The 56,190-nt window shown below is 69.5% G+C and carries 49 protein-coding genes and 1 pseudogene (2 of these 50 running past the window's edge); 20 read left to right on the top strand and 30 right to left on the bottom strand.

The window, feature by feature from the left end:
• The 8 genes from ACFPQ9_RS22740 to ACFPQ9_RS22775 form a co-directional block, all read right to left on the bottom strand.
• Positions 1–217: the 5' end (the start) of an alpha/beta hydrolase gene (locus ACFPQ9_RS22740; RefSeq protein WP_380856075.1), read on the bottom strand. It extends 710 nt beyond the left edge of the window; only the first 217 of its 927 coding nucleotides appear in the window; the start codon lies at positions 215–217; its stop codon lies off the left edge, out of view.
• A 14-nt stretch (positions 218–231) separates the two neighbouring features.
• Positions 232–1,071 carry an alpha/beta hydrolase family protein gene (locus ACFPQ9_RS22745; protein WP_380856078.1) on the bottom strand — a complete coding sequence of 280 codons (840 nt, stop codon included), beginning with the start codon at positions 1,069–1,071 and terminating at the stop codon, positions 232–234.
• Positions 1,068–1,391: a DUF4387 domain-containing protein gene (locus ACFPQ9_RS22750; protein ID WP_380856081.1), complete on the bottom strand. Its 324-nt coding sequence runs from the start codon at positions 1,389–1,391 to the stop codon at positions 1,068–1,070. Before ACFPQ9_RS22750 ends, ACFPQ9_RS22745 begins: the two co-directional genes overlap by 4 nt.
• Before the next feature lie 3 nt (positions 1,392–1,394).
• Positions 1,395–2,756, bottom strand: coding sequence for an acyclic terpene utilization AtuA family protein (locus ACFPQ9_RS22755; protein WP_380856084.1), 1,362 nt, complete (start codon positions 2,754–2,756; stop codon positions 1,395–1,397).
• Between the two features lie 43 nt (positions 2,757–2,799).
• Entirely contained in the window at positions 2,800–4,068 is a 1,269-nt protein-coding gene (locus tag ACFPQ9_RS22760) for an MFS transporter (protein WP_380856086.1), read from the bottom strand.
• 134 nt (positions 4,069–4,202) lie between these two features.
• On the bottom strand, positions 4,203–4,922 hold the full coding sequence (locus ACFPQ9_RS22765; protein ID WP_380856088.1) for a GntR family transcriptional regulator: 720 nt from the start codon (positions 4,920–4,922) through the stop codon (positions 4,203–4,205).
• Between the two features lie 140 nt (positions 4,923–5,062).
• Positions 5,063–6,316, bottom strand: coding sequence for an exo-alpha-sialidase (locus ACFPQ9_RS22770; protein ID WP_380856090.1), 1,254 nt, complete (start codon positions 6,314–6,316; stop codon positions 5,063–5,065).
• 149 nt (positions 6,317–6,465) lie between these two features.
• Positions 6,466–7,431 carry a LysR substrate-binding domain-containing protein gene (locus ACFPQ9_RS22775; RefSeq protein WP_380856093.1) on the bottom strand — a complete coding sequence of 322 codons (966 nt, stop codon included), beginning with the start codon at positions 7,429–7,431 and terminating at the stop codon, positions 6,466–6,468.
• 172 nt (positions 7,432–7,603) lie between these two features.
• Between ACFPQ9_RS22775 and ACFPQ9_RS22780 the strand changes: the two genes are divergently transcribed.
• The 5 genes from ACFPQ9_RS22780 (at position 7,604) to ACFPQ9_RS22800 (ending at position 12,845) form a co-directional block, all read left to right on the top strand.
• Positions 7,604–8,722 carry a tartrate dehydrogenase gene (locus ACFPQ9_RS22780; RefSeq protein ID WP_380856096.1) on the top strand — a complete coding sequence of 373 codons (1,119 nt, stop codon included), beginning with the start codon at positions 7,604–7,606 and terminating at the stop codon, positions 8,720–8,722.
• Positions 8,719–9,990, top strand: coding sequence for an MFS transporter (locus ACFPQ9_RS22785; RefSeq protein ID WP_380856099.1), 1,272 nt, complete (start codon positions 8,719–8,721; stop codon positions 9,988–9,990). The genes ACFPQ9_RS22780 and ACFPQ9_RS22785 overlap by 4 nt, the downstream gene beginning before the upstream one ends.
• A 66-nt stretch (positions 9,991–10,056) precedes the next feature.
• Positions 10,057–11,043 (top strand): phosphoglycerate dehydrogenase, encoded by a 987-nt coding sequence (locus tag ACFPQ9_RS22790; RefSeq protein WP_380856102.1) that lies wholly within the window; start codon positions 10,057–10,059, stop codon positions 11,041–11,043.
• 67 nt (positions 11,044–11,110) lie between these two features.
• The gene (locus ACFPQ9_RS22795) at positions 11,111–12,496 is read left to right on the top strand and encodes an acyclic terpene utilization AtuA family protein (RefSeq protein ID WP_380856105.1); all 1,386 of its coding nucleotides are present in this window, start codon (positions 11,111–11,113) and stop codon (positions 12,494–12,496) included.
• Positions 12,489–12,845 carry a DUF4387 domain-containing protein gene (locus tag ACFPQ9_RS22800; protein WP_380856108.1) on the top strand — a complete coding sequence of 119 codons (357 nt, stop codon included), beginning with the start codon at positions 12,489–12,491 and terminating at the stop codon, positions 12,843–12,845. Before ACFPQ9_RS22795 ends, ACFPQ9_RS22800 begins: the two co-directional genes overlap by 8 nt.
• A 52-nt stretch (positions 12,846–12,897) precedes the next feature.
• Here ACFPQ9_RS22800 and ACFPQ9_RS22805 read toward each other — a convergent pair whose 3' ends face one another.
• Positions 12,898–13,710 (bottom strand): SAM-dependent methyltransferase, encoded by an 813-nt coding sequence (locus ACFPQ9_RS22805; RefSeq protein ID WP_380856111.1) that lies wholly within the window; start codon positions 13,708–13,710, stop codon positions 12,898–12,900.
• Positions 13,711–13,973: 263 nt separating this feature from the next.
• Here ACFPQ9_RS22805 and ACFPQ9_RS22810 point away from each other — a divergent pair, with 263 nt between their 5' ends.
• Complete coding sequence (locus ACFPQ9_RS22810) at positions 13,974–15,614, top strand: GMC oxidoreductase (protein WP_465269583.1); 1,641 nt, start codon at positions 13,974–13,976, stop codon at positions 15,612–15,614.
• A gap of 86 nt (positions 15,615–15,700) precedes the next feature.
• On the opposite strand, the gene ACFPQ9_RS22815 is transcribed toward ACFPQ9_RS22810, so the two are convergent.
• Positions 15,701–16,189, bottom strand: coding sequence for a carboxymuconolactone decarboxylase family protein (locus ACFPQ9_RS22815; protein WP_380856117.1), 489 nt, complete (start codon positions 16,187–16,189; stop codon positions 15,701–15,703).
• Positions 16,190–16,191: 2 nt separating this feature from the next.
• Complete coding sequence (locus ACFPQ9_RS22820; protein ID WP_380856120.1) at positions 16,192–17,268, bottom strand: NAD(P)H-dependent amine dehydrogenase family protein; 1,077 nt, start codon at positions 17,266–17,268, stop codon at positions 16,192–16,194.
• A gap of 317 nt (positions 17,269–17,585) precedes the next feature.
• On the opposite strand from ACFPQ9_RS22820, the pseudogene ACFPQ9_RS22825 reads away from it, so the two are divergent.
• A pseudogene (locus tag ACFPQ9_RS22825) lies at positions 17,586–18,689 on the top strand (pectate lyase family protein); the annotation flags it as partial.
• A gap of 108 nt (positions 18,690–18,797) precedes the next feature.
• Positions 18,798–19,655: a calcium-binding protein gene (locus tag ACFPQ9_RS22830; RefSeq protein WP_380856123.1), complete on the top strand. Its 858-nt coding sequence runs from the start codon at positions 18,798–18,800 to the stop codon at positions 19,653–19,655.
• Between the two features lie 6 nt (positions 19,656–19,661).
• Here ACFPQ9_RS22830 and ACFPQ9_RS22835 read toward each other — a convergent pair whose 3' ends face one another.
• Positions 19,662–20,051, bottom strand: coding sequence for a DUF6223 family protein (locus ACFPQ9_RS22835; RefSeq protein WP_380856126.1), 390 nt, complete (start codon positions 20,049–20,051; stop codon positions 19,662–19,664).
• Positions 20,052–20,282: 231 nt separating this feature from the next.
• On the opposite strand from ACFPQ9_RS22835, the gene ACFPQ9_RS22840 reads away from it, so the two are divergent.
• Both ACFPQ9_RS22840 and ACFPQ9_RS22845 read left to right on the top strand, forming a co-directional pair.
• A complete protein-coding gene (locus ACFPQ9_RS22840) occupies positions 20,283–21,410 on the top strand; it encodes a sensor histidine kinase (RefSeq protein WP_380856129.1) in 1,128 nt (375 codons plus the stop codon).
• Positions 21,407–22,069, top strand: coding sequence for a response regulator (locus tag ACFPQ9_RS22845; RefSeq protein ID WP_380856132.1), 663 nt, complete (start codon positions 21,407–21,409; stop codon positions 22,067–22,069). The genes ACFPQ9_RS22840 and ACFPQ9_RS22845 overlap by 4 nt, the downstream gene beginning before the upstream one ends.
• A gap of 30 nt (positions 22,070–22,099) precedes the next feature.
• On the opposite strand, the gene ACFPQ9_RS22850 is transcribed toward ACFPQ9_RS22845, so the two are convergent.
• On the bottom strand, positions 22,100–22,486 hold the full coding sequence (locus ACFPQ9_RS22850) for a VOC family protein (protein WP_380856135.1): 387 nt from the start codon (positions 22,484–22,486) through the stop codon (positions 22,100–22,102).
• Entirely contained in the window at positions 22,483–23,286 is an 804-nt protein-coding gene (locus ACFPQ9_RS22855) for a metalloregulator ArsR/SmtB family transcription factor (protein ID WP_380856138.1), read from the bottom strand. The genes ACFPQ9_RS22850 and ACFPQ9_RS22855 overlap by 4 nt, the downstream gene beginning before the upstream one ends.
• A 285-nt stretch (positions 23,287–23,571) precedes the next feature.
• Here ACFPQ9_RS22855 and ACFPQ9_RS22860 point away from each other — a divergent pair, with 285 nt between their 5' ends.
• Entirely contained in the window at positions 23,572–24,798 is a 1,227-nt protein-coding gene (locus ACFPQ9_RS22860) for an MFS transporter (RefSeq protein WP_380856141.1), read from the top strand.
• Positions 24,799–24,890: 92 nt separating this feature from the next.
• Here ACFPQ9_RS22860 and ACFPQ9_RS22865 read toward each other — a convergent pair whose 3' ends face one another.
• A complete protein-coding gene (locus ACFPQ9_RS22865; RefSeq protein WP_380856144.1) occupies positions 24,891–25,964 on the bottom strand; it encodes a glycoside hydrolase family 5 protein in 1,074 nt (357 codons plus the stop codon).
• A gap of 301 nt (positions 25,965–26,265) precedes the next feature.
• On the opposite strand from ACFPQ9_RS22865, the gene ACFPQ9_RS22870 reads away from it, so the two are divergent.
• A complete protein-coding gene (locus ACFPQ9_RS22870; protein WP_380856146.1) occupies positions 26,266–26,781 on the top strand; it encodes a hypothetical protein in 516 nt (171 codons plus the stop codon).
• A gap of 104 nt (positions 26,782–26,885) precedes the next feature.
• Here the strand turns inward: ACFPQ9_RS22870 and ACFPQ9_RS22875 are convergent, their stop codons facing one another.
• Positions 26,886–27,482 carry a glycoside hydrolase family 76 protein gene (locus tag ACFPQ9_RS22875; protein WP_380856149.1) on the bottom strand — a complete coding sequence of 199 codons (597 nt, stop codon included), beginning with the start codon at positions 27,480–27,482 and terminating at the stop codon, positions 26,886–26,888.
• 331 nt (positions 27,483–27,813) lie between these two features.
• Complete coding sequence (locus ACFPQ9_RS22880) at positions 27,814–29,307, bottom strand: glycoside hydrolase family 76 protein (RefSeq protein WP_380856152.1); 1,494 nt, start codon at positions 29,305–29,307, stop codon at positions 27,814–27,816.
• 332 nt (positions 29,308–29,639) lie between these two features.
• Between ACFPQ9_RS22880 and ACFPQ9_RS22885 the strand changes: the two genes are divergently transcribed.
• The gene (locus ACFPQ9_RS22885; protein ID WP_380856155.1) at positions 29,640–31,142 is read left to right on the top strand and encodes a family 43 glycosylhydrolase; all 1,503 of its coding nucleotides are present in this window, start codon (positions 29,640–29,642) and stop codon (positions 31,140–31,142) included.
• 118 nt (positions 31,143–31,260) lie between these two features.
• Here the strand turns inward: ACFPQ9_RS22885 and ACFPQ9_RS22890 are convergent, their stop codons facing one another.
• From ACFPQ9_RS22890 to ACFPQ9_RS22905, 4 genes are all read right to left on the bottom strand, one after another.
• Positions 31,261–33,171 (bottom strand): Na+/H+ antiporter NhaA, encoded by a 1,911-nt coding sequence (locus tag ACFPQ9_RS22890; protein WP_380856158.1) that lies wholly within the window; start codon positions 33,169–33,171, stop codon positions 31,261–31,263.
• Between the two features lie 71 nt (positions 33,172–33,242).
• Entirely contained in the window at positions 33,243–33,527 is a 285-nt protein-coding gene (locus ACFPQ9_RS22895; RefSeq protein ID WP_380856161.1) for a hypothetical protein, read from the bottom strand.
• 113 nt (positions 33,528–33,640) lie between these two features.
• Positions 33,641–33,844 carry a hypothetical protein gene (locus ACFPQ9_RS22900; protein WP_380856164.1) on the bottom strand — a complete coding sequence of 68 codons (204 nt, stop codon included), beginning with the start codon at positions 33,842–33,844 and terminating at the stop codon, positions 33,641–33,643.
• A gap of 187 nt (positions 33,845–34,031) precedes the next feature.
• Positions 34,032–34,601 carry a TetR/AcrR family transcriptional regulator gene (locus ACFPQ9_RS22905; RefSeq protein ID WP_380856167.1) on the bottom strand — a complete coding sequence of 190 codons (570 nt, stop codon included), beginning with the start codon at positions 34,599–34,601 and terminating at the stop codon, positions 34,032–34,034.
• Between the two features lie 113 nt (positions 34,602–34,714).
• Here ACFPQ9_RS22905 and ACFPQ9_RS22910 point away from each other — a divergent pair, with 113 nt between their 5' ends.
• Complete coding sequence (locus ACFPQ9_RS22910) at positions 34,715–35,725, top strand: NADP-dependent oxidoreductase (RefSeq protein WP_380856170.1); 1,011 nt, start codon at positions 34,715–34,717, stop codon at positions 35,723–35,725.
• Positions 35,726–35,811: 86 nt separating this feature from the next.
• Here the strand turns inward: ACFPQ9_RS22910 and ACFPQ9_RS22915 are convergent, their stop codons facing one another.
• The gene (locus ACFPQ9_RS22915) at positions 35,812–36,276 is read right to left on the bottom strand and encodes a hypothetical protein (RefSeq protein ID WP_380856173.1); all 465 of its coding nucleotides are present in this window, start codon (positions 36,274–36,276) and stop codon (positions 35,812–35,814) included.
• 362 nt (positions 36,277–36,638) lie between these two features.
• On the opposite strand from ACFPQ9_RS22915, the gene ACFPQ9_RS22920 reads away from it, so the two are divergent.
• The 3 genes from ACFPQ9_RS22920 to ACFPQ9_RS22930 all read left to right on the top strand — a co-directional run bounded on the left by ACFPQ9_RS22920 (position 36,639) and on the right by ACFPQ9_RS22930 (position 42,071).
• On the top strand, positions 36,639–40,724 hold the full coding sequence (locus ACFPQ9_RS22920; protein ID WP_380856176.1) for a discoidin domain-containing protein: 4,086 nt from the start codon (positions 36,639–36,641) through the stop codon (positions 40,722–40,724).
• A 139-nt stretch (positions 40,725–40,863) separates the two neighbouring features.
• Positions 40,864–41,202: a nuclear transport factor 2 family protein gene (locus tag ACFPQ9_RS22925; RefSeq protein ID WP_380856178.1), complete on the top strand. Its 339-nt coding sequence runs from the start codon at positions 40,864–40,866 to the stop codon at positions 41,200–41,202.
• 35 nt (positions 41,203–41,237) lie between these two features.
• On the top strand, positions 41,238–42,071 hold the full coding sequence (locus ACFPQ9_RS22930; protein WP_380856182.1) for a MerR family transcriptional regulator: 834 nt from the start codon (positions 41,238–41,240) through the stop codon (positions 42,069–42,071).
• A 51-nt stretch (positions 42,072–42,122) separates the two neighbouring features.
• Here the strand turns inward: ACFPQ9_RS22930 and ACFPQ9_RS22935 are convergent, their stop codons facing one another.
• Complete coding sequence (locus tag ACFPQ9_RS22935; protein ID WP_380856184.1) at positions 42,123–43,070, bottom strand: PLP-dependent cysteine synthase family protein; 948 nt, start codon at positions 43,068–43,070, stop codon at positions 42,123–42,125.
• A gap of 258 nt (positions 43,071–43,328) precedes the next feature.
• Here ACFPQ9_RS22935 and ACFPQ9_RS22940 point away from each other — a divergent pair, with 258 nt between their 5' ends.
• The gene (locus ACFPQ9_RS22940) at positions 43,329–43,916 is read left to right on the top strand and encodes an Lrp/AsnC family transcriptional regulator (protein WP_380856187.1); all 588 of its coding nucleotides are present in this window, start codon (positions 43,329–43,331) and stop codon (positions 43,914–43,916) included.
• Positions 43,917–44,063: 147 nt separating this feature from the next.
• Positions 44,064–47,552, top strand: coding sequence for an indolepyruvate ferredoxin oxidoreductase family protein (locus ACFPQ9_RS22945; RefSeq protein ID WP_380856190.1), 3,489 nt, complete (start codon positions 44,064–44,066; stop codon positions 47,550–47,552).
• A 19-nt stretch (positions 47,553–47,571) separates the two neighbouring features.
• On the opposite strand, the gene ACFPQ9_RS22950 is transcribed toward ACFPQ9_RS22945, so the two are convergent.
• The 7 genes from ACFPQ9_RS22950 to ACFPQ9_RS22980 all read right to left on the bottom strand — a co-directional run bounded on the left by ACFPQ9_RS22950 (position 47,572) and on the right by ACFPQ9_RS22980 (position 55,898).
• Positions 47,572–49,971, bottom strand: a complete 2,400-nt coding sequence (locus tag ACFPQ9_RS22950) for a beta-L-arabinofuranosidase domain-containing protein (protein ID WP_380856193.1) — start codon at positions 49,969–49,971, stop codon at positions 47,572–47,574.
• Positions 49,972–50,168: 197 nt separating this feature from the next.
• The gene (locus ACFPQ9_RS22955; protein WP_380856292.1) at positions 50,169–50,585 is read right to left on the bottom strand and encodes a hypothetical protein; all 417 of its coding nucleotides are present in this window, start codon (positions 50,583–50,585) and stop codon (positions 50,169–50,171) included.
• Positions 50,586–50,666: 81 nt separating this feature from the next.
• A complete protein-coding gene (locus tag ACFPQ9_RS22960) occupies positions 50,667–51,542 on the bottom strand; it encodes an STM4011 family radical SAM protein (protein WP_380856196.1) in 876 nt (291 codons plus the stop codon).
• Between the two features lie 10 nt (positions 51,543–51,552).
• Entirely contained in the window at positions 51,553–52,893 is a 1,341-nt protein-coding gene (locus tag ACFPQ9_RS22965) for an STM4012 family radical SAM protein (protein ID WP_380856199.1), read from the bottom strand.
• Positions 52,890–53,705 (bottom strand): STM4013/SEN3800 family hydrolase, encoded by an 816-nt coding sequence (locus ACFPQ9_RS22970; protein WP_380856295.1) that lies wholly within the window; start codon positions 53,703–53,705, stop codon positions 52,890–52,892. Before ACFPQ9_RS22970 ends, ACFPQ9_RS22965 begins: the two co-directional genes overlap by 4 nt.
• Before the next feature lie 67 nt (positions 53,706–53,772).
• Positions 53,773–54,927: an STM4014 family protein gene (locus ACFPQ9_RS22975; RefSeq protein ID WP_380856202.1), complete on the bottom strand. Its 1,155-nt coding sequence runs from the start codon at positions 54,925–54,927 to the stop codon at positions 53,773–53,775.
• A gap of 11 nt (positions 54,928–54,938) precedes the next feature.
• On the bottom strand, positions 54,939–55,898 hold the full coding sequence (locus ACFPQ9_RS22980) for an STM4015 family protein (RefSeq protein WP_380856205.1): 960 nt from the start codon (positions 55,896–55,898) through the stop codon (positions 54,939–54,941).
• Positions 55,899–56,076: 178 nt separating this feature from the next.
• Between ACFPQ9_RS22980 and ACFPQ9_RS22985 the strand changes: the two genes are divergently transcribed.
• Positions 56,077–56,190, top strand: the 5' portion of a protein-coding gene (locus tag ACFPQ9_RS22985; RefSeq protein ID WP_380856208.1) for a hypothetical protein. Its footprint extends 213 nt past the window's final position; 114 of the gene's 327 nt are visible here — the first part of the coding sequence; its start codon is at positions 56,077–56,079; its stop codon lies off the right edge, out of view.

Here is a 56,190-nt window from a genome sequence, read left to right on the forward strand (position 1 = left end):
TGACGAAGCCGCCGCCGTGGAAGAAGACGATGACGCAGTCGTCGCGGGGGCCCTGGTAGAGGCGGACCGGGAGGGACCGGCCCTCGAGGTGAGCGACGGCATCGCGCACCGTCGCATCGGGGACCGGACGATCCGGTGAAGAGGCGCGCACGTCGGGTCCGACCTCGCTGTTGCCGAGTACTTCGGCGATGCGCGGATCGAGTGAGTGAGTGGGCATGGCAGGTGAAGGTGTCACGGGGCCAGGCATCCGGCGAGGAATCGCTGCACCGTCGGCAGCACGGCGAAGTGGTCGTGTGCCGTGTCCGGAACCGTGTCGAGGCGGGTGTCGATGCCGTGCTCTCGCCAGTTGGCGCGCAGAGCGGTGATGCGCTCGATGCGGTTGCTCCCGGCCGGGGCGGGACCACGGGCGTCGGGCGGTGCGAGTTCGGCGCTGCCGGTGTCGTGCGCACCGATCACCAGTTGGACGGGCACGTCACGCAGCGCGGTGGGGTCGACTTCGATCCCGAACTGTTCCTTGGCATCGGACGTGCCGTGCCACCAGGTCCTCGTCGGATCCAGAAGCGTGACCCGTCCGGGCGCGCCGACGGACAGGGAGGCCAGCCGGTCGGGGTGCAGATAGGCGAAGCGGTGCGCGAACTGGCCACCGCCGGAGAAGCCGTGCAGGTGGAAGCGGTCGGTCCGCACATGCCAGCGGGCGGCCGCCTCCTCGACCATGGCAAGGAGCGTCTCGTCGGCCCGGAACCCGGCAGGGGAGAGCAGCTTGTAACTGTCCACGTCATTGGGACCGTTGATGCCTGCGGGGAACAGCGGCACGAGCACGACGCAGTCCTGACGCTCGGCGAAGTCGGCGAAGGCGTTGCGCACGGTCTCGGCGCGACGCCGTGTTCCGTGGACGGCGATCACCAGGGGGCGGGGCGGACCGTCGGGACCATGGCCCCTGGGGACGTACAGGGAGTAGGAGAAACGCGGATCGCGGGCAAGTGCGAACTGCGCGGTGGGGCCGGTCAGGAAGGTCATGCCGGGGTGGCCGACGGGCAGGTCCCAGGGGGACAGCGGGCGTTCGGCGGTCACGAGGCGCGCTCCAGTTCTACGGGGAGGTCCATCAGCGGGGCGTACTGCTGGCCGGCGTAGCAATCGGCGTCGCGCAGGTCGCCCTGGACCTCGGGGCGGGGCAGGGAGACCTTCACGGCGAGGGCCAAGGGGTGGTTGACGAGGAGGATGTGCTCGGGGCGGACTCCGTAGAGGCGGGCGAAGAGATCCTTGTTCAGGAAACCGGTGGCGACGAGGGTGTCGTAGGCCGCCTGGTCATGGCACATGAAGTCGAAGGTCAGGGTGAAGGGGCCCGCGTTCTTGGAGCGGACCAGGGAACAGAAGTCCAGCAGGGTGGCCATGGCTCACACCTCTTCGGTGACGGTGCGGAACAGTTCGGTCGGGGTGACGCCGGTGACGACGTGGTTGAGGGTGAAGCGGTACAGCGGCCCCCGGTCCGTCTCGGGGGGAGAGAAGGGGTAGGCGAGCGTGGAGACCAGGCCGTCGTACTCCGGGATCGGCAGGTGGCTGCTCGCGTGGGCCACGAACGTCGCGACGGCGTGAGCGGTCGCCTGGTCCCGGGCGGTCACGGTGATGAGGACGCCGATCTCGCGGGGGCGCAGCGGCTCGGGTTCGGGTGCCGCGAGCACGGCTCCGTCGCCGTAGAGACGGAAGTCGATGTCCACGTCGGCGGGGTCGACGTCGCCGCCGAACACGTCGAGGATCTTGTCCGCGAAGTACTTCTTCGCGAAGGGCACCAGATCGGGCAGGTGCCGGATGACCACCTGATCGCGGACGCCGCCGACGATGACGGTCTGATGGCCGACGAGTTCGGCTCCTTCGAGCTTGTTCGTGTAGCCGTCCGCGGGGAGGAAGCGCGCCCCGCGCACCCGGACCGTCCGCTCGTCGACGGCCTCGTACGTGGCGTCGGAGGTGTCGAGGGTGCCGGACGGCTCGACGATGCGGAACGGGTCGGCGTTCTCGTACAGCGTGTGCGCCGCGACGGAACGGGGCGTGAGCCGGCTGCCCCCGGCGAGCGTGGTCACGTCGAAGTGGTCGTGACGCAGGTGCACCAGGAGCCCGTTGGCCGACGGCGGGACGGCGCAGGCGGCGCCGCACTCGATGGTCTTGGCCATGTGCCAGGTCAGCCCGGGGTCGGCGCCCCGCATATGGGGGACCGCGGCGAACAGGGCGGTGTCGCTGGCCCGGCCGGTGAGGATGACGTCGCAGCCGGAGCGCAGCGCCTCCTCGATCGGCTCCACGCCCATCATGGCGACGGTGTGACTGCGCGCGAACAACTCCCGTTCGATGTCGGGCGCGTGGGGCAGCGGCGCGATCCGGCCGGCGTCGAAAAGGCCCTCCAGCCGCTCGGGGGGCTGGTCGGAGTAGATCAGCCCCATGGTGAAGTGCAGGTTCTCGGCCTCGGCGATGTCGCGCACGAGTCCTGCGACCCGGTCGACGCCGACGTCCCGTCCGCCGGTGCCGCAGGACCCGATGATCAGGGGTATCCCGAGCTCGGACCGGGCCCTGAGCAGCAGGCGCAGATCGCGGGAGACGGCCCGGTCGGAGAGCTTGGGCGTGCCGGAGCCGAGGGCCGCCGGTCCGGAGTCGGTCGACCCGGCGTCGCAGGCGATGACGTGGGGTCTGGCCGCGACGCCGCGTCGGAACGCTCCGGCGTCGAAGCCGGCGCCGAGGGCTCCGGTCGGAGCGAGGATGCGGAGCTCCATGAATGTCTCTGTTTCCTGTGAGATGGGGCGTGGTCGGGGCAGGTCAGGCGGCCGGCGTGACGCGGCGCGCCAGCCTGGTGAAGACGGCGAAGGTGATCGCGGCGAACAAGGCACCGTCGAGGAACATGAACCGCCACCCAGTCACATCGACCGTGAATCCGAGCAGCGCCGGGCCGAGGGCCGCGCCGGTCGACGAGGCGACCGTGTACAGGCCGGTGTAGGTGCCCACGACATGCCGGCTGGGGGCGAGATCCCACAGCGCGACCAGGGCGTTCACGGCGAAGGTCGCGTACCCGATCGAGGTGATGACGAGCGAGACGACCGTGCCCGGCACGGTGGGGGAGGCGAAGCCGGTGAGCAGGCCGACGACGAACAGGCCGACGCCGTGACGAATGGCGCGCACTTGACCCAGCCGGGACGAGGCGTAGGCGAGGGGGACGACGCACACCAGGAAGGCGACGGCGCCGGGCAGCGCGAGCCCGCCCGCCGCGCCGCGGGACAGGCCGAGGGTCTCCGTGCCGTACGGCGTCATCAGCGCTCGCAGGGCGGACCACATGCCGGCGAAGCAGAAGATGCCGAGCATGAGCAGCGCGCGTGCGCGGGAGGGGTCGCGCACCATGTCCTTGACGACGGCCCAGGGCGACGAGAAGTCGGTCGGCTCGTCCTCTGCCTTCGCCTCAGTCACGGAGGTGGTGTGCCGGCGGCCCAGGAACCTCCACGAGGTGGTGAGGAGCACCAGCATGAGCACGGGCGGAAGCGCGAACGCCAGGGTGATGCTGCGGTCGACGACGAGCAGGCTGATCAGGGCCGACACGACGATGGTGAGACTGACCCCCGCCTTCACGAAGCCCTGGGCCTTGCCCCGGTGCGCGGGGGAGAGGTAGTCGGAGACCAGCGTCTCGGTGACGCCCTTGAACGCGTTGGCCGTGGCCGCGAACGCGACGATGCAGAGCATCAACGTGGGCAGACCGCCGGTCCACGGGATCAGCGCGAAGGGCACCGAGGCCAGCGCCGCACCGGTGAGGACGATTCCCCAGCGGCCCCTGCCCTCACGAGCGCGCCGGTCGGACACGAAGCCCGTCCACGGCTGGATGAGGACGCCGAGCAGGTTGTCCATCCCCATGATGAGCCCGACCAGGCCCGCGGAGGCGAGGTACTGGCGCAGTTCGGCGGGGACTTGGGCGTCGTAGAAGTTCCAGACCGACTCCTGGGCGAAGACCGCGAGGGTCACCCACAGAACGGTGCTCGCGCTCATCCGGCCCGGTGAGGTGGCGGCGTTCCGGAGTGCGTGCGGTTGTGCGATCTCGGGCATGGGGCGGCTCCTTTGCCATATGCCATAGCAAGCGCGATGGGCGGAAGCCCGGTGCGCCTGGGTAAGCGGCTCTGCTATTTGCTATAGCTTGATGAAGGCGGACGGCTCCCGCGTGAGCGGCAGTCGCCCGGCTCTCAGGCCGGGAAACGCCCTGAGATCAGTGAGTCGCTGGAAGCGGCGCTGTGGGTGCTCATCAGCTCCGCCGCCCGGTCCCCGTCGCCGGCGGCGATGGCGTCGTAGATGGCCCGGTGTTGGCGGTACCGCTCCTCAACCGCGCCGCGTCGGTCGCCGCCGATTTCCGCGAGGACCGCACTGCGACGCTCGTCCGCGCCGAAGGCGTCGACCATGTGCAGCATCTGGAGCAGCGTCGAGTTGCCGCTCGCCCGGTCGACGAGGGTGTGGAACGTCCGCATGCAGTGCAGGACCTCCTCGATGAGCTCCCGCTCCTCGGCGCTGCCCGGTTCGATCCCCTCCGACCGGCCGCGCAGGCTGTCCGCCTTGTCGAGCAGCGCGCGCATCTCCCGCCGCTGGGCCGCCGTCGACTTCTCGGCGGCCAGCCGGGCGGCCAGCGAACGCAGGGAGTCCCCGATCATGGTGAACTCGCGCAGTTCCTCCTCCGCGAACTTGGCGATGCGCACCGAGCGCGGGCCGGTCCGCTCGACCAGCCGGTCCTGCTCCAGACGCCGCAGCGCCTCGCGCACCGGCGTCGCGCTGATGTCCAGCGACTCGGCGAGACCCCGCTCGGTCACCTTCTGGCCCCGTTCGAGGCCCCCGGAGATGATCGCCTCGCGGATCGCGGTGTACGCCTGATCGCCGAGTGTCGCGGACGCCGTGAGCTGCGGTAGCTGTCCCATGTGCAGCACCGTATTTGCTACAGCATTATTTCTCAAGGGGACTCAAGGGGAGCAGCAGGCGCGCGGGCCTCCCTTCTCGGCCTCGACGATGATGCGATCGAGGCCGAGAAGCGAGGCTCGGCCGATACACCGTCCCGCCGCTACGGCAGGCTGCCGGTCGCGAAGTATGCCCGGCACACCGTGCCCTCGAAGTCCGTGGCGATCTGGAGGAGACGCCTGCCGTCCGCCGAGGGAAGCAGTGGTGAGCTGTAGTTCTGGCAGTAGTTCACTTCCGGGTTCGGCACGGTCACCGGTGCGGCGGTCGCGGTCCAGGCGCCGCTGCCGTTCCGTGAGTTGGTGAGAATCGTGCGCCCGCTGCCCGCGGCGGGCGTGCCGTCCCGGTTGAGCAGGCGCTGCCCGATCAGCAGGATCCGCCCGTCGGTGCCGCCGCCCGGCGTGGGCGCCCAGGCGATGGTCGGAGCGGCGCGGAAGTACCTGCCGTCGGCCGTCTCGGGACGGATGCCGAGGTTGGCGGGATCACCCCAGTTCCAGCCGTCGGCGGATGTCCGGTAGTGCACGACGCACTGGTACTGGCCGCCGGGATTGCAGATCTCGTAGCTCATGAAGTACGTGCCGTTCGGCAGCCGTCGCACCACCGGCATGCCGGGCCGGTCGGGCGCCCAGGTACTGGCCACGGTGTTGTGGTGGCCCTCCCAGCGCACCCCGTCGTAACTCCGCGCGGCGACCAGCTTCTGGCTGTGCGCGGCGTCGGTCTCGTCGGCGTAATGGCAGACCAGGGCGCCGTCGGCGGCCACGGAGAACTCCGGTTCCCACAGCCCGCCCGTACCGCTCGCGACGGCGCAGGACGACAGGTACGACCAGGTGCGGCCCACGTCGTTGCTCCGCCAGATCCGTAGCGCCATACGGCGGTTCTGCTCGTCCTGGCCGACGGAGGCGGCCCACAGCAGGGTGCCGGCCGGCAGCGCGCCCACCTGCCGGGGGAGTTCGAACAGGGTGGAACAGCACAGTCCCTGTCCCGCCGCGGACTCGGGGTCGGCGACTCTGCCGACCTCGCGGAAGGTCGCCCCGGAGTCCGTGCTCTCGTGGATGGCTCCGATGCCGTTGTTGCCGTCGAAGGTGACGACACTCGCGAGCACGCGCCCGTTGGCCGCACCGTTGTGGGCGAGTCGGATGGCCCGTGGATACAGGCCCGTTCCGGCCCGCAGCGGGGTTCCGGTGGCCTTGAGGGACGGGGTCCTTTCAGGGGTCGCCGTCGAGGGCGCCGCAGCCGGCGCGTCGGCGGGCATGGGCGAGGCGGCGACGGGGATGACCGGCAGCAGGCTCAGTACGCCGGCCAGGGCGAGCGCGAGGACTCGATGCCGTCCGAGGGCATGCCGAAGGCGCAGGATCACCATGGTGTTCCTTCCGGGTGGGGAGATGCGCGTCAGGCTAGAGCGGAATGTACATCGATGTAAACGGGCGGAACGGAAGCCTTTTCGCGAAGGCCGACCGGCCTCGGTACAGCCGTGGAAGACCTGACCCGCTCGGGAGAAGGCGCTCCTCGCTATGTGAGCCCGTGAGGCTCGTGACGCTGATTCACCCGCCGCGGGAGCCGGGCGGCGAGGAAGTCGATGAGTCTGCTCACCCGTTGCGGAACGTGCGCGTCGTCCTCTGTCAGGGCGTAGATGTCCGCGGCCGGCGTCGGTACGTCCGGCAGCACATGGACGAGCTCTCCCCGGTCGAGGTGCGGCCCGACATGCCACTGTGAACGCATGATGATGCCCCGCCCCTCCAGCGCCCACCCGGTCACCACGTCACCGTCGTTGCTGGACAGGCTGCCGCGGACCCGGATGTGCCGGGTGCCGGCCGTGTCCCCGAACCGCCACAGCGCGAAGTCGCTCTCGTTCTCGCGCAGCACGATGCAGTCGTGACCGGCCAGGTCCTCGATGCTCGTGGGCGTGCCGTGCCGGGCGAGATACGACGGCGCCGCGCACGGCACCCGCCGGTTCTGGGCGAGCCGGCGCATACGCAGCGACGAGTCGAGCGGCGCGCCCACATGGACGGCCACGTCGAACTCGCGTCGATGGGGCCGCAGCGGGAGCGCCGAAGTCTGGAGCCGGACGTGCAGATCCGGGTGGGCCTGCGCGAACTCGCCCAGCAGCGGGGCGATGTGCGTACGCCCGAGGCCGAGCGTGGCCTCGACGGTCAGGGAGCCCCGCAGCCCTCCGGACCGGTCGGTGATCGAGTCCTCCAGCTCGCGCACCTGGTCCAGGATCGTCGCCACCCGTGCCGCGTACAGCTCGCCTTCCGAGGTCAGCACGAGCCGCCGGGCACCACGCTGGACGAGCCGCACATCGAGCCGGCGCTCCAGCGCGCTGAGGCGCTTGCTGACGACGGGCAGGGAGCACCCGAGTTCCTGTGACGCGGCCGTGAGGGTCTCGCTCGACGCGACGACCTGGAAGAACTCCAAATCGTCGAGGGGGGAGCGGTTCTTGCTGCCCGGCTGCCCGGAACGGCGGAGGTTTTCCACCAGCGAAAGCCTACCTTGCCGTCAACGGCCTTGTTGCGGGCATCGCAGCTGGCCAGGGTTGTCCCCAGGTCGCAGACGGGCCGGAAGACCCGTACCGCGACGAGCGTCCCGCCATCGCCGGTCGACGCCCTCGCCCTTCGCCTGTGCTTCGTCCGCTGAGGAGAGAGATTTCGTGCCGCAGAGCTACCGCATCGCAGCGATTCCCGGTGACGGGATCGGCCGCGAGGTCGTCCCCGAGGGCCTGAGAAGCCTGCACGCAGCCGCCGAGGTGCACGGATTCGCCCTCGACGTCACCGAGTTCGACTTCGCCGGCGCCGACTACTGGCTGCGCCACGGCACGATGCTCCCCGAGGACTGGCGGGACGTCCTCGGGGGCTTCGACGCGATCTTCTTCGGCGCGGTCGGCCGGCCCGACGTCGTCCCCGACCATGTCTCGCTGTGGGGCAGCCTGCTGCAGTTCCGGCGGGGATTCGACCAGTACGTCAACCTCCGCCCGGTCCGGCTGCTGCGCGGCGTGCGCAGCCCCCTGCGCGATCACCGGCCCGGTGACATCGACTTCTACGTGGTCCGTGAGAACACCGAGGGGGAGTACTCCAGCATCGGCGGCCGGATCTTCGAGGGCACCGAGCGTGAGACGGTCCTCCAGGAGACCGTCATGACACGGACCGGCGTCGACCGGGTGCTGCGCTACGCCTTCGAACTCGCCGCCGCCCGCCCCCGCAAGCACCTCACCTGGGCGACGAAGAGCAACGGCATCTCGATCTCCATGCCCTACTGGGACGAGCGCGCGGCCGAGATGGCGGAGCGGTACCCGGACGTGACCGCCGACAAGGACCACATCGACATCCTGGCCGCCAAGTTCGTGCTCCAGCCGGGCCGCTACGACGTGGTCGTCGCGAGCAACCTCTTCGGCGACATCCTGTCCGATCTCGGGCCCGCCTGCACCGGCACGATCGGCATCGCCCCGAGCGCCAACATCAACCCCGACCGCACGTTCCCCAGCCTGTTCGAACCCGTCCACGGCTCGGCGCCGGACATCGCGGGCCTCGGCATCGCCAACCCGGTCGGCCAGATCTGGAGCGGCGCGATGATGCTGGACCATCTCGGCGAGCACGAGGCGGCGGCACATGTCGTCGCCGCCATCGAGACCGTCCTCGACGAACAGCCCGGCGCGGTCACCCCCGACCTCGGCGGCACGGGGACCACCGTCGGGCTGGGCAAGGCCATCGCCGCCGAGATCGCGGCAGGGACAGGGCGCGTCGGCGCCGGGCGGGCGGGACGACCCTCATGACGACGACGCCGGCAGGACAGCGCTCAAGAACCCGGAGCATCACGTTCCTGGTCGCTCTTGCCGTGTTCGCGCAGGAGTCGACCTGGAACTTCTACGAATCCCAGGTCCCGCCCCTGCTGCGGGAGCACATCGGCAGCGCGGCCGTCGTAGGTGTGCTGATGGGCATGGACAACCTGCTGGGCATCTTCGTCCAGCCCTGGATCGGCAACCGCTCGGACCGCACCCGCACCGCCTGGGGCCGCCGTATCCCGTATCTGGTCGTCGGCATGCCGATCGCCGCCGCGCTGTTCGTCGTCATCCCGCACACGGCGGCGTCCCTGCCGCTGCTGATCGCGGTGATGTTCGCCTACGCGCTGGTGGCCAACACCTTCAAACCCATCGCCGAGGCCCTGGTCCCCGACTTCATCGCGCCCGAGCGACGCGGCCGTGCCAACGCCGTGGTCAAGATCGCGACCAGCCTCACGGCGATCGTCGCGGCCCTGATCAGCATCTTCCTCGTCGACGACCACCTGAACATCGCCTTCGCGATCCCCGCGGCCATCATGGCGGTGTCCATCGTCGTGCTGGGAACGACCGTGCGTGACAGCCGGTCCCCGGCCTACCAGGAGGTGCTGGCCGAGAGCGCCGCGGAACCCGCCGACAGCCGGGCGCCGCGAGTCCGCGACACCTTCGTCGAGATCATCAAGGACCGGGACCGCAGCAGGCTCCTGCTCCTTGCCGCGATCCTGCTCTTCGGCAGCGCCTGGGCCGCGTCCCGTTCACTGATCACGCCGTACGGCATGGAGGCCCTCGACATGTCCCGCGGCGACGCCGGCGGCCTCACCCTGCCGAGCGGTGTCGCGTTCATCCTGGCCGCCTATCCGGCCGCGCTGCTCGCCGAGCGCTACGGACGGCTGCGCGCCATCGCCGGGGGCATGTCCGTCTTCGCCGGTGCCATGCTGCTCGGCACGCTCCTCCAGACACCGACCGGCACCACGATCGCCTTCTGCATCGCGGCCGCCGGCGCGAGCAGCTTCCTCGTCAACGCCGTCGTCGTCCTGTGGAATCTCGCCCCCTCGGCAAGGGTCTTCGGGACGTACGCCGGTATGTACACGGTGAGCTGGGCGGGCGGAGGCTTTCTGGGACCGGCGCTGGTCGGAGGAATGGTGGACCTCAACGGGTGGTCCCTGATGCTCGTCGACATCGCCGTGGTCGCCCTACTGGCCATCATCGTGATCGCCAGGATCGGCACCCTGCGGCGGCGGTCCCCCCTGACGCCCGCCAAGTGACCGGCCGGCCGCGCAGCACAACGGCTGGACCGGCCGCTCAGCACAACAGCCAGAAACGAGGACCGTGTGCCCCGCATCCTGATCACCACCGACTACCTGCGCCCCGGCGACGAAGTCGACCGCCGCCTGCGCTCCCACGGCCACACCACCGTCCACTCACCCCTGGTCGGCCGCCGCGACCCCGAACAACTCGTCGCCGCCCTCGACGGCATCGACGCGGCACTCGTCGCGAACGAGCCCCTCACAGCCGACGTCCTCTCCCGGGCGACCCGGCTGCGGGCCGTCGTACGGACCGGCGTCGGCTACGACTCCATCGATGTCGCCGCCGCGGGCAGGCTCGGCATCACGGTGAGCAACCTGCCCGGCATCAACGCCAACGCCGTGGCCGAGTACACCCTCGGCCTGCTGCTCGCCGCCGCGCGCGGACTGGTACGGAGCGCGACGGGCGTCGCCGCCGGCAACTGGCCCAGGGAGGACGGCCACGAGCTGCGCGGGTCGACCCTCGGCCTGCTCGGATACGGCGCTGCGGCCCGGGCCGTCGTACCACTGGCGCGGGCGTTCGGGATGCGGGTGCTGTGCACGACGGGCGTGCCGGAGAACGAGCGGACGGATCCGTTCGTGCGCTTCGTCGAGTTGCCCGAACTGCTGGCGGAGTCCGACTACGTCTCGCTGCACACCGCGCTGACCGAGCGTACGCGGAGCCTCCTCGACGCCTGCGCTTTCCGCCTGATGAAGCCGACGGCGGTGCTGATCAACACCGCGCGTGGCGCCCTCGTGGACGAGCAGGCCCTCGCCGACGCCGTACGCACCGGGCAGATCGCCGGCGCGGCACTCGACGTCGTGAGTGAGGAGCCCCTCTCAACCAGCAGTCCGTTGAGGGGCGTCGAGGGAATCGTCGTCTACTCCCACCTCGCAGGACAGACCGCTGAGGCCCGGGCGGCCACGGGCCTCGAGGGGGCGGCCGAGGTGATCGCCGCACTGGCAGGGCATCCGCGATTCGCGGTGAACGCCCACCTGCTGCCGAGCACTTCCGCAGGCGCCAAGACCAACTGACGGGACCCACGGCCAAGCGGCCCCGACCAGACCGACTGACAAGACCCACCGACACGGAACGAGGAACATGGACAACGAACCGGCCGACTTCATCAAGGTCCTGGCGCCGACCGGCATGCTCGGAGCCGGGTTCCCCGAGGCCACGATCGAGCGTGGCCTGCGCCTGGGCGCCGACGTGATCTCCGTCGACGGCGGCAGCACCGACTCCGGGCCCTACTATCTCGGCGCGTCCCAGCCCAAGACCACCCGCGCCGCGGTCGCCCGTGACCTGCGCATCCTGCTGAAAGCGGCAGCACTTGCCGACATACCGCTGATCGTGGGTTCCTGCGGCACCAGCGGCACCGACCACGGCGTCGACTGGGTCGCGGGCATGGTCGCCGACATCCAGGCCGACGAGGGACTGAACCTGCCGGTTGCGCGGATCTACAGCGAGCAGGACACCGCCGACCTCAAGGAGCGCCTGGACGCCGGACGGATCCACGCGCTGCCTCCCGCGGAAGAACTGCGGCCCGAGACACTCGAAAGCTGCACGCACGTCGTGGGCGTCATGGGGCATGAGCCGATCGTCGCCGCGCTGGAGGCCGGCGCCCGAGTCGTGCTCGCCGGGCGCGCCACCGACACCGCCATCGCCGCCGCCTACCCCCTCATGAAGGGGATGCCGCCCGGGCCGTCGTGGCACGCCGCCAAGATCATCGAATGCGGTGGGCAGTGCACGACCGACCCACGAGCCGGTGGCGTGCTGGCCACCATCGACGCCAACGGGTTCACCATCGAGCCGCTCGCCACGACCGCCGCCTGCACACCGAACCTCGTCGCCGCGCACATGCTCTACGAGACCGCGAATCCGTTCGTCATGCGTGAGCCCGACGGCACGTTGGACGTCAGCGAGGCCACGTACACCGCCGTGGACGAGAGAACCGTGCGCGTTGAGGGCTCGCGGTTCCACGTCGCCGACCAGCACACCATCAAGCTCGAAGGTGCCCGGATCACCGGCTACGAGACGATGTCCTTCACCGCGATCCGGGATCCGCACATCCTCGGCGCCATCGAGGACTGGGCCGCTCTCCTGCGCATGATGATCAAGGAGCGGGTGGAGCAGACGATCGGTCTGATCGAGGATCAGTACGCCTTCGACGTCCGCCTCTACGGCTACAACGCCGTACTGGGGGACCTCGACCCCGCGGTGGGCGCGCCCCGTGAGGTAGGGGTCATGCTTCTGGTCAACGCGCCGGACCAGGCCACCGCGACCGCCGTCGCGAAGATCGCCAACCCGCTGATGCTCCACTTGCCGACACCCGACATGAACTACCTGCCGAGCCTCGCGTTCGCCACTTCGCCGGCCGAGATCGAGCGCGGTGCCGCATATGAGTTCGTGCTGCATCACGTCGTCGACAGCGTCACCCCCACCGACATGTTCCGCACCGCTTTCGAGGAGGTCACGCGACGTGACTGAGGCCAACCCCACCACTCTTGCGGATCTCGCCCACGAGATCCGGTCCAAGAACGCGGGCCCGTTCTGGGTGACGATGGAGCTGTTCATGCGTGACGCGGACGGCTATCGCATCGCCGCCGACGAATCGTTCCTCAATGAGGAAACCGTCGCCGGGCTCTACGGCGTCACCGCGTCCGGGATCCAGATGTTCCGAATCCCGTCGCTGAATGTCGTCAAGATCTCCTTCCCGCGCCCCGTCGGCCAGGCATCCCTGTTCGACCGTGACATCCACTCGGGTCAACACCACGTGCCGCTGGCCGTGTTGCCCGTGCCGAGCACCGGCACCACGGAATCCGCGCCCGCGCGCTGAGTGAACCGGGATACGCCTGCCTTGCCGCAGTCGCCCGTCCCGGGTCTGGCGGCTACCCCTTCCGGGCGAGTCCGCCGTGTTCGGCGACGACCTCCGGGGCAGGCGAACCTGACTCCGGACGCCACTGCGTCACCGGGACGACGCCGGGATCGACGAGTTCCAGGCCGTCGAAGAACGTGGTGATCTCGTCGACGGTGCGCAGGTTGTACGGGACGGCGCCGCTGCTGTTGTAGGCGTCCTGGGCCTGCTCGAAGACCGGGTCGATGCCCAGTGACCCGTCGTTGACGGAGAGGTAGCTGCCCGCCGGTAGGGCGCCCATCAGCCGGGTGACGATGGCTCGGGCCTGACCGTGGTCCGAGATGTGGCCCAGGATGTTGCTGAGGACGAGCGCGGTGGGGTGACTGAAGTCCAGTGTCTCGGCGGCGGCTTCGAGGATGCGGTCGGGGTCGGTGACGTCGGCGTCGACGTAGGCGGTCGCGCCTTCCCGGGTGGAGTAGAGCAGGGCGCGCGCGTGGGCGAGGACCATCGGATCGTTGTCGACGTAGACGATCCGTGCCTCGGGCGCGAGCCGTTGGGCGACCTCGTGCGTGTTCTGGGCCGTGGGGAGGCCGGTCCCGATGTCCAGGAACTGCCGGATGCCCGCCTCGGAGACGAGATACGTGATGTTGCGACGCAGGAAGGCGCGGCTGGAGCGGGCGATGGTGACGATGCCGGGGAAAACCGCGGTGTAGGCGTCGCCGGCCTCCTCGTCGACACGGTAGTTGTCCTTGCCGCCTAGCCAGTAGTTCCAGATGCGGGCGGAGTGCGGAATCGACGCGTCGATCCTTGGATTCGCCGGCTCCGGCACTGCCGTGGGGTCACTCATGGGTCGCATCCGTCCTTCAGCCGCGGCATGGATCATTCACCGCCCAACCTATGCCCCAACGCCCGCTGCCGGTATGGAAGTTGGTAATCTTCGTCGGCGATTCATCGGCTACCGATTGATGCCGTAGAGGCGGCTGAGCTCCCGTTCAATTCCTGATGCGGGATTCCGAGGAGAGGGCCGAAGTTACCCGTAGGTTTCTCGTGACTTATTTCACGACTCTGAGTAGAACTCGTTTCCATTGTGTGCAATGGAAGGGGATCTACGTGGACGCAAGACCACCCAGCACGCAGGAAGGAAAACGCCTTTCCCGTCGTCGCTTCATTGGTAGAACGAGTTCTATTCTAGGTGCCGCGGCACTGGGTGCAATCGACCTTCCGCACGCCGCCGCGCTCCCGCAGCAAGCAGAGCTGATCGAACCCGGCGCACAGGTCACCGCACTCGTCATAGGCACCGGATACGGAGGTTCCGTCACAGCGCTACGACTCGCCCAGGCCGGCGTCGACGTCCACATGGTGGAAATGGGCATGGCCTGGGACACCCCGGGAACGGACGGCAAGATCTTCGCCAACACCACCACCCCCGACTACCGCTCCTTCTGGCTCCGCACCCGGACCAAGCAGCCCCTGAGCAACTTCCTCGGGTTCCCGCTCGACCGGGACGTGCCGCGCTACACGGGCATCCTGGACGCCGAGGAGATGGGCGGCATCGTGGTGTACCAGGGACGGGGTGTCGGCGGCGGCTCCCTCGTCAACGGCGGCATGGCGGTGACCCCCGAACGCAGCCGCTTCCCGGCGGTGCTCCCGTCCGTCGACGCGGACGAGATGTACGACGTCTACTACCCGCGGGCCAACAGCACCCTCGGCGTCGCCACCATCGACCCGGCCTGGTTCGAGACGACGGAGGCCTACAAGTACGCGCGCGTCGGCCGCAAACACGCCGGGCGCTCCGGTTTCCGCTTCATGTTCGTCCCCAACGTCTACGACTGGGACTACATGAAGCAGGAGGCCACGGGAGCGGTGACCAAGTCGGCGCTGGCCGGCGAGATCCTGTACGGCAACAACCACGGCAAGAAGTCCCTGCCGAAGACCTATCTCGCGCAGGCCCGCGCGACCGGGCGGGTCGGCATCTCACCCCTGCACAGGGTCACCGGGGTGACGCCGGCCACCGGCGGCTACTCCGTGACCATCGAGCAGCTCGACACGAGCGGAGCCGTCACCGCCACCAAGACCGTACGGGCGCAACGGGTGTTCTTCGCCGCGGGCAGCGTCGGCACCAGCAAGCTTCTGGTCCGCCTGAAGGCGACGGGCGCACTGCCCGGCCTCAACAACGAGGTCGGCAACGGATGGGGCGAGAACGGCAACGTCATGTGCGGCCGGGCCAATCACCTGTGGGACCCGACCGGAGCCCTCCAGTCGTCGATCCCGACGGCCGGCATCGACAACTGGGCGGCGGGTGGCGCGTTCGCCGAGGTGGCGCCGCTGCCGACCGGAATCGAGACCTGGGCCTCGTTCTACCTGTCCATCACCAAGAATCCGCACCGCGCCCGGTTCACCTGGAACGCGGCGGCGGGGAAGGTGGACCTGGACTGGCAGACCGCGTGGAAACAGCCGTCGATCACCATGGCGAAATCGATCTTCGACAAGATCAACGCCACCGAGGGAACCATCTACCGGACCGACCTGTTCGGCACCTACAAGATCTGGGGCGACCACCTCACGTACCACCCGCTCGGTGGAGCCGTCCTCGACAAGGCCACGGACAACTACGGTCGCCTGCACGGCCATCCGGGCCTGTACGTGATGGACGGGGCACTGATCCCCGGCAACGTCAGCGTCAACCCCTTCGTCACCATCACCGCGCTCGCCGAGCGCAACATCGAGAAGATCATCGCCGAGGACTTCTGACCGTCGGCACCTCGCGTCGGTGCGCCGCGATGACCACTGTGGGCCGTGGCCGAAACGCCCCGGCCCGCAGCCCTAGCCGCACCTCATCAGGAACCCTGTGCCGACGGCAGCACACACACGCTGTCGAGCCCCAGCACATGATTGAGACGGCCGAACGCCAGCCATGAGCCGATGCTCATGCTCAACTCCACGATCTCCGCCTGGCTGTAGTGCGCCTTCATCCGCTCCCAGAACTCGTCGTCCAGGTGGTGATGGTCCACCGCGTAGCGCTCCGCGTACTCGGCGGCGAGACGTGTGCGTACGTCGAAGGAGTCCGTCGTGCGCCACTGTGTGACCGCGTCCAGGAATCCCTCCTCGACCTTCTCGCCGTCGCGTTCGGTTCGCCAGTCCAGGCAGAACAGGCATCCGTTGATCTGCGCGATGCGCAGGCGGGCCGCCTCGAACTCGCGCAGCCCGAGGGTCGTGTACTGATAGACGGACAGGGAGAAATTGCTGGCCGCCTGGCCGATCTGGGGCACCAGGTCGCCCCAGACGTACGGGATGGGCTCCGCACCTGGTGGGATGTCGATCTGCATGATCACTTCTTTCCCAGTCTGCCCACCGCGGGGCGCAGCGGGACGTCGAGTGCGTCGTAGAGGCCCGGTCCGGCCTCGACGAGGAAGTCGATGGCGTTCACCAGACGGCCGGCCGCCGTCGCGTTGCCGCCGGCGGCCCTGTTCTCGCCCTCGTCCGTGGCCTCGACCGTGACCTCGATACGGGGGTGTCCTTCGATGATCACGCGGTGCGCGCCCGCTCCGCCGTCCGGCGGTGCCGGCCAGTCCGGGGCGCAGGTGGCGTGAATCCGGGTGATGTGCTCGACGATGATGCGGGGTTCGCCCGCCACCACACCCTGCACCTCGAGCCGTACCGCTCCCTGGGTGCCGGCCGCGAACTCGCCCATCGAGCCGGTGACGACGGAGGTTTCGAGGGGGCGGCGTTCCAAGGTCTCCTCGATGCCGTCCAGTTCGACGCCGAGGGCCCGTGCCATCATCCGCAGCTGTCCGCCCCAGATCATGGTGGGGATGCCTTCGGCCAGCATCAGCGGCTGGTAGTCCAGCGGATGTCCCATACCGATCAGGTCGCGTACTGCTTCCTCCTGGTCGTACGTCGAGTAGTCGAAGATCTCCTGGCACCGGACGGCGTCGATGTCCGACCCCAGTCCGCTGACCAGCAGCGGGAGCACGTCGTTGGCCCAACCGGGGTCCACGCCCGACACGAACAGCGAGCCGCCCCCGGAGCGCGCGGCCCCGGCCAGCACGTCGCGGATGTCGTCGGGGGCGTTCGTGCAGTCGTACATGCCGTACACGGACGGAGTGACGACCACCGCGCCGGCGCGGAGCGCGCGGGCGATGTCCTCGATCGCGCCGTCCGGACGGACGTCACCGGACGCCGCGTACACGACCGCGCGGGGGCCGGTGGACAGAACCGCGTCCACGTCGTCCGTCGCCGCCACCCCCAACCGCCGTCCGAGAGCGCCGAGTTCACCCGCGTCCCTGCCGACCTTGGCGGGACTCGACACCAGCACGGCCACAAGGCTGAGCATCGGATGCGCCGCGACAGCCCGGATGGCCGCACGCCCGACGTTGCCTGTGCCCCAAACCACCGTGGGAATCATGGGCGGAGGGTAACGATGCACCCCAAAACTTCCCATAGGCGTGCAGGAGGAATGCCCACCGGCGTTCGAGGACGGCCATGGTCTGCGGTCCGGGGCCGCTCCGGGGTGAGATCGACACCGGTTCATGTTCATGATGCTGGTTCACAAGGCCAGCCGAAGAGTCTTGCCGGTTGACCGAACGGGCCCTATGGTCTCCATCCAGAAAGCGCTTTCTCCAGCGTCATGCGCCACCAGCCCCCCATGTCATGAAGGCGGGCTGTCGCACACCCATGCGTCACTGCACCCCACGGTGAACCTCGGTGAATTCAGGAGACGAGATGACAAGACCTGTCGCACTGCGCCTCTCCGCGGCATCGGCCGCGATGGCCCTGGCGGCCGCGGCCGCCGTGACCCTGTCGACGCCGGAGGCCTCGGCCGCGACCGCCAGCGTCACCGGCTATGCCACCCAGAACGGCGGGACCACGGGCGGAGCCGGCGGACAGCGGGTCCGCGCGACCACGGGCACCCAGATCCACGCGGCCCTCTGCGGCCGGGCCGACAGCAGCACGCCGATCACCATCGAGGTCGAGGGGACCATCAACCACGGCAACACCTCGAAGGTGTCGGGAGACAGCTGCAACACGGCCGCCGGTGTCATCGAGCTGAAGCAGATCAGCAACGTCACCCTCGTCGGCGTCGGCAACGGTGCCGTCTTCGACCAACTGGGCATCCACATACGCGAATCGAGAAACATCATCATCCAGAACGTGACCGTCCGGAACGTGAAGAAGTCGGGCTCACCCACGTCCAACGGCGGTGACGCGATCGGCATGGAGAGGAGCGTCCGCAATGTGTGGGTCGACCACGCCACCCTGGAGGCGTCGGGAGGCGAGTCGGAGGGCTACGACGGCCTGTTCGACATGAAGGACAACACGCAGTACGTGACGCTGTCGTACAGCGTGCTGCGCAACTCCGGCCGAGGCGGTCTCATCGGATCCAGCGAGAGCGATCTGTCCAACGGCTACGTCACGTTCCACCACAACCGCTACGAGAACATCGACTCCCGCGCCCCACTCCTGCGCGGCGGGACAGCCCACGTCTACAACAACCACTACGTGCGCCTGAACGAGTCCGGCATCAACTCACGGGCCGGGGCCAAGGCGAAGGTCGACAACAACTACTTCGAGGACTCCAAGGACGTCCTCGGCACGTTCTACACGGACGAGCGTGGCTACTGGCAGGTCAGCGGCAATGTCTTCGACAACGTCACCTGGTCCGCCCCCGGCACCGACAACTACCCCGCGGGCCCGAACCCGCAGTCCAACACCACGGTGAGCATCCCCTATCCCTACACGCTCGACGCAGCATCGTGCGTCCCCGACGTCGTGAGCCGGACGGCGGGCGCGGGCACCGGGCTCCAGGTGTCCGACGGCAACTGCACCAGCTAGGGAGCATCCGCGGCGGCTCACGTCCGGAGGGCAACGATCGGGCCGGCTCGGCAGTCGTAGCGAGTGACGCGCTTGCGTCGCTGTAGCTCTCCGGGAGGGTTCATGAGCCGCAATGCCGCACCGCTCGGCGACAGATCGAGCGGCGGGCACCAGACCGCTGCGCCCGCCGCGGGCGCAAGTGCCGCGCAGGGCAGGCCCGTCGGTCGCGCGACAAGCCGCGGCGTCGTGCTGGGGGCCGCCGTCGTACTGATGGCGGGGATCGGTGCCCCGGCCGATGCCGCGACCGGCGAACCGGTCGTCAGCGGGGCCACCGTCAACTCCGGACATGACGTCATCGTGGGTGTCACGCACGACATGGTGTTCCCGGTCAGGGTCAGCGGATCGGACGACTCCGGTCTGTCCTTCGTCGATGTGGATCTGAAGGGACCGCACGGCGGCTTCTACACCACCGACGCGTTCTGCGAGACCGCGACGGCCTGCACGACCGTGTTCACCGTCAACGCCCACCCCGCCCCGGGCAGCGACGATCCGGTGGACCTGGCCAACGCCAACGCGGGCACCTGGTCCGTCGACGCCCTGGCCGACGCCAACGACGGCGCGTCCGTCTTCGCCCCCGGCGTGGGATCGTTCAGCCTCAAGCGTGCGGCGCAGCTCACGGTCAACGCGTCACCGGAGCCGGTGACCAAGGGCGCGCGTATCACCGTCACCGGCAAGCTCGTGCGGGCCAACTGGGACACCTATCGTTATGCGGGATACGCGGGTCAGAGCGTGAAGCTGCAGTTCCGCCCGAAGGACAGCAGCACCTACACGACGGTGGTCTCGGTGAAGACCAGCAGCACGGGCACGTTGTTCACCCCGGTCAAGGCGGTCAAGGACGGCTACTGGCGGTGGTACTTCCCCGGCACGACCACCACGGGTCCGGCCAAGGCCACCGGTGACTACGTCGACGTACGCCCCTGACGTCCGTCAGGCGGACCCGAGCTCGCGCTCGAAGCGGTCGGTGGTCCGCTCGGCGCGTCGGGAGCGGGTGAGGGCTCGCCGGCCGAGGGCCACGGCAAGCAACCCCAGCGGGATGGCGAAGACGGCCCCCACCATCCCGTTGCCGGTGCCGGGACCTCCACTGGAGGTGGCCAGATGCAACACCGCGAGGGCCGTGCCGAGCAGCCCCACGGCCATGGCCGACATGGCGCCGGTGCGCGCGTTTCCGGTACTGATGCGGCCGGCGACGCGGGCCAGGGCCAGCCCGCCGATGACCACGCCGATCAGCCCCACCCCGAGGGCCAGGTTGGCCCCGGTCCGCCCGTCGCCGATGATCCCGCCCTCGGCGGCCACCATCAGGACATCTGCTGCACTCATGAGACTCTCCTCCTGCTCGTCGTGAGGCGAATTCGAGGTTCCGCCCGACTTGAGCGTGCCTGCCGACCGGGCTACCGGTCGTCCGGCGAGTGCGGTCTCTTCGGGCTGCCGCAGGCAGGGCAGTCGACTGCCGCGGACGCGGCAGGTGGCGGGCAGATACCGCGCCCGCGGTAGTCGCCTGTCGTCCGCGGGCGGGACTCGTCCGCGGCGTGGCCCGGCTACTGTGCGCTCATGGACACCACGCGTCTTCGTGTCCCGGCCGGTGCCATGGACTGGGCGGTCGCCGTCAGCGTGGCGGCACTGCTGCTGAGCACCGGGCTGTCCGGGCCGCACCCCGACGGGGGCCGCGCGCTGCTCGGCGGCGTGCTCCTGGCGGCGGGAGGTCTGGCACTGGTCGCGCGCCGCAGGGCTCCGATCGCCGTGCTGGCCGTCACCGGCCTGTGCGCGGTGGGGTACGAGGCAGCCGGATTCGAAGTGCTCGCCGTCTCGTACCTGGTAGCGGTCTACGGCGCCGTACGGGCAGGGCACCGTGTCCTCACGGCGGCGGTGTCCGTGGCCCTGCTCGTCGTCCTCCCTCTCATCGCCCTGGCTTTCCGCGACGGGCCCGCGCGCGACGCGTTCGCGCAGGCCCGGAACGTACTCGAAATCGCCTGGCTGATCGCCGCGTTCGCCGCCGGGGAGGCCCTAAGGCAGGCAGAGCGGCGGGCGGAGGAAGCCGAGCGCACCCGGGAGGAGACCGCGCGGCGCCGCGCCGACGAGGAGCGGCTCCACATCGCGCGGGAGCTGCACGATTCCCTGACCCACCAGATCTCGATCATCAAGGTGCAGTCCGAGGTCGCCGTCCATGTGGCGCACCGGCGCGGCGAGCAGGTCCCCGAGGCACTGCTGGCGATCCAGGCGGCCGGCCGGGAGGCGACCCGAGAGCTGCGTGCGACCCTGGAGGCCCTCCGCGACGACGACACCGCCCCGCCGCAGAGCCTGGAACACGTAGCGGAACTCGTGGAGCGCGCCCGTTCGATGGGCCTGGACGCGACGCTGACGATCGAAGGGCAACGGCACGACGTGCCGGCCGCGGTGGGCCGTACCGCCTACCGGATCGTCCAGGAGGCGCTGACCAACACCGCCCGGCACGCCGGCGCCAGAACCGCGACGGTCCGGATCAGCTACCGGCCCGACGCGCTGTCCGTCCAGGTCGACGACGACGGCAAGGCCACCCCCGACGACGCCCCGGCCCCCGGCCTCGGGCTGCTCGGCATGCGCGAACGCGTCACCGCACTCGGCGGCCGGCTGCGCGCCGAACCGTGCGCCGGGCACGGCTTCACCGTCCGGGCAGAACTCCCCGTGGAACGAGCATCATGATCCGTGTCCTGCTGGTCGACGACCAGCCACTCATCCGCAGCGGCTTCCGCGCCCTGCTCGACCTCGAGGACGACATCCAGATCGTGGCCGAAGCCCCCGATGGCGAGGAAGGTCTGGCGCTCGCCCAGGAGCATCTGCCCGACGTCGCGCTCATCGACATCCGGATGCCGGTGATGGACGGCATCGAGGCGACCCGGCGCATCGCCGCGGACCCTGCGCTGGCCGGCGTGCACGTGGTCATCCTCACCAACTACGGCATGGACGAGTACGTCTTCGAGGCCCTGCGCGCCGGCGCCGCCGGGTTCCTGGTCAAGGACATCGTGCCGGAAGACCTCCTGCACGCCGTACGGGTCGCCGCCCGAGGCGACGCCCTGCTCGCCCCGTCCCTCACCCGCAAACTGATCCAGCGGTACGTCGACCAGCCCCTCCCCACCGCGACCGACGGCGTACTGGCGGAGCTGACCGGACGTGAACGCGAAGCCGTCGCCCTGGTGGCGCAGGGCCTGTCCAACGACCAGATCGCCGACCGCATGGTGATCAGCCCGATGACCGCCAAGACCCACGTCAACCGGGCGATGACCAAACTCCGTACCCGCGACCGCGCCCAACTCGTGGTCCTCGCCTACGAGACCGGCCTGGTCGTCCCGAACGGCCGCTGACTCCTGGGCAGCGGCGCTGAGCGGCGCCGGTCAGGGCCGGTGGGCGGGCTGGAACAGCTCGATGAGGTTGTCCGCCGGGTCGGCCAGCAGGATCTGCCGTCCGCCGGGACCGGAAACGACCTCACTGCGGAAGGTGAGACCGGCGTCGCGCAGCCGAGCGATCTCGGCGTCGAGGTCGTCGAAGGTCAGGTGGATGCGGTTGCCGCCCGGGAGAGCCGCCTCCTTCGGGGTGGCCCGGGCACCCGAACTCGCCGGGCCCGACAGCAGCAGCCGTAGCCGGCCACGGAGCACGTCGGCGAAGGCCGGGGCGGCGCTGGAGTGCAGCGTGAACCCGAGGTGGGTGGTGTAGAAGTCGGTGGCGGCCTGTACGTCATCGACGAGGTAACGGACGCTGACGTATTCGTCGTGAGCGGTCATGGCTCGGACCTCGCAAGGGTCTCGGGGATGTTCAGGACCGGAATCAGATACCTGATGCGCGTGTCTATGTCTGCCGCCGCGTGCTGAAAGGCGGCGTAGCCGGCCTGGCCGGTGCCATCTGCCGCGCCCGGGTCGGCCATGCTCCAGTGGACCTGCCGCGTGCCCAACCTCGGACAGTCCTCGCGGGCCTTGTCGCACAAGGTGATCACGTGGTCGAAACGGCGGCCGGCCAAGGCGTCCACGTGTCGGGTGCGGGTTCGCCCACCGGAGAGGTCGATGCCGTACGACTCGCTCAGCACCCTGACCGCATCGGGGTGCAGGTGCGGCTTGGGCCTGGTGCCCGCACTGGCCGTCGTCACGCGGCCGGCGGTGTGGTGGCGCAGCAGGGCTGCGGCGATCGGCGAGCGGGCGCTGTTGCCGGTGCAGACGAAGAGCACCGCCACCCGGGGAGATCGTGCTCCGGCGACCGGTCGACGGGGGAGTGCGGTGTCCTGGCGCAACGCCGGATGCAGGGCGGCACCACTGGCGGCCAGCGCGTCGGCGCAACGGTCCAGGTCGAGGCGGTAGTAGCTGTCCCGGCCGTCGAAGCTGCTGCGCCTGGCCACGACCAGCCCGCCGTCGCGCAGCAGCCGCAAGTGGTACGACACCAGGTTCTGTGGCTCGCCGACACGTTCCACCAGTTCACGGACCCGATGGTCGCCTTCGGCGAGTGCCGTCAGCAGCCGCCAGCGCAGCGGATGAGCAGCGAGCCGGAGGAACTGGGGCGGCTCGACGGTCACGTCCTGGGGAGGGGATCCCATGTGTCGAAGATAAATCAAATGGGGTTGATGTATCAACGGAGGCTGCGTGACACGGACGGAGGGCTCATGACGGAGGGCTCATGACGTAGATCACGTCAAGATGCGGCCCGATCTTGGAATGCGCGGTCTCCCTTCGCTGCTGCACTGTTGATGGGCTCGCCCTGTGTGGGGGTGCGCTGGGCAACGGTGCTCGACGCGGCCGGCCGAGGTGGGTGTTCCCCCGACCTCGGCCTTCTCTGCTCCCTCGTCCCCGGACCGCTGTCTTTCGAAAGGTTCTCCCGCACCATGCCTCTGGCTCTGTTGGCCCTGGCTGTCGTCGCCTTCGGCATCGGCACGACCGAGTTCGCCACCATGGGGCTGCTGCCCCAGATCGCCGACGGGATCGGAGTGTCGGTGCCGCAGGCCGGCAACCTCGTGTCGGCCTACGCGCTCGGTGTCGTCGTCGGTGCCCCTGTGCTGACCGGCATCGGTGCCCGCGTACCGCACAAGAAGCTGCTGCTGCTGTTGTCCGGACTGTTCGTCATCGGCAACATCGCCTCCGCGTTCGCCCCGAACTTCGGCCTGCTGTTCGCCGCGCGCTTCCTGGCGGGGCTGCCGCACGGTGCGCTGTTCGGCGTCGGCGCCGTCGTCGCGTCCCGACTGGTCGCACCCGACCGGGCCGCGCGTGCCGTGTCGATGATGTTCCTCGGCCTGACGGTCGCGAACATCGTCGGCGTCCCGGCCGGCACCGCGCTCGGCCAGCAACTGGGCTGGCGGTCCGCCTATGTCGCCGTCGCGGTCATCGGGCTCATCGCGCTCGCCGCACTGGCCGCCTTCGTCCCGCACCAGCCCCGCGGTCAGCAGGCCGGCATCCGCCACGAGGTGCGGGCCATGAAGAACCGGCAGGTCGCGATCGGCCTGGCCACGGCCGTGGTCGGGTTCGGCGGCTTCTTCGCCGTCTACAGCTACCTCGTGCCGATGCTGACGAACCTGACGGGCATCTCCGACACCTCCACCACCCTGGTCCTCGCGCTGTACGGCGTGGGCATGACGGCCGGCACGCTGATCGCCGGCCCCCTCACCGACCGCGCCCTGCGCCCGACTCTCTACGCGGGACTCGCCCTGCTCGCGGCCGGGCTGGTGACGTTCTACTTCACCGTCCACAGCACCGCTGCGGCCCTGGTCACGATCGCCTTCATCGGCGCGATGGGTGCCCTCATCACCACCCCCGTCCAGATGCTGCTGATGGCGAAGGCCAAGAACGCTCCGACGATGGCCGCGGCCTCCAACCACTCCGCCTTCAACATGGCCAACGCCGGCGGCGCCTGGCTCGGCGGCCTGGCCATCTCCGCGGGCTGGGGCTGGGCCTCACCGAACCTCGTCGGCGCCGCCCTCGCCGTGGCAGGCCTCGGCCTGGCCTTCATGGGCGGTCTCATGGACCGGGGTGGCCGAGGCTCCGAGAGCTCCGAAGTGATCACGTCGTCCGCTGCGGAAACACTGGCGGAGCCGACGCACACCACTTCGGCGACCTGAAGCGGAAGGTGGCCTGTGCGAGACGCACAGGCCACCGGATCGATCATGCTCATCTGCGGTTGTCCATCACCAGGTAGTTGTCCTTCACCAGGTCATGCAGCGGGGAAGTTGTCCGGCGACATGATCCGCTCGCGGATCCAGACTCCGGCGGGCTTCAGCGGTGACGTGCCGGTCCAGGGGCCGGACCTGTCGCAGGTTCCGGTCTTGAAGACCGCGCCGGAGCGGTTGTCGTCGGAGAAGTTCCAGTTCGTCCAGCTGATCTTCTTGGCGGCCATGAGGTCGAGGTAGCGCTGCGACATGGCGAAGTCGTTGCTGCCCTCGCCGGCGTAGTTCTGGGTGCCGAACTCGGTGACGAACACCGGGAGCCTGTCGGCGGCCCGGGAGAGCGTCGCCAGGTACTCGTCGCGGTGCGAGTACGCGTAGAAGTGGATGGTGTACATGATGTTGGACGCCCTGACCGGGTTGTTCACCACCTCCGACTCGTCGGAGCCCTCGGAAACACCGAACGAGGACCACGCGCGTGTTCCGACCAGCACCGGAGCATCGGAGTCGATGGTGCGGATGGTCGGGATGATCTGCTCCGCGTAGCTCTTGATCCGCGACCAGCTCACCCCGCTGGGCTCGTTCGCGATCTCGTAGAGGACGTTGTTCTTGTCCTTGTTGCGGTTGGCGATGTCGGTGAAGAACTGGCGGGCCTTGCTCAGGTTGGCGTGGGGGTCGCCGGGGGTGAGCATGTGCCAGTCGACGATCACATACATGCCGCGGTCGGTCGCCTGCTGGATGAGGGAGTTCGCGAGGTTGGTGAAGTGCTGGGGGTTCGTCTCGTAGCCGCCCTCCTGGACGTACGTCGAGACGCGCAGGACGTCGGCCTTCCAGTCGGTGGCCAGGGCGTTGAGTGAACCGCTGGTCAGACAGTGCGGGTACCACTGGGTGCCATGGGTGCTCATGCCCCGTAACTGGATGGGGTTTCCGCGGCTGTTGCACAGCTTGGTGCCACAGACCTTGAGCTGTCCGTTGGTGGAGACCGGCGTGGCGGCCGCGGCACGCCGGCCGGTGGCGGCGGCGTGGGCCGACCCGGTCGGGATGACGCTGAGGAGGAGCAGCAGGACGCTGCCGAGCACGGCGGCTACGACCCCCTGCCGCAGCGATGGAAGAGTTGCCCTCATATGAACCTCGTTCATGTGAGTGATTGATAGGAAACTTTCCTAATGGAGGAAAGCAGAGCCTATCCAGGGCGACAAGGGGCTGGTTGACATCCACACCTGCTCAGGCATTCACAGGTGGCGGTCACATACGTGATCGAGGTGTGTCACGGAGTCACCGAACGAACCCCCGTGTTCCCACGTGCTCCCACGTGTTCCGCTGTGTCCTCTGGCCAACGCGCGTAGACCGCAGGCACGATGCTTCCTGCACCGCCTGCACAACTGCCCCACAGCAACCGTGGCCCACCGCAGGAAGGTCCCCCGCATGAAGGTCACCAAGGCCTTGAAGCTCCGCTCGGTCCTGACCGCACTCGCCCTCGTCATCGCCCCCGGCGCCGTCGTCATCGGCACCGCCGGTGAAGCGTTCGCCGTCACCAAGATCAGCCACGCCACCGCGACGTCCATGTTCCAGCAGGTCGGCATCACCTGGTCGTCGTCCGGCAACTGCTCCAACCGCAACAACGCCACCTGCACGTCGTTCGAGCAGCTCAACCTGGCCACCGCCCAAGGCGCACAGACCCTCAAGCGCGCCAGCGGCTGTGCCCTGAACATCACGGGCGGCACCGAGACCGGACACGCCTCCGGCACGTACTCGCACTGGAACGGCTACAAGCTCGACTACGGCAAGTACACCTGTCTCGGGAACTACATCAAGAACAACTTCACCTACATCGGCCTGCGCGGCGACGGGGCTCCGCAGTGGCGTTCCGGCTCGGGCAACGTCTACGCCGACGAGGGCAACCACTGGGACGTCCTCTACTACAACTGCGGCGGCTGCTGAACCCCCACTCAGTACGGCACCGAGAAGCCTAGGGTCGTCCGGCTGCCCTCCTGGGGCCGCCGGACGACCTGTCTCTGTTCTGTCCGCCTCTCAGAAGCGGGTGCCTAGGAGCGCTCCGCAGCCGTCAAGGCCTCCAGAGCGCCGGCCTGCGTGCGCCAGTCCGTCGGGTTGGGTGGGGTGCCGGACCAGCGCTGGCCGAGGCGGTTCAGGGAGTCGCGGTCGTTGGCCCAGATCGCATCGGCCTGTCTGTCGGCGTACGCCCGGTGGACGGCGGATCCGGTGGCGTCCGCCAGGTCCGCCAGGTTGCGCATGAAGATGCCCTTGAACTGCTTCTGGTTGTCGTCGCAGGAGTTCATCGCGAGGTCGCACGACTCGGTCAGGATGCCGTCGCGGGTGAGCGCCGGCGAGGAGAGCGCGGCGTCGGCGAGGCGCGTGGCCGTGTCCAGGTTGCGGCCGTTCCCGGTGGACCGCCACAGCTGGGTGAAGGCACCGATGGCCAGACCCTGGTTGTAACTCCAGACCGTCTGGCCGTTGTTGGCGCAGCCCGTGGTCAGTCCGTCGTTGACCAGACCCGCCGAGTTGATCATGCCGCTGGCGAGATACCAGTCCGCCGCCGTCGCCGCCCGGCTGCCCCACTTGGTGTCGCCGCCGACGCGCGGTGGCGCCGCGGTCCCAGGACCGGTCGAGCCAGACCGAGTCACCGCGCACGCCGTTGTCGATGCTCGCCCAGGCCATGTTGTCCGGGTCGGAGACGTGCAGTCGCAGGACGCGACCGTTGATGTTCCTGTCCGGCACGGGGAAGGTGTCCTGCTGTGCCTTCGCCGGGTCCAGCGTGTCGCAGGCCAGCGCGCAGACCGCCGGCGCCGCGTGGGAGGGGGTGGGCAGGGCTACCAGTCCGGCCAGGGCGAGGGCCAGGACCACGAGACCGGTCCATGTGCGATGTCTCCGTGCTGACATGACGACGTACCGCCCTTTCTCCGTCAGGGTCGGTCGGCAGGGGAGAGCCGAGGGTGCTTCGACGGGACGCTGTGGCTACGGCGCCGCGTTGAGCAGGTCGAGGGCACTTTGCTGCCGCGCCGCGTCCACCTTGTCGATCGGACCCGACCAGCGCAGTCCGTACTGATCGAGGGCGTTGCGGTCGCTCGCGTGGGCACGGTCCGCCTGGCGTTGCAGATAGGCGGTGTAGGCGTGATCCGGCAGCGCGGCGTTGAGTTTGCCCAGACCGCGCACGTGCGCGCCCTTGAAGGACGGCCCGTCGGCACCGCAGTCGCCGCCCTCGCACGGGTCGCGCAGGATGCCCTCGCTGGTGTGGAGCGAGGAAGCCGTGGTCGCGGCGTCGGCGATCTGCCGCGCACGGGTGAGCAGTGCGCCGTCACCCGTGGCCCGGTGCAGCTCGGTGAGGGCGCCGAGCAGGACCCCCTGGTTGTACGACCAGACCGGCTGGCCGTTGTTGCGGCAAGTGCCCAGGTCGATACCGTCGTTGACGAGATTCGAGCCGTTGATCATGCCGGTGCCCTGGAACCAGGACCACCCGGCACGGGCCCGCTCCCGATACGTCGAGTCCCCCGGGATGCGGTTGTGCAGGGCCGCGTTGAGCTGGATGTAGAGGGAGTTGGCGATGGCGTTCTTGTAGGTCTTCGCCGTGCTCCACCACACTCCGCCGCCGCAGGTGCCGTCCCAGTACCCCGCCATGTGGTCGGCGTCGGCGCGGGCGGTGTTCAGGTAGCGGCTGTCGCCGGTCAGGTCGTACGCGGCGACCCAGGCCAGCCCCCACCAACCGGTGTCGTCGATGTAGTCGTTGCGGAACTGTCCGCCCTGCGCGTTGAGATTCAGGTCGTACGTGCGCGAGATCGCGTACGAGTAACTGCCCATCCCCGACACGCGGATGTTGTCGATGACGGCGTTGAGGGCGTTCGCGGAGTTCCACCAGCCGGTGGTGTCGAAGAGGCCGGTCGAGTTGTTGTAGAGGCTCATCAACCCGGTGGCCGCCGCGGTGCGTCGGTCGCCGGCGTTCCAGGTGGTGCGGGCCCACGGGGTGCAGGCGATCTCGGCGCGATCGCCCGCTTTGCCGCAGGCACGCAGCGCGCCGACACCGCGGTTGTTCCAGTCGTCCACGTTGTACATGAGCGTGCGCCAGCCGCGTTGCCCCGAGGGCACGGTGGTGTTTCCGAGCTTGCTTCCGGAGCTCCAGGAGCGGCCGCCGTCGAAGGAGCGGTCGAGCCACACCTCGTCGCCCGGATCGCCGTTGGCGACGGACGCCCAGCCCATCGCGTCGGCGTCGTCGAAGTGCAGCACGATCGACCGTCCGTGGACGGTGGCCGTGACCGGGGTGCGGTCGCCGGGGGAGAGGGCGGGGTCGCGGGCGTCGCAGTACCTGTTGCAGATGGTCGCCGCGGTGGTGACGGTGCCGGCGGCGGACGCCGGTGGCGAGGCGACACCCGCGAGGAGCACGAGGGCGATCGCTGCGGCCGACCGTCCGATGGTGGTGGGGGGACTCGGTCTGCGGAATCTTCGTGCGGGAGCCATGGGGCCTCCCTGTCAGGGCAACGCCCCCAAGCTCCGCCAAGGGCATGCGACGCCGGTCGAGGCGACAGCCCGGGGACTTGCTGTGAGTGAAAGAGAGCGCTCTCGGAAGGTAATGACGGGACGACGGGGCGTCAATGGTGCTGGGAGTGAGAGGTATCCAACTGGGGGCAGGGGAGGGCGAGTTCGGGGGTATTGGTGCGTGAAGGGTTTACAGCTTCATTCCATCGATGTAAAAGACTCCTACCGAAGTCCTGCGCCCGACCGAGGGGCTGCGTGTCGCTCGACAACGTTGTCTCTCGACTGCCGGCCCCCGATCCCCGACGGAGGTCCTCATGACTGCCAGATCGACCGGGTTCGTCGCCAAGCGCTGGGCCGCGCTGCTGACCGGCGGCCTCCTGGCGATGCTTACGCCCACTCCCGCCACGGCGCTCCCCGAGTACTCGACCGCCGAGGCGGGGAACCCCTTCGTCGACGGCTGGTACGCGGACCCCGACATCGCGATCTACGACGGCAAGTACTGGGTCTTCCCCACGGCGTCGAAGGCATACGCCGAACAGACCTACCTCGACGCCTTCTCCTCGACCGACCTGATCCACTGGACCAAGCACAGCAACGTCCTGACGACGGCGAACGTCTCCTGGGCGAAGTATGCGGTGTGGGCGCCGGCCCCGGTCGAACGGGACGGCAAGTACTACCTCTACTTCGCCGCGAACGACATCCAGGACAACTCCCAGCTCGGCGGCATCGGCGTGGCCGTGGCCGACCGTCCCGAGGGGCCCTACAAGGACGCCCTCGGCAAGCCGCTGATCTCGCAGTTCCACAACGGGGCCCAGCCCATCGACCAGGACGTCTTCATCGACGACGACGGTCAGGCGTACATGTACTACGGAGGCTGGCACCACGCCAACGTCGTCAAGCTCAACCCGGACATGACCAGCCTGGGCACCTTCGGCGACGGCAGTACCTACAGGGAGATCACCCCGGAGAACTACACCGAGGGTTCCTACATGTTCAAGCGGAACGGCAAGTACTACCTGATGTGGTCGGAGGGCGGCTGGACCGGCCCCGACTACTCGGTGTCGTACGCCATGTCCGACTCGCCGACAGGGCCCTTCCGGAAGATCGACAAGGTGCTCGCCCAGGACCCGGCGGTCGCCAAGGGCTCGGGCCACAACTCCGTCGTCAACGTGCCGGGCACCGACACCTGGTACATCGTCTACCACCGCCGTCCCCTCAGCGAGAGCGACGGCAACCACCGCCAACTGGCCTACGACCGCATGTACTTCAACCCCGACGGCACCATCCGGCGCATCGCGATGCGGGTGAAGGACAACTTCGCCGACGGCAACGCCCTGGGCTGGAAGACGTACGGCGGGACATGGTCGGTCACCGGCGGGCGATACCGCGTGGGGCGGGACCAGGGAGCCAAGGCGCTCCTCGACACCAACTTCGCGGACTTCACCTACGACGCCGACGTCAGGGTGACGTCCGGTGGCGGGGACGCCGGGCTCATGTTCCGGGTGAGCAGGCCCACGGTCGGCACGGACGGCTACTCGGGTTACTACGCGGGCATCAGCCCGAGCGGCAAGGTGGTCCTGGGCCGGGCGAACGGCTCCTGGACCGAGCTGGGGGCCGCCCGGACACCCGTCGCGCCGGGCTCGACGCACCGTCTCCGCGTCACGGCCGTCGGCGCATCGGTCAAGGTGTTCGTCGACGACATGACGACACCGAAGATCTCCGTCAGCGACGGCACCTTCCCGAGCGGCGCGAACGGCGTCCGCGTCTTCAACGCCGCAGCATCCTTCGGCAATGTGGCCATTGGTCCCGCCCGGTGAGGTGACTGATGCGGGCGGGGCAGCGACGCTCCTTTGAGGGACTCCGAGCTGGGGTCGAGTTCGGCGCCCTCGCCGGAGCGGGGCCTGCAGGCGTAGGTCGGCGGAATCGGAGGCCCGGTCATCCGGCCGGCTTCGACAGTCCGGCCTGCGTGGCCAGCACTTGTCGGCGGGCTTGGTCGACCGCCTGGGTCAGGGCTGCGATGTCGTACGCGCCCTTGTGGCGCCGGCCGTTGATGAAGAACGTCGGTGTACCCGACACACCGCTCAAGTCCGCCGAGTCGACGTCCTCCGCGACGCGGCGCGCGCCCCGGCCCTGCTCCAGGTCGTCCCGGAACCGTGCCATGTCCAGACCGAGTTCCTCCGCGTACCGCAGCAGGTCCTCGGCGCCGAGGGCGTCCTGCCGCGCGAACAGCAGATCGTGCATCTCCCAGAACTTCCCCTGTCGCGCGGCCGCTTCCGATGCTTCCGCCGCCAGCTCCGCGTAGGGGTGCACATCCGGCAGCGGCAGGTGCCGCCACACAAAGCGGACGTCGGAGTCGTGGCCCAGCAGTTCCCGTACGGCCGGCTCGGCCTGCCCGCAGTACGGGCACTCGAAATCGCCGTACTCAACCACCGTGACGGCCGCCTTCTCCGGCCCGCGGATCCGGTCGTGACGGACATCGACGGCCACCGCCAGATCCGTCAACGTGTCGGTCGTGCCCAGCAGAGCCCGTGCCCTGCGGGCCTCCGGCAGCAGTCTGATGACGCCCGAGACCGCCCAGCTGAGCACGAACGCGGCGACCAAGGTGGCGAGGACCCCGATGCGCGCCTGATCGAGTTCCTCGCCCTCGAAGGCGTGGGAGGCGATCAACAAGGAGACGGTGAACGCCGCCCCGGCGATGGCCCCACCGGCGGTGACCGAACCCCACCCCACGTTGGGGCGCAGACGGCCGCCCGTCAGCACCTGCGCGCCCGCCATGGAACCCAGGATCCCGATCACCTTGCCCGCCACGCAGCCGCACAGAATGCCCAACGTGATGGGCGAGGTGAACGCTGCTTCGAGCTTGGCCCCACTCAGCTCGATACCGGCGTTCGCCAGCGCGAACAGTGGCACGATGCCGTAGCTCACCCAGGGCAGAAACTTCTGCTCCAGTCGCTCATTGGGGGAGATGGCCGCGAAGAGCCCCTGGACCGCGGAGCGCTGCAACTCCGGAGTGGGCTGCTCGCGGAAGAGACGGAACAGTTGGCTCGCCCGCTCCAGCGCGCCCCGCGGCGCCGGGTAGGCGACGACAAGGGCTCCGACCGCCAGACCCGTCACCACGGGATCGACCCCGGCCTCATACAGCGCGACCCACACCACCACGGACAGCACGGCGCAATAGGCGCCTTTGCGGATGCCCGCCAACCGCAGCACGGCGATGAGCAGCAGCCCACCCAGCGCCACCAGGAGGGCCGGCACATGGATGCCCTCGCTGTAGAAGACCGCGATCACCAGCAGCGCGAGCAGATCGTCGACCACGGAGATCGACAGCATGAAAGCGCGCAGGGACGCGGGCAGCCGTGAGCCGAACACGGCCAGAATGCCCAGGGCGAAGGCAGTGTCGGTCGACATCGCCGTACCCCAGCCGTGCACCGAATCATGACCGGCGTTGATCGCGATGTAGATCGCCGCGGGTACGACCATGCTGCCGAGGCCGGCCACGGCGCTGAGCAGCACCCAGCGGCGATCCCGCAATTCCCCCATGTCGAACTCGCGACGCGCCTCCAGACCGACCACGAAGAAGAACAGACTCATCAACCCCGCGTTGATCCACTCATGCAGATCCAGGGAGAGATGGTGGGCGTCGAAGCCGATGGTGAAGTGCGCTCCCCACACCGCTTCGTAGGAGTCCGCACCTACGTTGGCCCACAGCAGAGCCGCAGCCACAGCTGTCAGCAACAGGGCGGCACTGCCCGTCTCGGTCTGTACGAACGTCCGCCAGCGCGCCCGGGTCTGGCTGGACAGCGTCTGACTTGCCTCGCCGGCGTAGTCGCTGCTCACACGGCTCATTATCTCCACGGGCCCCGTGAGAGGCCTGCGGATCGCGGGTGCTCTCGGCCTCCCGTCGATACGGGACAGGCCTAGTTCTTGAGGAGGGCCGCTTCGTCGTCGGTGAGCCGGTCGAAGCAGACGTCCTCCGTGGCCAGGGCGGTGGACCGGCTCCAGGTTGCGAGGGTGGTGTGTCGCGCGTGGAGGGTCCAGCCCCGCTTCGTGTAGGTGGCCAGGAAGTACGTGCCGTCGTCGCCGAGTGACTTCTCCTTGGCGGAGCCGGCTTTCTTCCAGCCGTGTGCCACCAGGTCCGAGAGGACGGCATCCAGCTGCTGCCGCGACCGGTCCGGGCCGGATGTGGACGAGGAGGCGTCCACGGGTTTGTGTGACCACGAGACCGTGCAGGGGGACAGGCGCGCGGTGAGGGCGTTGAGCTTTCGCTCCTTCCCCGTCGCTCCTGGGCCGGGTGATGCGCCGGAGCCAAGCTGCGTCAGCCCCGCGGGCGCTCCGGCGGCCGCGGCGGCCGCTTCCAGCTCCGCCCGCACGTGTTCTGCTGGTTGAAGGGAGCCGGCGAGGCGGTGGTCCGGGAAACCTCCGCCGGGGAGGGGTGCGCGGCGCCGCCGCAGCCGGTGACGAGGGCCGCTCCTGCGACGGCGGTCACGAGCCGTCGGGCCCTGGTCGGGGTGGTACGCATGCGCTCTTCCTCAATCCGTGGTCACCGCGGTCCGCTCAGCCGGTCCCGATGAGCCGGTTCCGGGTGGGTTGGCGAAGCCGCGAACCCCGATCTTCACACAGGGGTTCCTGACCTGCGCATGGAGGGCTCCGCCCCTGGCCGCGGCCCTCAAGTCGTCACCACGCCGCCTACGCGGCCAAGAGCAGCGTCACCCCGTGGCCCGCATGCTCTCTTCGCTCGTCAGAATCGCGCTGGCGACGACCGCGAAGAGGTGATCGGCGCGCGGCGCGAGTGAGGGTTGGTCGCCGAGCCAGGCGAGCATGGCCACCAGTGCGAACAGGTCGGCTCCGTCGACGTCGCTGCGTGCCGCGCCTGCCTCCTGGGCGCGGGTGAGGAGACGGGCTCCTGCGGCGCGCAGGGTGACGCACGAGGCGTGGAGTGCGGACTCGGGGTCGTCGATGGCGGCTGCCATGAGCACCGTCACACCCCGGTATTCGGTGGTCCAGGCGACACAGTCGCGGAGCCAGGACACGAGGGCGTCCTCGGGCGAGTTCGACGTCTCGAGCGCGTGGGCCTCGGCCGTCAGCTCGTCGAAGCTCGTGCGGAGCAGGGCGTCGAGCAGCGCCTCGCGTGTGGGGAAGTGACGCAGCAGCGTGGCGAGGCCGACGTCGGCCCTGCGCGCGATGTCGCGCAGTGACACGTCGACGCCCTGCTCGGCGATGGCGCTGCCTGCTACGGCGAGCAGGTGGTCGCGGTTCTTCCTGGCGTCGGCCCGCATCGGTCCCTCTTGACTATCCGGATCAGTGGTCCATATATTCGGATCAGTGATCCGTTTATGTGGATCGCCGATCCGAATCAGCGTATCCCGCGACCCGGGCAGGAGAAGAAGCAATGCCTACACACACGATGCGAGCGGTCCGGCTGCACGCGCACGGCGGCCCTGAAGTGCTGCAATACGACGAGGTGCCGCTTCCCGAGCCGGGGCCGGGCGAGGTGCTCGTCCGGGTGCACGCGGTGGGTGTCAACCCTCCCGACCGGTACCTGCGCGGCGGGCTGACCACCATGCCGGGGGAGGGGGAGTCGTCGGTGAGTCTGCCGGTCATTCCGGGGACGGACGTGTCGGGAGTCGTCGAAGCCGTCGCATCGAACGTGGACAGCCTCTCCGTCGGCGATGAGGTCTTCGGCCTTCTGCGCTTCCCCAGCTTCCACGGCAGCGCCTACGCCGAGTACGTGGCCGCACCCGCCGCCGATCTCGCCCGCAAGCCGGCCGGCATCGACCACGTGCACGCCGCCGCGATGCCCATGGCGGCACTCACGGCATGGCAGTTCCTGATCGACGTCGGACACGACCACCCCTCGCCCTTCCAACCGGCACGGCATCGCCCGACTCCACTCGACGCCGACACGGCCGTCCTGATCAACGGCGCCGCGGGCGGCGTAGGCCATTTCGCACTGCAACTGGCGAAGTGGAAGGGCGCACACGTCACCGCGGTGGCATCCGGCACCCACGAGTCCTTCCTGCGCGAACTCGGCGCCGACCAGTTCATCGACTACACCAAGAGCCGCCCCGAAGAACTGGTCCACGACATCGACCTCGTCCTCGACACCGTCGGCGGCCCCAACAGCAAGCGTTTCCTGCGCACCTTGAGGCGCGGCGGCTCGCACTTCCCCGTGTTCCCCGGGGACTTCGACGAAGCCGAGACCGCGAAGCTCGGCGTCACGGTCTCCATCGCCCAGGTCCGCTCGAACGGCGCTCAGCTCGCCGAACTGGGGCGCCTGCTCGACGCGGGCACCATCCGTGTCGCGATCGACAGCACGTTCAAACTCGCGGACGCCCGGGCAGCACACGAACGCGCCGCCCGAGGCCACATCCAAGGCAAGATCGTACTCACGGTCGCTTGAAAGCGAGCCGCCTCTTTGACGGGGGTTATCCGGTGGGTGCATCGGGTGCATCGGGCGGCCCAGGGGTGAACCGGCAGGTCGAGGCTCTAACCTCGCTGGAACAGGTACATACCGACGATCTTCCCCTTGATCGCCACGCGCTGCCCCGACGACAGCCACTTGTCACGTGACTCCTCGCCGAGCTGGACGTAGACGTATTGAGCCGTGTGTAGCTTCCAGCCCACATCTTCGATCCGTGAAAGCAGGTCGCTGCGCGGCGAAGAAGGCATATCAGGGTGATCAGCCTTGATCCTGACATTCGCCGGTCGGCCGAGGTCCTGTCCGGTCCCTCCATAAGGGTTCAAGCTGCCTGAGCTGCGCTGGCTGATCTCAGTCTCGAACCAACCATCACCGCGTGCGAATGCCTGGCGGGCCTGCTCAATGATGGGGCCCTGGACCAGTTCCATGTATTCGTTGTATTCGTTCCACCGCTCGGTGGCTTCGGTTTCCCGGGCCTCCGACCCAGCCGCGAGTTCCTCCTGCCTGCTCTGCCACCGCTCTTGGATCCCCATCGGTACCCCCTCGCGCGCCCTGCTTCCAGGTGTAGCGGCTCATACAACTCGCTGCGTACACCAGCCAGCTCGGAGGAGGCAAGGGATCGACCGCCATCTGCCGGTTGCGAGGCGGGTTGACCCCGGCCCGCCTTCCAAGTGCGCCCAGTCGAGCGTCGCCCGCTCCCCACGCCCCGAACGTCGAAGTCGCCGTTCGCATAAGCCAAGTAAGCAAACGCTCGCACGCCGCCCCCGGAAGTAACCCTCGCCTCAGGGGTTGACAGAAAACGCTGAGCGACACAGCCTTTGGCAACGTTGTCATCCGGTTCGGCGCGGGCGTGCGGAGCCGGTTCGGCTTGCGCTTTTGATGGGACGTCACACACATGACAGATCTGTCGGGTCCGTCGCGCCTCCCGTCGCGACGGACCATCGTCACCTCGGGGACCACGCTGCTGGCCGGGTTCGGCCTGAGCTCCGTGCTCCCCGTGCCGAATGCTGCTGCCGCCCCCACCGGCGCACCGGCCGCACCCGCCACACCGGGTGAGTTGGCCCTGTACCGACCCGTCTCGGTCTCCTCCACCGCCTACGCCGCCACGCCCGGCTCGTTCGTCGTCGACCGCCTCGCCTCCCCGGGCGTCAAGGGCAGCGGATGGCGCGCCGAGGGAGGTGACCCGCAGTGGATCGCCGTCGACCTGCAGGAGACCTGCGAGGTCACCCACATCCGTCTGACCTTCGAGGCCGACGCCGCCGACCCGGTGTACACGCCGCCCACCAGCGGCAATGTGCACAGCGGCACCACCGGCAAGGAGATCCAGTCGAGCTACTCGCTGGTCTTCGCGGTGGAGACCTCGCTCGACAACAAGTCGTGGACCACGGTGTACCGCACCACGGCCGGCACCGGCGGCCTGGTGGACATCCAGCTCCCGCGCCCCGTTCGGACGCGCTGGGTGCGCATGACCTCCCAGAAGCGCTCCAGCCCGCTGCCCCTCGGCCTCAACGGCTTCGAGGTGTACGGCACCGTCACAGGCCATCGTCCTTCAGCCACGGGCTGGACCGACTGGGGTACGCACTCCGGCAGGGCCCCGAAGCTGACGGTCGCCGACGACGGCACCGTGCCCGTGGAGTCGGGGTGGCGGCTCACCATGGACGACTGGGCCGGCGCGGACGGCGCCGAACTGTCCGACACCTCCGTGGACACCAGTGGCTGGCTGCCCGCGACCGTTCCCGGCACGGTGCTCGGCTCGCTCGTCAGCGAGGGCAAGCTGCCCGACCCGGTGGCGGGTCTGAACAACCTGCACATCCCGGAGGCCCTGTCACGCCACTCGTGGTGGTACAAGCGGGACTTCACGCTGCCGAGGGACCTGCGGACCGGCGCCGGCCGGCACGTCTGGCTGGAGTTCGACGGCATCAACCACAAGGCCGACGTCTGGCTCAACGGCAAGCAGGTCGGCGACCTGACCTACCCGTTCGCCCGGTCCGCCTTCGACGTCACCCGTCACCTCGACGCACACGACGAGCACGCCCTCGCCGTGCGGATCACACCGATGCCGGTGCCCGGCAGCCCGGGGGACAAGGGCCCCGAGGGCGAGGCATGGGTCGACGCCGGCGCACAGCAGATGAACCTCAACTCCCCTACCTACCTCGCCTCCTCGGGTTGGGACTGGATGCCCGCCGTACGCGACCGCGCGGCCGGTATCTGGAACCATGTCCGGCTCAGATCGACCGGGCACGTCGTCATCGGCGATCCGCGGGTGGACACCGTTCTGCCGAAGCTGCCCGACGTATCGGTCGCCGAGGTGACCGTCGTCGTGCCGGTCCGCAACGCCGACGACACCGACCGCCGGGCGACGGTCACCGCCGCCTTCGACGGTGTGCGGGTGTCCAAGAGCGTCACCGTGAAGGCCGGCGAGAGCGTCGACGTCGTCTTCGCGCCCGACGCCTTCAACCAGTTGAAGGTGCGTGACCCCAGGCTGTGGTGGCCCAACGGCCTGGGCGAGCCCCACCTGCACGACCTCACGCTGACGGCCTCGGTCGACGGCCGGGAGAGCGACCGGCGCACCACCCGCTTCGGCATACGCCAGTTCGGCTACGAGTACGAGGTGCCGCTGCCGTTCACCGCGTCCGGCGACGCCTACACGCAGACCGTGACCTTCGACCGGCAGCAGGCCCGGCACGTCCGCATCCGATGCCTGACCCGCGCGACCTCCTGGGGCAGCTCCCTGTGGGCCCTGGCCGTCGGCGACAGCACCCGACCGGGCGTCGACCTCGCCCTGCACGCGCCCGCCGAGGCCTCCAGCACCGACCAGGACGACCACGGCCCGGCCAACGCCACCGACGGCGACGCCGGGACCCGCTGGTCCTCCGCCTTCGAGGACGACCACTGGATACGCGTCGATCTGGGCTCCACGCAGTCCTTCGACCGCGTCGATCTGACCTGGGAACAGGCGTACGCGAAGACCTTCGTGGTCCAGGTCTCGGCGAACGGCTCGGACTGGACGGACGTCGCGTCCATGGACAACGGGGCCGTACCGCTGCCGTTCAACAACGGCAACGCCAGCCTCCAGGTCGAGGACTTCGACCGGCGCACCGCGCGCCACATCCGCCTCGACTGCGGTCTGCGGAACACCAGTTGGGGCAACTCGCTGTGGACCTTCAGCGTCATCGACAGCGGTGACCCGGGCACGGACCTCGCCCTGCGGCAGAAGGTCACCGCCTCCACCGAGGAGTCCGACCACCCCGCGTCCCACGCCACCGACGGCGATGCCGGCACCCGCTGGTCCTCCGCCTACGAGGACCACCAGTGGATCCGGGTCGACCTCGGGTCCTCGCGGACGTTCGACCGCGTCGCCGTCGTCTGGGAGAGCGCGTATCCGAAGACGTACGTCATCCAGGTGTCCGACGACGGCGAGAACTGGACCGACGTCAAGTCCGTGTCCAACACACCCGACCCGCTGAAGATCAGCGTCAACGGTGTGCGCGTGCTGGCCCGTGGCGGCAACTGGGGCTGGGACGAACTGCTGCGCCGTATGCCCGCCGACCGTATGGACGCGGCCGTGCGCATGCACCGCGACATGAACTTCACCATGATCCGCAACTGGGTCGGCAGCAGTGACCGCGAGGAGTTCTTCGCCGCCTGCGACCGGCACGGCATCCTGGTGTGGAACGACTTCCCCAACGCGTGGGGCATGGACCCGCCGGAGCGCGAGGCGTTCATCTCGCTCGCCCGCGACACCGTACTGCGCTACCGCATCCACCCGTGCGTGGCCGTCTGGTGCGGTGCCAACGAGGGCAACCCCCCGGCCGCCATCGACAAGGGCATGCGCGAGGCCGTGCAGGATCAGGTACCCGGCCTGCTCTACCAGAACAACTCGGCCGGCGGAATCGTCACCGGCGGCGGCCCCTACGGCTGGGTGGAGCCGGAGAAGTACTTCGACCCCATGACGTACGGCAGCAAGGACTTCGGCTTCCACACCGAGATCGGCATGCCCGTGGTCTCCACCGCGGCCAGCGTCCGCAACATGACGGGCGACGAGCCCGAGTGGCCCATCGGGGGCGCCTGGTACCACCACGACTGGAGCGAGCGCGGGAATCAGGCGCCGCAGAACTACAAGGCGGCGATCGAAGCACGCCTCGGCGAGTCCGGAGACCTCGACGACTTCGCCCGCAAGGCGCAGTTCGTCAACTACGAGAACACCCGCGCCATGTTCGAGGCGTGGAACGCCAACCTCTGGGACAACGCCTCCGGCCTGATGCTGTGGATGTCCCACCCGGCCTGGCACAGCACGGTCTGGCAGACGTACGACTACGACTTCGACGTCAACGGCACCTACTACGGCGCCCGTTCGGCCTGCGAGCCCCTGCACGTCCAGGCCGACCCGGTGAAGTGGCAGGTCCTCGCGGTCAACCACACCTCGACCGACCTGCGGGGAGCCACCGTCAGCGCCCGGCTGTTCGACCTGGCCGGCCGGCAGCTGGGCACGACCAGGACGGCGCGGCTGGACGTCGCGCGGGCCGCCACCGAGAAGGCGTTCACCGCGGAGTGGACAAACGACCTTCCGGACCTGCACCTGCTGCGGCTCACGCTGACGGACGCCAAGGGCAGGGAGGTGTCACGGAACACCTACTGGCGCTACCGCGACACGTCGGCCCTGCGGAATCTGAACAAGGCCAAGCAGGTGAAGCTGACCGGAGACATCACCAAGGTGTCGCGCTCCGGGGACCGCCACGAGCTGACGGCGACGATCCACAACCGCGGATCGGCGGTGGCCGCCATGGTCCGGCTGTCCCTGCTGGAGGAAGCCCACGGCCGCCGGGTGCTGCCCACGCTGTACAGCGACAACTACCTGTGGCTGCTGCCCGGCGAAACCCGGCGCGTCACCCTGTCCTGGCCGTCCGAGGCCTGCTCCTCACGGCACCCGGTGCTGACCGCGCAGGCGTACAACAGCGCGGTGACGACGCTGCGCGGCTGAGGACCCCGCGTGTCCTGGCCCGGCCGACCGGGCCAGGACACGGTTTCGCGCGGACTTGAGTCTCTCCCGGGGAGAGGGTCCACGGTGGCACTGTTCGCGGCCGATGAACCCCCTCCCACCTCAGACACTGGAGAGCACCATGCAGAAGAACCAGGAGATCCCCGAGATCGAGGAGTTCGTGGGGGAGTACTTCGCCGCGGCCACGGACGCCGCCCGTGAGCGCTACTTCTCACTCTTCGACGACGCCGTCGTCGTACACGACGACGGCCGCAGCCACCATGGGCTCGCCGCGGTGCGACGCTGGCGCGACGAGGTTCCGTCCGTGCACTACGACCTGCGCGAGGTCACCGGCACACGCACCGCCCTGCGAGCCGTCGCGGAGGTCGGCGGCGACTTCCCCGGCAGTCCCGTCACCCTGTGCTTCACTTTCGAACGCGACGCACAGGGGAAGATCACACGGCTGGACATCGCACCCTGACAGCAGGACGCGACGCGTACGACGAGGAGGGCACCGTGGCCGAGCGGCTGACGATCGGGGAGTTCTCACGCATCACGCACGTGAGCATCCGCGCACTGCGCCGCTACCACGAGCAGGACCTCCTCGTCCCCGCGGAGGTCGACCCGGTCACGGGCTACCGCTACTACTCACCGGCGCAGGTCCGGTCCGCGCTCACCATCAGACGGTTCCGCGACCTCGATCTTCCGCTGGCGGACGTCCGACGCTTCCTCCAGGCCGAATCGGCAGGCGGAGGCGGGGCGAGCCATGACGCGGCCCAACAGGTGGTCGCAGCCCACCTCCGCCGTCTCGAAGACCGGCTCGGCCGCACCCAGCGAGCGGTCGAAGCACTCCGGGAGCTCCTCGATCCGGAGGCAGAGCGGACAGTGACACTGGATGTCCTGCCGCCGCAGCAGGTCTTCGCCGTCTCCGTGGACGTCCCGGAGGGAGCGGACCTGAGCTGGTACGACACCGCCATGCGCGACCTGGACGCAGCAGCGGGCCGACGGCCGGTGCTCCCTGCGGGCGGCCGGTATGAACACGAGCTGTTCACCGAGGGCCATGGCCGCGCCACCGTCTATCTCCCCGCCGAGGGGCCCCTGCCACCCGGGGCGCCGGCCACCGTGCGCGAGCTGCGACTGCCGCGGCGGACCGCCGCCGTCGCCACCCACATCGGGCCGCACGACGACCTCGACCTCACCTACGGCGCGGTGGGCACCTTCGCCGCCCGGAACGGACTGCGCGCCCAGCGCATCGTCGAGGAGGTCTATCTCGTCGGGCCGCGCGACATCGACCAGCCCGATCGCTGGCGCACGCTCGTGGCCTGGCTCGTCGAGCCCGACACCGACTGATCGGCCGCCCGCGCGAAGGCGGCAGCGACCCGGCTGGTCCGCGGCGCGAGGTCAGTCGATGTACAGATCGCCCGTGAGGTACTTGAGCCCGGTGTCCGGGGCGACGGTCACGACGACGTGGCCTTCTCCGATCTCCCGGGCCAGGTGCAGCGCACCGGCGACGTTCAGCGCGCCCGAGGTGCCGGTGAAGATGCCTTCCTGCCGAGCCAGCGGCAAGGCCAGCCGACGGGCCTCCTGCTCGTCGACGGCGCGGGCTTCGTCGTACGAGTCGGCTGTCAGCAGCGGTGGGACGATCCCGGTGGCGATTCCCTCCACCCGGTGCGGTCCGGCCGTGCCTGCAGTGAGCATCGGCGAAGAGGTCGGCTCGAGAGCGACGGCGCGGAGCGGACCACCCTCGCGCAACGCCGCGGAGACGCCGGCGAACATTCCGGCCGTGCCGACGGCGGCGCAGAAGACGTCCACCGTCACCCCGTCGCCACCGGCCTGCTGAAGGATCTCGCGACCGAGTTCCGCGTAGCCGGTGAGGGCATCGACGTTATGGAACTGGTCGGTCCAGAAGGCGCCGTCGCGCTCGATGATCCGGTCGACTTCTTCCCGCATCCGCACGAAGAGTCCGGGCGTGATCCGGCCCCCGTCGCTGGGCACCACGGTCACATCCGCGCCGAACGCCCGCATCGTGCGCAGCTTCTCCGGTGCGAACGCATCCGAGGTCACGACCGACAGCGGATACTCCTTCACCGCGCAGACGAAGGCCAATGAGGAGCCCGTGCTGCCGCCGGTGAACTCCACGACGCGCTGGCCCGGCCGCAGGGCACCGCGGCGTTCCGCGCCCTCGATCATGGCCAGAGCCATCCGGTCCTTGTAGCTGCCGGTGGGGTTGGTCCCCTCCACCTTGACCAGGATGTCAGCGGCCCGGTCGGGTACGACACGACTCAGGCGCACCAGCGGGGTCCCGCCGATCGTCTGGAGGGACGAGGACCGAATACCGGGCAGACCCATGGGATTCCTCGCTCACCTCGCGATCCGGAAGCCCGGACCGCCGATCTCGGCAGCGGCCGTGAACAAGCCAAGGCTAAGTCCGTCGCGAGGGGATTGTGCGGCGGCGCCCGGGAGGGAACGCCGGGAAGGGAATCGTCGCCCCGATTGGGCCACTGGCCCATCAGGTATGGCATCTCGTATTCCACCGTTTAAGGATCCGGAGTCTTGCATTACCATCGGCACGCAGTCGGCCGCCAAGCACAGCCGTATGTCCATCTGATGGCGCGAGCAGGACCGTCACCGCTCAACCCCCTTTCCGCACGGAGATATTGCGAGGTCATCGTGGCTGCTCTCGACTCACTTGACGTGTCCATCCTGCGAGAACTCCTGGCCCGGCCCCGGGCGGGGATGCGGGAGTTCGCTCGCACGCTCGGCATAGCCCGAGGGACGGTGCACACACGGATGAGTCGTCTGGAGCGGCTCGGCGTGATCAACGACTACGCCCCCCGGGTCTCCCCGGCGCAGCTCGGCTTTCCCATCCTGGCGTTCATCCATCTTCATCTGGCGCAAGGGCAGCTCGCGCGGGTGACCCGGGCCCTGGTGCTGGTCGACGAGGTGCTGGAAGCGCATACGACGGCCGGGGAAGGCGACGTGCTGTGCCGTGTCGCCGCCCGGGACACGGAGCACGTCGAGGAGATCATCCAGCGCTTCCTGCAACTGCCCGGTGTGGTGCGCTGCCGTACCGAGATCGCACTGAGCGAGCGGGTGCCGAGCCGCATCACCCCGCTGCTGTCCCTGGTCGCCCAGGATCTCGCGTCGAACGAGACGAAGGCGGCTCCGCAAGCGCCCGGCGCACCTCTGCCCTGAGCCGATGGATCACGTGGCCCAGTAATGGCGAGGTCGTTCTGGTCCATCGGCTCAGTTGTCGGCGCCCGGAGCAGGCCACGGGCCCATGCTGGTGCGACTGTGCCCGGCGCAGCCATCTGCGCTCCTCAAGCATGAACAGGAGGCGAGATGACGACCTTCGTCCGTGCCGACTCCCGTCCTCACGACGGTGATCGCGACGATGCACCGGTCGACCCGCGTCGGCGGTACCAGGCCACGGCCGGTCGGGTGCAACTCACCGGGATCCAGGCGCTGGCACGGTTGCCGATCGACCAGCACCGGCGTGATCTCGCCGCCGGGAAGGACGTCGCCACCTTCATCTCCGGCTACGAGGGGTCGCCGCTGGCCGGCTACGACCTGGAGCTGGGCCGCCTGCGGTCCCTGCTCGACGCCAACGACGTACGGCATGTGCCCGGCCTCAACGAGGAGGCCGCGGCCACCGCGGTGCAGGGCAGCCAGCTGGCCAACACCCTCGACGGCGCCACGCGCGACGGCGTACTGGGCATCTGGTACGGCAAGGCACCCGGCCTGGACCGGGCCACCGACGCCCTGCGGCACGGCAACCTCATGGGTGCCCACCCCGCGGGCGGCGCTCTGGTGCTCGTGGGCGACGATCCGGCCGCGAAGTCGTCCAGCGTGCCCTGCTCCTCCGAGCTGGCGCTGATGGACCTGGCCATTCCGTTCCTCTACCCGGGCGACTCCCAGGAAGTGCTGGACCTCGGCCTCCACGCGGTGGAGCTGTCGCGCGCCACCGGCCTCTGGACGGGACTGAAGATTGTGACCGCGGTCGCCGACGGCTCTTCGCTCGTCGACCTCGGCGCCGAGCACCCGGCGCCGGTGCTTCCCGCGGGCTCGCGTCGCCACCAGCCGACCGCCCGTCTCCTCCAGCCCACGCTAGGTCCGCTGGAGCGGGACCTGATGACGACCCGGCTGCGGCTCGCCCGCGAGTACTGCCGCCTCAACCGGCTCAACCGGATCGAGGTGCGCGGGAGCGACGACGTCATCGGCATCGCGGCCTCCGGCCGTACCTACCGCGAGCTCCGTGCCGCGCTCGACCGACTCGGCCTGACCGACGCACGCCTCACCGAGGCCGGCATCCGACTCCTCAAGATCGCGATGCCCTACCCCCTGGACGCCGAGACGATCGTCGAGTTCGCCGACGGCCTCGACCGGATCATCGTCGTCGAGGAGAAGCGCTCCTTCATCGAGACCGCGGTGCGCGAAGCCCTCTACGGGCGCGCCGGTGCTCCAAGGGTTCTCGGGAAGGAGGACGAGCAGGGCAGGGAGCTGATCCCGTCCTACGGCGAGCTCGACGCCGACACCCTGGTGCGCCCCCTCGCCCGCGAACTCGGCGCCCGCGGCGTCACCGTGAAACACCGGCACACCGAGCGCGTCGACGGCCGCACCCAGCTGCCCCTGATCAGCCTTCCCAAGCGAGCCCCCTACTTCTGCTCCGGCTGCCCGCACAACAGCTCCACCAAGGTGCCCGACGACTCGCTGGTCGGCGGGGGCATCGGCTGCCACGCCATGGTCCTGCTCATGGACGAGGACCAGGTCGGCACGGTCACCGGCCTCTCCCAGATGGGCGGCGAGGGCCTGCAGTGGATCGGCATGGCGCCGTACCTCCGACGCGAGCACTACCTGCAGAATCTGGGCGACGGCACCTTCGACCACTCCGGCTCGCTGGCGATCAGGGCCGCCGTGGCCGCCGGGGTGAACATCACCTACAAGCTGCTCTACAACTCCGCCGTGGCGATGACCGGCGGCCAGAGCGCCGTGGGTGCCATGGACCTCCGCCAGATCGTCGACGTCCTGCGCGCCGAGAAGGTGGCCCGGATCATCGTCACCACCGACGACGTCCGCCGGACCCGGCGCATGCGGCTGCCGCACGACGTCAAGGTCTGGGACCGCGGCCGGATGGAGGAGGCCCAGCGGGAGCTGGCCGGGATCCCCGGCGTCACCGTGCTCGTGCACGACCAGGAGTGCGCCACCGAGAAGCGGCGCAAGTGGAAGCGCGGCAAGCTCGACAAGCCCACCACCCGCGTGTTCATCAACGAGCGCATCTGCGAGGGCTGCGGCGACTGCGGGCACAAGTCCAACTGCCTGTCGGTCCAGCCGGTCGAGACCGAGTTCGGCCGCAAGACCCAGATCCACCAGGCTTCGTGCAACGTCGACTACAGCTGTCTGAAGGGCGACTGCCCGGCCTTCATGACGATCACCGGCGTCGAATCGGCGAAGAGCGCCGCCGGCACTACGGCCCGCGATCCGCGGGTGCTCGGTGACGCACCCCTTCCCGACCCCGCCCCCACCGTCACCGGCGACTTCGGCGTACGACTGACCGGCGTCGGCGGCACCGGCGTGGTGACCGTCTCTCAGATCCTCGCCACCGCGGGCCTGCTCGCGGGCTGGACACCGCGCTCGCTGGATCAGACCGGACTCGCGCAGAAGGGCGGCGCGGTCGTCTCCGACATCCGCTTCCACCGTGCGGGGCAGGGGCGCTCCAACAAACTGGGTGCCGGTGAGTGCGACCTCTACCTCGGCTGCGACATCCTGGTGGCCGCCGACGAGGGCAACCTGGCGGTGACCTCGCCGGACCGAACGGTGGCGGTGCTCAACACCGCGAGGGTCGCGACCGGTCACATGGTCGCCGACGTCCGCCAGACCTTCCCCGACACCAGCGCCCTGAGCGAGCGGCTGCTGGTGCGGGTGCGGCCCGGCGCGGAGGTGCTTGACGCGCGGGAGACGGTGCTGGCGCTGCTGGGCGACGACCAGTACCTCAACACCTTCCTGATCGGCGTCGGGTTCCAGCTGGGCGCCCTCCCGCTGCCGGCCGAGGCCGTCGAGGAAGCGATCCGGATCAACGGCGTCGCGGTGGAGGCCAACCTCCAGGCATTCCGCTACGGGCGGCTGTGGATCGCGGACCGCGACGCGGTGACAGCAGCTCTCCGCACGGACCGCTCCCGCACCCCCGAATCCGGGCGCACGGCCACCGGCCCCACGTCGCTCGGTGAACTGGTAGCGCACCGCATCAGTGAACTGACGGCATATCAGAACGCTCGGTACGCCACCCGTTACGCCGAGATGGTCGACGCGGTCCGTGAGCGCGAACGCGAGATCGTCCCCGGGACCGACGAGTTGGCCACGGCCGTGGCCAGGAACCTGTTCAAGCTCATGGCCTACAAGGACGAGTACGAAGTGGCCCGCCTCGCCCTCGACGAAGGCGTCGCAGCCGAGGTGACGGAGCAGTTCGGTCCCGGGGCGCGGGCGCAGTGGAACCTCCAGCCCCCGGTCCTGCGCGCCCTCGGCATGCAGCGCAAGATCCGGCTCGGCCGCTGGTTCCGCCCCGGTTTCATCGTCCTCCACGGCATGCGCCGACTGCGGGGAACCGCGCTCGACCCATTCGGCCGGGCGCATGTGCGCAAAGTCGAGCGAGCACTGCTGGAGGATTACTCCGAGCGCGTCACCCTCCTGCTCACCGGTCTCACCCCCGCCAACCACGCGGTGGCCGTACAGATCGCCTCGCTCCCCGACATGGTCCGCGGGTACGAGGAGGTCAAGCTCCGCAATGTCGAGGCGTACCGCGCCCGTCTGGCCGAGCTGACCGAACGCTTCGGGTGACGCCCTCGGGTGCCGTCCCTCACAGGAAACGCCACAGATGGTCGGCCGTGCCGTTGTCGTCGAACTGGACCACTTGCGCGCTGTCGGCGGTCGACATGCCGTCCACGCCCAGCACCTTGTTGCTGTTCTTGTTGAGGACGCGGTACCAGCCGTCGCCGTTGTCGATCAGTTTCCAGAGGTGATCGGCCGTGCCGTTGTCCTCGAACTGCACGACGACGGCGCTGTTCTCCATGGACATGTGGTCGACGCCGAGAACCTTTCCGCTGTGGCCGTTGCGGATCAGACACCAGCCGTCGCCCTGGTCGATGAGCTGCCAGGCGTGGTCGCCGGTACCGGTGTTGGCGAACTGCACGACCCGGGCGCTGTTCTCGGTGGACATCCCGTCCACGGCCAGGACCTTGCCGCTGTGCTTGTTCGCGAGACGGCGGAAGGGCGGTTCCGGGGTCCACTGCCTTCCGTCGGGGGCCGCCGTGGGGAAGCAGGTGATACGCAGGCGCGCCGCACCCGAGGGGATGAGGGTGACGGTTTCCACGGCTGCGGAGCTGCGAGCCGGGCTGTCCTGGAGCGGAGCGACGACCAGTTCGTCGTCCGCGATCCACTCCGGAATACGCCGGGCCTGCGCCGAGATCCGCACCGGCGTGGCTTGCGCGGTGAAGGGCTGGTCCGGCACGCCGGAACCGGTCCGGGTGAAGGTGAGCTGCGTGTCCGGCGCCAGGCCGTAGTTCCATGGGGTCGTGGCGTGGACCTCGTAGGCGGGGAAGGTGTCCGTTCCGCCGATGCGTTCGTAGCGTTCCCCGAGGTCCAGGGAGTAGGTGAGCGGGCCCCGTTCGACGCTCACCGAACCGTGCTGACCGGGCCAGGTGCGCAGCCGGGGCTGCTGGGGGAAGCGGACGCGGACGACGTCGCCCTCGCGCCAGGTGCGCTCCACGCGTGCCCAGGCGGGACCGTCCGAGGCGGCGACCGTGGCGCCGTTCACGCGGAGTTCGGGGCCGCGACACCAGCCGGGGATGCGCAGGTGCAGGGGGAACCGCACCGGGCGGGGCGTGGAGACGGTCAGGGTGACCGTGTCCCCGAAGGGGTAGTCCGTGGTCTCGGTGACGGTCACGTTCGTGCCGCCGGCGACCTGGGTGCGGACCGAGCTGGGTGCGTAGAGCGCGGCCGCGAGGCCACCGTCGGGGGTGCCGAGCCAGAGTTCCTCGGTGAAGTACGGCCAGCCCATGCCGTAGTTGTGCGGGCAGCAGCGGTACTGGTCGACGCCGGCCTGGAAGGCCTGCATGGCGAAGCCGTTCTGGAACTGCCCCTGCGTCTTGGTCCGGTTGTCGAGGTCGGTGCTGTTGGCGCTGGTGATGTAGTGGATGGATGTGCCGCGCGGGTCGAGGGACGCGGGGAGCATGTTGAACGCCAGGTCCTCGCAGCGGTCCGCCCACACCGGGTCACCGGTGATCCGCGTCAGCAGCTCGTGGCTGGCCATGAACTCGACGATGCCGCAGGTCTCGAAGCCTTGGCGGGGGTCCGTGAAGCCGGGCCGGTAGTTCTCGTCCCCGGCCATCCCTCCACCGGGGAACCTGCCGTACTCGGCCATGACGGCGTCGTAGGCACGGTATGTCGCCCGGGTGAGGTCGGCCGAGTCGATCAGCTGCGCGTACTGGGCCGGCTCGCGGAAACCCTGGGCGATGTTGACGTTGTGCCGGCTCGGTGTGGCGCCGGTCCAGTCGGCTCCGTGGGTGTGCATCTTGGCCGCGAGGTCGAGCAGGAACGTCTCCCCGGTACGGCGGTAGAGCCAGACGGCGATGTCGAGGCCGTCGCCCCAACGGTAGGACACCCAGCTGGTGTTGAAGGAGCCCGGCCCCTGGGCGTTCATGAAGCGGAGGAAGCGGACCAGGAAGGGCACCACGCGCTGATCGCCGGTGTACTCCTCGTGGCTGCGCAGGGCTTGCAGCAGCGGCAGGAAGGGCCAGAAGTCGGGGCCGCCGTTGAGGGAGGAGCGCAGGGCGCGCGGGCCGAAGAACCCGTCGCTCTGCTGCGTGGCCAGGATGGCGTCCACCCACTCGCGTGACCTGGCCAGCGCACCGGCGTCGCGGGTGGCGATGGCCAGCGGAATGTATCCCCGCAGCCAGTAGGGAACCTCCTCCCAGGCGTTGCGCTCGGGGTGCACCCAGCCGGTCGTCGAGAAGTCGAGGAAATGGGAGCCGGCCTCGAAGCGTCCGCACAGACCGTCGAGTTGCAACCTCAGCTGCCCGGCCAGCCAGCCACGAGCGGTGACGCTGCCGGGCCGGAGCTTGCGGAACTTGTCGGGTACGCGGGTCTCCGCCGACGGAGAGGGCGCCGCCGCCGCGACTCCGGCGAAAGAGGTGCCGAGAGCCGCGGCTCCCCACGAGAACGAGCCCGCGCCGAGCAGCGCCCGTCTGCTGATGGACATGTCGATGACCTGCCTTCCGGAAGGGAACCGATGGTGGGGACAACGTTGTCCCGCCTGCCGAGGTGCGAGCCATGCGTCTCTACAACGTTGGAAATTGCGGCCGTTGGCATGACAGCACGCTCGCAGGGACCTGTCCAGGGGTGGCGCATCAAAGGATGCGATGGTGATCCGCTCGCAGGCGTGGCCTGAAGGACCAGCTATGAATCCGAGCGCAACCCCAGCGCGCTGTGCTGAATCACTCCGGCGGGGGCATCGGCCGCGGCAGACCGCCGCTTCGTCAACTCGACCAGTTTCGAGCGGAGCTCGTGCGCAGGTTCGCCCAGCACGATGGCGCTGATCACCAGCTCAAGCATCAGGCAGTCGTAGTCGTCGTCCGTGCCTCGGTAGCGCTCGGGGTCGCGTTCCACGACCGCAGAGGCAATCCGCCAACCGCCGTCACCCTCCGGCGCGAAGGTCGCCTCGAAGACTCCGCGACCGGTCCAGCTCCGGTGCAGGAAGACAACCTCGTCTTCCGCGAACACGTTCCACTTCTCGTCCATGTCCCGCGCCGCGTAGCCGAGCTGGATCCGCTCCCAGTCTTCATCCGACCAGATCCGCTGGGGCAGTTGCGGCATCGGCTGAGGGGTGGATATGGGCTTGAGACGACGGGAAAGCATCGACCGGGTTATACGTTCGGCAGCTGACATGCGGCGATCTTACGGAACGAGCCGCCGGGCGGGCCGTGGCACGGGCGGGTGTGCCGGGATGCGTTCCAGGACGCCGCCCGCGAACACGTCGTAGAGCGGGAGGGTTTCGAGGTGGACGTAGCCGATGTGGCAGTCGCAGGTCGTCAGTGGACAGGCGCGGCGACGTAGGGCCGCGCGGTAGGAGCCGTCGTAGAGGTTGCCCAGTTCGGCTCGGACGAAGTGACAGCGGCGGACGGTGCCCTCACCGTCGACCGAGATCACGGACTCCCCGGTGCGGCACGGCAGCCCGGCGCTCGCGTGCGGATGGCGGCTGTAGGGGAAGAGGGGATCGAGCGCGGTCCAGTCGGCGGCCTCGGCGTCCTGGTAGGTGTGGCCCTCGGCCGCGTTGATCCAGAGGTAGACGTGTCCCGGTAGCTCGGCGCGCAGGCGGCGGGCGGCCTCCAGGTGGTCGGGCAGGCCGACGACGCCGACGCTGAAGCGGATCCCCCGGCCGGCGAGGTCGTGGCACTTGGCCAGGAAGCGGTCGTAGGGCGTCTGGCCCGGGTGGTAGGTGCACCAAAGGGCGAGGGTTTCCGGGTCGGCGTCGGCCAGCCAGTCGGTGCGGCAGCTGAGGTTGGTCTGGATGGCGACGCGGCGGATGTGCGGCAGGTGCGACAACTCGGCGAGGGTGCGCCGGTACCAGGAGCGGACCAGCCCCTCGCCCCAAGGTGTGAACAGCAGGGACAACTGGTCGTCGCTGTCGGCCGCCCAGGCGGCGAAGCGTTCCAGGGCGGCCCGGTCCGCGCGCAGTTGTGCGGTGGAGTCGCGTCGCTTGGCGAACGGGCAGTAGGGGCAGTCGTAGTCGCAGGAAGCGAGCGGACCGCGGTAGAGGACGGTCAGATCCATGGCGGGCAGGTCACTTCCGCTCGTAGGCGGCCATGGCGGCCCGGACGGCGGGGGAGAAGAGGTCGGGTCCGACGGCGTCCGAGTGGGCCAGTCCCTCCGGGGTGAGTCTCAGGTGCGCGGAGTCGGCCTCGGCCAGCCAGCCCCGGTCGGCCAGGCGATGAAGTTCGGGCCCGAAGTCGTCGAGCGGCGTGTTGCCGAAGCGAGCGCGGTAGTCGTCGACGGGCAGGCCTTCGGCCTGGAGGAGGGACTGCAGCAGGTGGCGGCGGCGCGCCTCGTGCGGGTCCATGCGGTAGCCGACCTCGGCGCGGGCGAAGTTCCTGGTGGCGACGTAGTCGTCGATGATCCCGCGGATCTCGTGCATGCCGACCGCGTAGTCGAAGGAATAGTGCAGGTCGGCCGTGTACGAACGGGCGCCGCAGCCCAGTCCGATCATGCCGTCGCTCTGGCAGGCGTAGTCGTCGGCGCCCTGCTCAGGGGCGTCGGTACGGCGGAACATCCGCATCGACTGCTGGGTGTAGCCGCGCGCGAGGAGGTGGTCACGGCCCGCGCGGTAGAGGCTCAGCCGTTGGGCGTCCCAGTCCGGATCGGGGCCTTCCGCGGTGGTGCGGTGGCGGTCGAGTCCGGTCAGGGGCCGCACGTACAGCGGGTAGAGGTACAGCTCCTCCGGCCGCCAGGCCAGGGCGGCGTCCAGGGACTGCAGCCAGGTCTGCTCGGTCTGGCCGTCGATGCCGTAGATGAGGTCGATGTTGAGGACCTGGATGGCCGTGTCGCGGATGCGGGCGAGCGCGGCTTCGACATCGGCGCGGCGCTGCGGACGTACGGCGGCCCTGGCCTCGGAGTCGATGAAGCTCTGGATGCCGAGGCTCAGCCGGGTGGCGCCGCGCTCGGCCAGGACCGTCAGACGGTCAGCGGTGGCCGTGGCGGGGGAAGCCTCGACGGACAGCGGAATCGCCCGGAGGTCGGCGCCCATGCCCTGCTCGGCGATGTCGCAGAGGCGTTCCAGCTCGGCCGCGGTGAGGAAGGTGGGGGTGCCCCCGCCGAAGGCGGCCGTGGCGAACCGCACCGGCTCGCTGTCGCCGAGTGCTTCGCGTACGGCGTCGGCCTGCCGCTGGAGGGCGTCGAGGTAGGCGCCGGTCAGGCCCTCGGGGGCGCCGATGCGGGTGAACAGGTTGCAGAAGCCGCAGCGGACCTCGCAGAACGGTATGTGCAGGTAGAGGGCCAGGGCGCTCTTGTCCTGCGCCGCCCACAGGGACCGCAGCGCCGGCCGTTCGGGCAGCCGGCGATAGGCGGTCTTGTGCGGGTAGGCGTACACGTAGTGCTGGTATGGGCTGGTGAGCTGGGCGGTGGTCATCGCGGGGCCTTGGCTGGGTCGAGGAAGAAGTGGGCGTACGGCACGGTCCACACCGACTCGTGGCCGAGGCGATGGCCGGTGTAGCCGTCGTCGCCGTAGGCGGTGCCGTGGTCGGAACAGACGATCGCGAAGCAGCGGCGCCGGGAGCTCGCGGCGGCGAAGAGCCGTCCGATGTGCCGGTCGACGTACTCCAGCGCGGCGGCATGCGTCTCGCGGGTGTCACCGGCCTCACGCGTCGCGCCGGGCAGGTGGAACCAGTTGGGCTGGTGCAGGGCGGAGACGTTGACGAAGAGGAACAGCCGCTGCTCCGCCGGGAGTTCGGCGACGACCTGCTCGGCGCGGGCGACCTGGTTCTCGAAGGAGTGCGGCGAGGTCACGCCGAAGTCCCGCTCCCAGTGCGCTTCCTGGAAGAGGTCGGGCAGAACGGTGCCGAGCGGGCCCTGCTGGTTGAAGAAGCCGACGCCTCCGATGCAGACGGTCCGGTAGCCCCGCTGGGCGAGCCCGGAGACGAACTCCGGGGTGTCGTAGACGAAAGTGCCGTCGGCGGTGGTCTCGCTGCCTGCGAAGCTCGCCGCGAACAGCCGGGGGTGCGGCCCCGGTTCGGCCGGGGTGGGCAGGAATCCCGCGAAAATCGCCTGGTGGGAGGCGTACGTGAAGCTGCCCGGCGCGTGGCGCTTCTCCCAGCGGCCGCCGGGCAGGTGGCGGGCGAGGTTGGGGATGCGACCCTTGGCCGCCAGCTCGACGGCCACGTCGTGGCGCAGCGTGTCGAGGGTGACCAGGAGGATGTCGTGGTGGCCGACGACCTCGTTCATGTCGGGCTCGGACATGGTGCCTTCCCGCACGTCGGACACGGGAGCGGGAGGGTTCTGCACGTCGGGCTCAGGCATGGGATGTTCCTGTTCTGTACGGGTGGAGCGGACCGGGCGGGGCCGGTTCGCGCAGAGCGGCCGTCACCTGCGCGGCATATGTGTCCAGGCCCTCCGCGCCGCTGCCGGGCAGTCCGGTCAGCCGGGGCAGCAGGTCTCCGAAGGCGTTGACCTCGCCGACGAACGCCCTGCGCCAGCCGATCGCCGGCAGCAGGTCCACGCCGACGCACAGGGTGCGCGGGAAGCACGACGCGGCCCGCTCGCACACCTCCAGCACGTCGGTCCAACGGCCGCCCGCCCCGCCGACGGCATGCCGGACGGTGGCGAGGTCGCCGCGGCTGCCGCCGAGGTGCAGATTGGTCAGGGGCGTACGGCTGGTGCGGACCACGGCGTGCGTGGCCCGGCCGGCCACCACGACCACACGCAGGTCGGCGGCCCGGCCCCGCTGAGAGGCCTTGGGCACCCAGCGCTCCAGGTGCAGCCCGTCGGGCGCGAGCGCGTCGACGATGCCGGCGATGTCCCGCTCGCTGTCGTAGCGACGCACCCGGAGGGAGTTGTGCAGCGTCCCGTCCGGGGCGAGTTCGACGGAGGTGGTGGCCCTGATCCGGCCACCGCCGCCCGCCTCGACGGCGAGGACTCCCGACGCCGACGACCCGTGCGCGAGCTTGACGAACAGCCGGGGCATCCGGTGCTCGCGCATCAGCCCCCGAACGTCGTCCCAGCCGCGCACCGGTGCCCCGCCCGGTCCCGAGGTGGGCGAGGCGGGCACCGGCACCCCCGCCGCGTCGAGCACGCCGTGGCAGGCGCGTTTGTCGAACAGCACGGCGAGTTCTTCGGGGTCGTCGAGTCGGATGCCGCCACGCAGGGAGCGCAGCGCGGCGGTGAACCGGGCGTACCAGCGGGCCGAGCCCTCCACCCGGGTGGGATCCGTCGCGCCCCGCAACAGCCGGTCGACCTCTGGATTTTCGCCGGGGGAGTCGACCCGCACGATCTCGTCCGGGGCGAAGTCGGCCCCTCCCTCGCGCAGGACGTCCCTCCAGGCGACGACGCGCGGGCCGGGCAGGCCGGCCGCGCGCACCGCGTCCGCGAAGAGGGACACCCGCCGGTTCTCGGGATTGCCGACCACGGCGAACCGCGACCCGGCGGTACGGGAAGCCGGCGGGGTCATGGAGGGTGTGCTCACTCGCCCACCGCGACGTAACGCCAGACCGTGCCGTCGTCCTCCGTGTCCTCCTCCGCGTCGTCGCGGTCGAGATCGACCTGCACGCCCGCGGCCTCCAGGGTCTGGCGCACCCGCTCCTCGACCGCCTGGCTGAGGTAGTGATGATGCAGGTCGAGCTTCCTCAGGTGCGTCAGAGGCTGACCGCCCAGCAGCGCACCGGCGCCCTCGTCGGTCAGTACACCCATGGACAGGTCCAGCACTTCCAGACGCTCCACCACCGGAGCGGATGCCACGGCCGCGGCGACCGCGTCCTGCATCTCACTGTTGCGCAGCGCCAGATGACGCAGTCGCGGCAGCCGTGCGCCCGACAGGATCGACTCCAGGTCGGAAGCCTCGCTGTCGCCGCCGTAGTCCGGCGTGCCGAGCCACAGGTCGAGGTGCTCCAGGGCGGGCAGGTCGCTCGCGCCTATGCCGCGCACCACCTCGGCGGGCAGACCGCCGGTCTCGACGACCAGCTTGCGAAGCGCGCCGTGGCTCAGTGCCGTGAACTCCAGCCCCGACCCGCCCCGCACACCGAACTCCTCCAGCGCCTGGAACCCGGCGAGAAGCGGGGAGACGTCACTCTGGTTGATCCAGGAGATCTCGCACTCCTCCATCACCATGTCGCCGAGGAACAGCGCACGCAGGGCCGGGAAACGGTCCCGGGCGGCCAGCAGCGCCTCGATGACCTCGGAGGGGTCGGAGTCGTAGGCCTCCTGCCAGGCCCCGACGATCAGCGCCCGCACCCGAGTGGTGTCGACGGCGGCGCAGAACCGTGAGAACGCCTTCGGCCATTCCTCGTCGGCGTCGTACACGTCGCTGCCGATCCGCCAGGCGACGCTGTCCGGCTCGGGCAGGCCCTCCGTCGTCCCGTCCGGGCCCGGGAAGGTGTGCGCGGGCAGCCCGTAGAGCTGGTCGAGGTGGTCACCGATGGTCATGCGGCCGCTCCCGAGGAGAAGAGGAGAAAGAGTGTGCGGTCTGTGATGTCGGCAGTTCTACCAACAGCCACTGACAACGGGGCACGGCGGGGCGGGGTTCGGGACGTTGTCAGTGGTGCCGCCTAACGTCGTGGTCATGAGGCCGGTGCGCGGTGCACCCGGCGGTGAGGGGACAGCCATGTACCGACAGGGAGACGTGCTGATCGTGCCGGTGACGGAGGATGCGGTACCGGCGCACGTGGCACACGCCCCCAGGGAGAAGCGCGACGGGCGGGGCAGACTCGTGCTGGCG

The organism is Streptomyces coerulescens, from assembly GCF_042657965.1.
In the GTDB taxonomy this organism is placed as follows: domain Bacteria; phylum Actinomycetota; class Actinomycetes; order Streptomycetales; family Streptomycetaceae; genus Streptomyces; species Streptomyces coerulescens.

Excerpts from the sequence above, each read along its gene's own strand:
- ACFPQ9_RS22750 (WP_380856081.1), bottom strand. The coding sequence starts at position 1,391 with ATGGCCACCCTGCTGGACTTCTGTTCCCTGGTCCGCTCCAAGAACGCG.
- ACFPQ9_RS22755 (WP_380856084.1), bottom strand. The coding sequence starts at position 2,756 with ATGGAGCTCCGCATCCTCGCTCCGACCGGAGCCCTCGGCGCCGGCTTC.
- ACFPQ9_RS22760 (WP_380856086.1), bottom strand. The coding sequence starts at position 4,068 with ATGCCCGAGATCGCACAACCGCACGCACTCCGGAACGCCGCCACCTCA.
- ACFPQ9_RS22765 (WP_380856088.1), bottom strand. The coding sequence starts at position 4,922 with ATGGGACAGCTACCGCAGCTCACGGCGTCCGCGACACTCGGCGATCAG.
- ACFPQ9_RS22770 (WP_380856090.1), bottom strand. The coding sequence starts at position 6,316 with ATGGTGATCCTGCGCCTTCGGCATGCCCTCGGACGGCATCGAGTCCTC.
- ACFPQ9_RS22785 (WP_380856099.1), top strand. The coding sequence starts at position 8,719 with ATGACGACGACGCCGGCAGGACAGCGCTCAAGAACCCGGAGCATCACG.
- ACFPQ9_RS22795 (WP_380856105.1), top strand. The coding sequence starts at position 11,111 with ATGGACAACGAACCGGCCGACTTCATCAAGGTCCTGGCGCCGACCGGC.
- ACFPQ9_RS22805 (WP_380856111.1), bottom strand. The coding sequence starts at position 13,710 with ATGAGTGACCCCACGGCAGTGCCGGAGCCGGCGAATCCAAGGATCGAC.
- ACFPQ9_RS22815 (WP_380856117.1), bottom strand. The coding sequence starts at position 16,189 with ATGCAGATCGACATCCCACCAGGTGCGGAGCCCATCCCGTACGTCTGG.
- ACFPQ9_RS22820 (WP_380856120.1), bottom strand. The coding sequence starts at position 17,268 with ATGATTCCCACGGTGGTTTGGGGCACAGGCAACGTCGGGCGTGCGGCC.
- ACFPQ9_RS22830 (WP_380856123.1), top strand. The coding sequence starts at position 18,798 with ATGAGCCGCAATGCCGCACCGCTCGGCGACAGATCGAGCGGCGGGCAC.
- ACFPQ9_RS22835 (WP_380856126.1), bottom strand. The coding sequence starts at position 20,051 with ATGAGTGCAGCAGATGTCCTGATGGTGGCCGCCGAGGGCGGGATCATC.
- ACFPQ9_RS22840 (WP_380856129.1), top strand. The coding sequence starts at position 20,283 with ATGGACACCACGCGTCTTCGTGTCCCGGCCGGTGCCATGGACTGGGCG.
- ACFPQ9_RS22845 (WP_380856132.1), top strand. The coding sequence starts at position 21,407 with ATGATCCGTGTCCTGCTGGTCGACGACCAGCCACTCATCCGCAGCGGC.
- ACFPQ9_RS22850 (WP_380856135.1), bottom strand. The coding sequence starts at position 22,486 with ATGACCGCTCACGACGAATACGTCAGCGTCCGTTACCTCGTCGATGAC.
- ACFPQ9_RS22855 (WP_380856138.1), bottom strand. The coding sequence starts at position 23,286 with ATGGGATCCCCTCCCCAGGACGTGACCGTCGAGCCGCCCCAGTTCCTC.
- ACFPQ9_RS22860 (WP_380856141.1), top strand. The coding sequence starts at position 23,572 with ATGCCTCTGGCTCTGTTGGCCCTGGCTGTCGTCGCCTTCGGCATCGGC.
- ACFPQ9_RS22865 (WP_380856144.1), bottom strand. The coding sequence starts at position 25,964 with ATGAGGGCAACTCTTCCATCGCTGCGGCAGGGGGTCGTAGCCGCCGTG.
- ACFPQ9_RS22870 (WP_380856146.1), top strand. The coding sequence starts at position 26,266 with ATGAAGGTCACCAAGGCCTTGAAGCTCCGCTCGGTCCTGACCGCACTC.
- ACFPQ9_RS22880 (WP_380856152.1), bottom strand. The coding sequence starts at position 29,307 with ATGGCTCCCGCACGAAGATTCCGCAGACCGAGTCCCCCCACCACCATC.
- ACFPQ9_RS22885 (WP_380856155.1), top strand. The coding sequence starts at position 29,640 with ATGACTGCCAGATCGACCGGGTTCGTCGCCAAGCGCTGGGCCGCGCTG.
- ACFPQ9_RS22890 (WP_380856158.1), bottom strand. The coding sequence starts at position 33,171 with ATGAGCCGTGTGAGCAGCGACTACGCCGGCGAGGCAAGTCAGACGCTG.
- ACFPQ9_RS22900 (WP_380856164.1), bottom strand. The coding sequence starts at position 33,844 with ATGCGTACCACCCCGACCAGGGCCCGACGGCTCGTGACCGCCGTCGCA.
- ACFPQ9_RS22905 (WP_380856167.1), bottom strand. The coding sequence starts at position 34,601 with ATGCGGGCCGACGCCAGGAAGAACCGCGACCACCTGCTCGCCGTAGCA.
- ACFPQ9_RS22910 (WP_380856170.1), top strand. The coding sequence starts at position 34,715 with ATGCCTACACACACGATGCGAGCGGTCCGGCTGCACGCGCACGGCGGC.
- ACFPQ9_RS22915 (WP_380856173.1), bottom strand. The coding sequence starts at position 36,276 with ATGGGGATCCAAGAGCGGTGGCAGAGCAGGCAGGAGGAACTCGCGGCT.
- ACFPQ9_RS22920 (WP_380856176.1), top strand. The coding sequence starts at position 36,639 with ATGACAGATCTGTCGGGTCCGTCGCGCCTCCCGTCGCGACGGACCATC.
- ACFPQ9_RS22925 (WP_380856178.1), top strand. The coding sequence starts at position 40,864 with ATGCAGAAGAACCAGGAGATCCCCGAGATCGAGGAGTTCGTGGGGGAG.
- ACFPQ9_RS22935 (WP_380856184.1), bottom strand. The coding sequence starts at position 43,070 with ATGGGTCTGCCCGGTATTCGGTCCTCGTCCCTCCAGACGATCGGCGGG.
- ACFPQ9_RS22940 (WP_380856187.1), top strand. The coding sequence starts at position 43,329 with ATGGCGCGAGCAGGACCGTCACCGCTCAACCCCCTTTCCGCACGGAGA.
- ACFPQ9_RS22945 (WP_380856190.1), top strand. The coding sequence starts at position 44,064 with ATGACGACCTTCGTCCGTGCCGACTCCCGTCCTCACGACGGTGATCGC.
- ACFPQ9_RS22950 (WP_380856193.1), bottom strand. The coding sequence starts at position 49,971 with ATGTCCATCAGCAGACGGGCGCTGCTCGGCGCGGGCTCGTTCTCGTGG.
- ACFPQ9_RS22955 (WP_380856292.1), bottom strand. The coding sequence starts at position 50,585 with ATGCCGCAACTGCCCCAGCGGATCTGGTCGGATGAAGACTGGGAGCGG.
- ACFPQ9_RS22960 (WP_380856196.1), bottom strand. The coding sequence starts at position 51,542 with ATGGATCTGACCGTCCTCTACCGCGGTCCGCTCGCTTCCTGCGACTAC.
- ACFPQ9_RS22965 (WP_380856199.1), bottom strand. The coding sequence starts at position 52,893 with ATGACCACCGCCCAGCTCACCAGCCCATACCAGCACTACGTGTACGCC.
- ACFPQ9_RS22970 (WP_380856295.1), bottom strand. The coding sequence starts at position 53,705 with ATGAACGAGGTCGTCGGCCACCACGACATCCTCCTGGTCACCCTCGAC.
- ACFPQ9_RS22975 (WP_380856202.1), bottom strand. The coding sequence starts at position 54,927 with ATGACCCCGCCGGCTTCCCGTACCGCCGGGTCGCGGTTCGCCGTGGTC.
- ACFPQ9_RS22980 (WP_380856205.1), bottom strand. The coding sequence starts at position 55,898 with ATGACCATCGGTGACCACCTCGACCAGCTCTACGGGCTGCCCGCGCAC.